The organism is Xanthomonas sp. DAR33341, from assembly GCF_003992815.1.
In the GTDB taxonomy this organism is placed as follows: Bacteria; Pseudomonadota; Gammaproteobacteria; order Xanthomonadales; family Xanthomonadaceae; genus Xanthomonas; species Xanthomonas cissicola.
This window is the reverse complement of record NZ_QEYV01000020.1, coordinates 1-42,299: the sequence shown is the minus strand read 5'-3', so window position 1 is coordinate 42,299 and position 42,299 is coordinate 1. Positions and strand designations below refer to the sequence as shown.

Here is a 42,299-nt window from a genome sequence, read left to right as displayed (position 1 = left end):
CGCAGGCATCGTGCCGACGCTGAGCGAAGGCGAGCGCCTGGTTGCCTGCGTGGAAGGCGATGCGATGGCACTGCCGGTGCGTTAGCCGGCGCCGCGAAGCGCCGGCCGATGTTTCGCCCAAGAACGGTTAAAAACGTGGCAGGCAGCCGTCAGGTGGTTGCAAACCGAGCGCTCAAAACCGAGGGGTCCGAGTGGTGCATGCCGCGGCGGGCACCGGCTGCGCCCGCCTAACGGCTGCATATCGTTTTATTAGCTGCTCGACGCGGCCGCTTCGGCTTTATCGTCCACCACACGCACAACCGGCTGCGATAACGCGTCAACGAAATCCGGCGCCAAGACCAGCTTGCCGAACCAGCCATGCTGGGTGCCGCTGAGCACGCGCAACATGTGCCCGCGTCCGCCCGGCACGCGTCCCATCGGACGCAGCAGCAGGTCGCGGCCTTGTGCCCAGAGATCACGTTCGGACTGGAACAGCGGTGTCAGCCAGCGGCTCCAGCGGTGATAGATCGCCACATGCGCCTGGCGTTCGCGCTGGTAGCGCTGCAAGGCATCGTCCAGATCGGCGCCCGCGCGCAAGGCATCGCGCATCGCCAATGCGTCCAGTAGCGCCATGTTCACGCCCTGCCCCAATTGCGGGCTCATCGCATGCGCGGCATCGCCGGCAAGCACGAAGCGGCCGCGATGCCAGCGCGACACCACCGCATCGCGATAACTCGCGCGTGCCAATGCGCCATGCACCTGCACCGTGGCAAGCCGCGCGTGCGCCTCTGGCCACATCTGCGCCACTTCGTCGCGCCAGGCGGCAATGCCGCGCTGTTCCCACGCAACGAAATCGCTGCACGGCAGGCTCCAGAAAAAACTCAGCCGCGGCGTGTCGTCGCCCGGGCGCGTGCCCACCGGCAACAGGCACCACAGCGCCCCCCATGGATACACGCGATCCAGCTGCGTTCCCTGCGCCTGCGCACGCAACGTGGAGGCCGAGCCATCGGCGGCGATGATCAGGTCGAAGGGACCATGCCATTGCCCGCGTTGATCATGCACGCGCACGCCCGCGTCATCGATCGCGGTGATCTGCGTATCCACATGCAGTTGCGCGTGCTGCGGCCAGGCCTCGCGCAGCACCGTAAACAACGCGCCGCGCTGCATGCCCACACCCATCAGGCGCGATCCAGATCGCGGTACTGCATGTCCATCACCGCACGCCCGCACGGCGTGTCGCCATACAGGCGGCGCACCGGCGCGCCATGCGCCAGCGCCTGCGGCAGCAAGCCCATGTTCCAGAGCACCTGCAGCCCGCTAGGTTGCAGCAGAAAACCGGCGCCCACCGGCCCGGGCGCAGCGGCGCGCTCGAATACCTCCAGTCGATGACCATCGGCGCCCAGCAGCACGGCCAATGCCTGCCCCGCGGTTCCGTAGCCCACTACCGCAATGCGTAATGCTCGTTGCATCGTCCCTGCTCTGTTTGGCTATCGCTGCCCGCGCACAACCGGCGAAAAAAAACCCCGCCGTGGCGGGGTTTTCAACCGCACAATCGAGTCAGATCACTCGACCGGCGTGATGTTCGAAGCCTGGGCACCCTTGGGACCCTGGGTCACGTCATAACTGACGCGCTGGCCTTCCTGCAGGCTGCGGAAGCCCTTGGAATTGATCGCGGAGAAGTGCGCGAAGACATCGGCGCTGCCGTCCTCCGGTGAGATGAAGCCAAATCCCTTGGCGTCGTTGAACCACTTGACGGTACCGTTCGGCATGGTGATGCGAGACCTTTGCAATAATTAATGGGTGGTGTACGGCGGTGCGTACGCGCCGAGTATGCAAAGCTTATGCCCCGATGACAATCACCCGCGTGCAAGTTCGCCGATCAGCTCGGGCAACCCGGACGAAGCGGCATCGACGTTGGCCAACACCTCGGCCATGGTGATTTCCTGCGCGTCGCCGCAACCGGCCGCCCAGTTGGCCACGATCGCCAAACACGCATATTCCAGGCCTTTTTCGCGTGCCAACCCAGCTTCGGGCATGCCAGTCATGCCCACCAGATCGCAGCCGTCGCGACGCATGCGTGCGATCTCTGCAACCGTTTCCAGTCGTGGCCCTTGCGTTGCGCCGTAGCAACCGCCGGCCACCAGCGTGACGCCGGTCACTTTGGCAGCCGCAATGACCTTGCTGCGAAACATCGGCGAATACGGGTGGCCGAAATCCACATGCTTCACCTCGCTGCCGGGCTCTTCGCAGAACGTGGACACGCGGCCCCAGGTGTAATCGATCAACTGATCCGGACACGCCAACACGCGCGGGCCAAACTGTTCGGTGATCCCCCCCACGGTGTTGAGCGCCAGCACCCGCGATGCGCCGATTTGCTGCAGTGCAGCGATGTTTGCGCGGTAATTGACCTTGTGCGGCGGCAGCGAATGCCCTTCGCCATGGCGTGCCAGGAAGGCGACGCGGTGGCCGAGCAGCATGCCGACGCGGATCGGCCCGGACGGCGCGCCGTAGGGCGTTTGTATGTCGTGCGACTGCACATCGTCCAGCTGCGCGAGCTTGTAGACACCCGTGCCGCCGATGACGGCCAATGCGATGGAATTTGCGGACACAACCGACCTCTGCAGCGAAAGACATGATGGGGCGCGCACGCGCGCGCCAAGCTGCCCGCAACGATGCGGGCATGGATTTCGAGCGTTACTGCTTCATCGCATAGATGGCAGGAATGCCGCGTAGCTGCTCGTTGACGTCCATGCCGAAGCCGAACACGTAACGGTCGGGCACTTCCACACCCACGTAGTCGGCCGTCACGCCCGGCACGCAACGGTCGTGCCGCTTGACGGTCAATACCGCCACGCGCACGTCGGTGGCGCCCTGCTCCAGGCACCACTGGCGCACGCCCTGCAGCGTGTAACCCTCGTCGAGAATGTCGTCGACCAGGATCACGCGGCGGCCGAACAGCGCGGTGGCCGGGCGGTGCTTCCACACCAGTTCGCCACCGGTGGTTTCACCGCGGTAACGGGTGGCATGCAGGTAATCGAATTGCAGGTCCTGGCCGCGTGCGCCCAGCTCCAGCGCCAGCTGTCCGGAGAACGGCAGCGCACCGTGCATGATGGTGAGATACACCGGCACTTCGCCGGCGTAGTCGCGTGCGATCGCATCGGCGATGGTGGCAACGGCGGCATCGATGGCCGGACGGTCGACCAGCAGATCGGCTTGGGCCAGGGCCTGGGAAATGGTGAGCGTGGACATCAGGCAGTTGTTCCGAAATGGGCAGAAAGAGGAGTGGTAAATGAGGCATCGGTGCTGGCGAGCAGGCCATCCCAACCTAGCGCGCCGCGGCCGATCAGGCCGATCAATGCGGCGGTATTGAGGCTGCGGCCCTGCACGGCCTGCAGCGATTCGGCGACCAGTTCCGGGTGGCACACCAGCACCACGTCGCAGCCGGCATCCAGATGCGCATGCACCCGACCCGCCACCCCGCCGGCACTGAACGAGGCGGCCATGCCGATGTCGTCGGAAAAGACCACGCCGCGGAAGCCCATCTGGCCGCGCAGGATCTGCTCGATCCAGCGCTGCGAATAGCCGGCCGGCTCCGGGGCGACCTGCGGGTAGACCACGTGCGCCATCATCACGGCGTCGGCGCCGGCCTCGATCCCCGCCACGAACGGCACCAGGTCTTCGGCCTGCAGCACCTCCAGCGGCCGCGGGTCGCTGGCGTGGTCGACATGGGTGTCTTCCAGCACGGTGCCGTGGCCGGGGAAATGCTTGAGCGTGGCGGCCATGCCGGCCCCATGCAGCGCCTGTACATAGGCGCGCGTGAAGGTGGCCACGATCTGCGGCTCATCGCTGAAGGCGCGATCGCCAATGGCCCGGTTGCCGCGGCCCAGGTCCACCACCGGCGCAAAGCTCAGGTCCACACCGCTGGCGCGGACTTCGCTGGCCATCAACTGCGCATGCGCGCGCGCGGCGGCCAGTGCAGCCTCCGGGTCCTGGGCGTATTGCGCACCGAAGCTTTGCAACGGCGCCAGCGCGCTGAATCCTTCGCGAAACCGCTGCACGCGCCCACCTTCCTGGTCCACGCAGATCAGCACCGGGCGCGGCGCGGCGGCGCGAATGGCGGCCGACAGCTCGGCCACCTGGGTGCGCGAGGCGAAGTTGCGCTTGAACAGCACCACGCCGACAACCGCATCGTGCTGCAGCCAATCGCGTTCCTGTGCGCTGAGTTCGGTACCGGCAACGCCGATCAGAAGCATGTTGGGGGACTCTCCCGGGCCAGGCGCCATGGTGGCGCAGCGCGGCATTGTCGCAGATGCGCGTGGCAGCGTCAGATCGCGCATTCAGCTGCGCGCCCCTGAGGGCGCTGCGAGCAGGCTCACAGCACCTCGATGTGGGCCCGCCAATACGCGGCCTGGGCCCGCACCTGTGCCAGCATCTCGGGGGCCATACCGTCGAGCTGACGGTAGGGCAGTGCCAGGCGTTCGTTGGCGCCCAACAGCGGGCGCTGGCGCTGCAGGAAATCCCAGTACAGCGCGTTGTACGGGCACGCGTTCGGCCCGACCCGCTGCTTGCGCTGGTAGCGACAGCCATCGCAATAGTCGCTCATGCGATCGATGTACGCCGCGCCGCTGATATACGGCTTGCTGCCCAGCAGGCCGCCATCGGCGAACTGGCTCATGCCCACCGTATTGGGCAGCTCCACCCACTCGAAGGCATCGATGTACACGCCAAGGTACCAGCGGTGCAGGGCCTGCGGGTCCAGCCCCGCCAGCAGCGCAAAATTGCCGATCACCATCAGCCGTTGGATGTGATGCGCATGCGCGTTAGCCAAGGAATTGCCGACCGCATCGGCCAGGCAGCGCATGCCGATCTGCCCGTCCCAGAACCAGTGCGGCAGCGGTGCATGCTGGTCGAGATGATTCGATTCCGCGTAGCCGGGCATCTGCGACCAATACACACCGCGCACATATTCGCGCCAGCCCAGAATCTGCCGGATGAAGCCTTCCACCGCCGCCAACGGCGCATGCCCTTGCCGCCATGCCGCCTCGGCGCGCGCGATCACTTCGCGCGGATGCAGCATCTTGACGTTGAGCGCGAACGAGAGCAGCGAATGGAACAGGCGCGGGCTACGCGTGCTCATCGCATCCTCGTAGCGGCCGAAATCGGGCAATGCATGCGCGATGAAAACCTCCAGATGCTGCAAGGCCTCATCGCGATCCAGCGGCCATGGCAGGGCTTGCGCGTTCGGTGCGCCAAAACTGCGCACGCCGGCGGCTTCGATCGTGTGCCATACCGCGCTGTGATCGTGAGTCGTGCGCCAATCCTGTGGCGCAGGCGGGTCGCCCGGCCACGGCGCACGATTGTCGTGATCGAAGTTCCAGCGCCCACCTTCCGGTTCGCCGGCAGCATCGAGCAGGATCCGATGCTGCCGCCGCATACGCCGATAAAACACTTCCATGCGCCATGGGCTGCCGGTAGAAAAACAGGCGGCGACCTCATTGCGCGCGGTCAGAAAATGTTCGCTGTCGACCATGCGCGTGGCAAAGGGTTGCGCGGCGCTCCAATGCTGTAGTGCTTCGTCCAGCCGCCATTCGTCCGGGGCCTGGTATTCCAGATCTCCGGCACGGTAATGCGCCATCAGCGCCTCGAGGTTATGCGGGATCGACTGCCGGTTGCTGGCGTTGTCGATCGTCACATAGCGCACCCGATGCCCGGCACGCCGCAAGCCCGCAGCGAACGCGCGCATGGCCGCGAAGATCGCCAGGACCTTCTGCGCGTGATGCAGCACGTAGTCGGTTTCCTGCCGCACTTCCATCAACACATAGACCACGCCCGCATCGCGCGTCGCGAACCAGCTGTGTTGCGCATTGAGCTGGTCGCCCAGAATCAAACGCAGCGTATGGGCCGGCGTTTGTGGGTTGGTTTGCGCGATAAGTGCGCTGGAATCATGCATCAGAGTGACGCCCGATCATGCCGGATGCGGGGCGCGTCCGGGCCGATGCGGCGCATGGGCACGCCTTGGACCCGAAAAAAATTCGAGTCACCGGGGAAGCATGCACGAACGACTGCCATGACCGCGGTATGGACTTGCACCGCATCACCCTCTGTTCTGCGCTGCTTGGCACAGCGTCAGTCGCAAGCGCTGTGCGGCGCGTCGCCGGCAGACACATGCTGGGCCAACGCCATTCCACTCTGCCATGCCCCCTCCACCTTGCCGCCTGCCAACCAGTCGCCACACATGCCCATGCCAAGCTGCGCGTCCCAGACGCAACCGATCTGCAACGCGGGGGCGCTGCTGGCGACTTTCCAGAAAAAAGCATCGCAGGACCGCGGTATCGGCAAACCGAGCGCCGCAAGCTCCGGCACGAGGCTGGCGATGACGTGCCCAGGCATGGCATCGCAATGCGCCTGGCTCCACTCGGCTGTTGCATGCAGCAGCCAGGTCTCCGCACCCGCACGCGCGGGCTTGCTGGAGTTGCGCGCCACCCAGCGTAACGCGCCGGCATTGACGAACAGCGCGTCGTAACCTGGATCGATTGGCGCATCGAAGCGCGCCATCACCGCCCATGCAGGCTGCATGCGCACCTGCTCGGCAATCGTCCGCAACGCAGGCGCGGCCTGCGCGACTAACGCAGCCGCATTCGGTGCCGGGACGGCCAGCAGCACCGTGTCGAACAGAGGCTCTGCAGCGCCTTGCGACACCGATACGCGCCATCCCTGCCGGCTGCGCCGCAGCGCGTGCACCTCGGCACACAGACGCACATCCAACTGCGCGGCAAGCGTACGCGCCGGCGCGGGCATCTCGGGAACACCTACATAACGCGTCAGCGCGCTCTGTGATCGGCGCAACCGCGTGCCGTCCCAGCTTGCGATACGTGCCTGCCAGGGCGCGGCGATCCCGGCATCGATCCAGGCATCCACGACCGCTGCAAATGCAGGATCGCGCGCGGTGAAATACTGCGCTCCGTGATCGCATTGCCACTGCTCGGCGCTGTAGTGGCGCATGCGGCCACCCGGGGTCTGGGCCTGATCGAACACCGTCACCGCATGGCCGCCCGCCTGCAGCTGCTGCGCGCAGACCAGCCCGGCCATCCCGGCGCCGATCACGGCGATCGTCTGCACGCGGTCGGGCGGTGTCATGCCATCGCGCAGGTGCCGGTGCATGCGGCAGGCATGCGTCACACCGCGCAGCCGTCGGGCCCGCAGGCATCAGGGCCGCCGACTGGCGTCGATTCGGCCGCCAACTGCAGCAGCGCCTGCGCAAAACTTTCCGGCGGCTGCGCGCCCTGGATCAGCGCACGACCGTCGATCACAAAACTGGGCACTGCGCGGATGCCCAACGCGGCCGCCTGCGCCAGCTGCGCTTGTACCTCGACGCTGCCTTCGTCCGATTCCAGCATCGCCTGCACACGGGCCGCCGCAAGGCCGCCGGCCGCACCGGCACGCACCAGCGTGTCGGTCGCGCCGACGTTACGGCCTTCGGCAAAATGCGCATGGAACAGCGCTTCCATGACCGCATCCACATCGCCCTCGTGGCTGGCCAGCCAGATCAAACGATGCGCACGCAGCGTGCTGACCTGCACCTGCCCACGGCCAAAATCCAGCGGCAAGCCCTCCGCCTGCGCAGTGGCCTGGGTCTGCGCCAGGATCTGCTCGACCCGTGCCGTACCGCCGAACTTCAGCGCCAGCGCCTCGCGCAATGGCGTCGGCTCCAGGCCGGCATCCGGATCAAGCTGGAACGCGTGGTAGTGAATATCCAGGGCCGGCGCCTGCGCACCAAGCGCCGCGAGGGCGGCCTGGAAACGGCGTTTGCCGATCCAGCACCAGGGGCACACTACGTCGGACCAGATGTCGATGCGCATGAGCTGGGGTTCGTTCGTGGTGATTTGGGATTGGCAGAGCATAGACGGGATTCTGCAATCGCAAAGCGTTTGCCACTGCTGAAATTGGGGAGCGATGATGTCGCGCTGCAAAGCGACCTGGTGCCGCGCATCATCTGTTCTTGCGAATCACCCACTGCACCTCCCGCATCAGGCCTCCAAGGCGCCGAGCCGCGTGCCCGCCTTTACGAGTGCCAAATTCCGAATCACAAATCCCCGTTCCACTGCTTGAACGGATGCGAGGCCAACGCCAGGTTGTAATAGCGCACGTCGTCGGTGACTTCGGTCCCGAGCCATTCCGGTGTGGCGAATGCTTCGTCGGGGCGTTCGAGTTCGATCTCGGCCACGATCAGACCGGCGTTGTCGCCGAGGAATTCGTCCACTTCCCACACATGGCCCTGGTAGGCGACCAGATGCCGGCGTTTGTCGATCAGGCCGCCTACGCACAGCGCCAGCAATGCGCGTGCATCGGCAAGTGGAATCGGATATTCGAACTCCTGCCGCGTATGCCCCACTTCGCGCGATTTCAGATTGAGAAATGCGCTTTCGCCCTGAATGCGCACCCGTACCGAGGCATGCTGCGTGCCGCTGCGCAGCGCCGCCTGGTCGTTGATATAGCCCTGCGCCATCGGAATCACCGCATGCGCGGCGTCGCGCCAGCCATCGCCGGTGACCAGGAATTTGCGTTCGATTTCTGTGGGCATGGGAATCGGGAATCGGGAATCGGGAATCGGGAATCGGGAATCGGGAATGGCAAAAGCATAAGCCGTTCGCCGTTACGATTCCCTACTGCCTACTCCCGATTCACCGCCTCTCAAACACCGCAATGCTTTCCACGTGCGCGGTGTGCGGGAACATGTCCATCGCGCCCGCCGAGACCAGCGTGAAGCCCTGCTCGTTGACCAGATAACCGGCGTCGCGCGCCAGCGAGCCAGGATGGCAGCTCACATAGACGATGCGCTGGAACGTCTTCAACGGCAACTGCTGCAGCACTTCCAGGGCGCCCGAGCGCAGCGGGTCCAGCAGCAGCTTGTCGAAGCCCTGGCGCATCCAGGGTGCGCTGCGCTGATCCTGGGTCAGGTCGGCGGCGTAGAACTGCGCATTGTCCAGGCCATTGCGCTGGGCGTTCTCCTTCGCCCGTGCCACAAGTCCGGCGTCGCCTTCCACACCCACCACTTCGCGCACTACGCGCGCCAGCGGCAGGGTGAAGTTGCCCAGGCCGCAGAACAGGTCCAGCACGCGGTCGTCGGGCTTGGCCTCCAACAGCGCGACTGCATGCGCGATCATCTTCTGATTGAGCGACGCGTTGACCTGAATAAAGTCCAGCGGCCGGAACGCCAGTTCCACATCCCACTGCGGCAAGCGGAACGATAGCGGCACTTCCTGCGGCCACAGCGGCTGCACGCTGTCCACCCCGCCGGGCTGCAGAAAAATCGCAAAGCCGTGCTCCTGGGCAAATGTGATCCAGGCCTGGCGGTCGCGTTCGCTGAGCGGCTGCATATGCCGAATGGTCAAGGCCACCGCATCGTCGCCGGCGATGAATTCGATCTGCGGAATGTCGCGCTTGCCATCCATGCCTTCGATCAGCGCGGCAAGCAAGGGGATCTTCTCGCCGATCTGCGGAATCACCGTGTAGCAAACGGACAGATCGGCCACGAACCGCGGGTCGAGCTCACGAAAGCCGACCAAGGTCTTGTCCTTCTTCTCGACACGACGCACCGAGAACCTGCCTTTGCGCCGGTACCCCCAGTTGTCTCCGGTCAGCGCAGGCAGCACGGCTTGCGGAGTGACATGACCGATACGCTCCAGGTTATCCATCAGTACGCGCTGTTTGGCCACGATCTGCTGCGATTCCTCCAGATGCTGCAACACACAGCCTGCGCAGACGCCAAAGTGCGGGCAGCGCGGGGAGACCCGCTGCGGCGATGCCTCCAGCACCCCCACGGTCTTGGCCTCATCGAAATGCCGGCTACGGGCGGTGGGTTCGGCGCGCACCAACTCGCCCGGCAAGGCGCCGCTGATGAAGGTGACCTTGCCGCCCTCGCCGTCGCGGCGGGCGACCCCGCGGCCGTCATGGCTCAGGTCGGTGACCGCGGTCTGGAAGGGGGTTCGGTCGAGACGGTTTCTGGTTCTGGCCACGTGGCGACAAGCTGCGGGCAAAAAGGGTGCGTATTGTCGCAGATGCGATCGACGGAGGCCGCGCCGGTCAGCGCAACAATTGTCGCGCTCCACAAACACAGGCAAACTCCCGCTGCGCGCGACAAATCAGGACGCGGCATCGCTGACAAGGAGGCAGCATGAACATGGCCACACGCCAGGAACCCCACCCACGCCTACTGCTGGTGGAAGACGACCCGATCAGCCGCGGATTCTTACAGGCTGTCCTTGAAAGTCTCCCGGCCACGGTCGACTGTGCCGATTCCCTTTCTTCCGCACTCGACCGCGCGCGCGAACGTCGCCATGACCTCTGGCTGATCGACGTCAACCTCCCCGATGGCACCGGTAGCGGTCTGCTGCGTGCATTGCGCCTGCTGCACCCGGACGTGCCGGCACTGGCGCACACCGCCGACGCGACCATGTCGATGCAGAACAGCTTGCAGTCCGACGGGTTTCTGGAAATGCTGGTCAAACCGCTGACCTCCGAGCGCCTGCTGCAGGCGGTGCGGCGCGGCCTGGCACGCGGTCGCTACAGCGTGGCCCCGGTGGGCGTGCTGGACATCGCCGCCAGCGACTGGGACGAGACCGCTGCGCTGAGTGCGCTCAACGGCCAGCAGCATCATCTCAATGCCCTGCGCGAACTGTTCCTGGCCGAGCTGCCGAGTACACGGGATGCGGTGGATTCGGCCTTGCAGATCAGCGACGAGCAGGCTTTACGCAGCCATCTTCATCGGTTGCAAGCCAGCTGCGGCTTCGTCGGCGCGGCACGGCTTGCCGGCGCAGTGCGCCTGCTGCGCGGCGACCCGCACTCGCGCACCGCACGCACCCAATTCCATGCGGCGGTGGCTGCGTTGTTGCATTGAGCGAACCCATCGCAGCGCCTCCTGCCTGACGAGATGCGCAAGACGCGGGCGTCGGTGCGCGTCCGGCTCGCCGCCATGGTCGATGTATCGCCGTTTTGCTGATCGAGCTGCGTATTGCAGATAGCACCGTCTCCACTTGCAGGCGCTTGACTGCCTGGACGAGCTCCGGGCTCGACGCAGGGCGCCTGCATTTGCTGCTCGCCCGGTCCACATCGGAGAACGAGAGTGGCGGTCGTTGTCGGGTGCATGCCGAAGGGCTTTCGGAACCGACCGGCAAGGTGCTGTCTGTCGGTTCCGAGCACCCGCTTCGCTCAATTCGCTGCTGGGTCGTGGTATCGCCGGCCGCAGCTGGACTTTTGCCGGCGCAATCGCGCATGCGCGTCCAGCGCTCCGCGCCATCAACGACGGCGCGCGAGATCCTCGAGCATTTCCCAGGATTTCAGGCCACGCCCGCCCAGATGATGCAGCAGCACGCCGCGCATGCTGCGCCGCAGGCCGGGCATGTCGTCCGCGTCCGGCATGACGTCTTGGCCCAGCGCCAGCAGCGCCGCACCGGTGACGGTTTCGCGGCGATCCTGAGCTAGCCGTTCGCTCAACACGCGCAAGGCGCCGTCCTGCGGATCCAGCCGATATCGTGCTGCCGGGTCGATCGGTTGCCCCTCGCTGTCGTGCTGCAGATCGAAAGCGAACCCCAGCCCCTCCAGCACGTCGCGCTCGAACCGGCGCAGACCCCACGCCAACGGCAGATCGGAGGCCAGGTGGCGACGTGCCTGCGCATAACAGGCATAGAGTTCGGGCACTGGATCGTGACGCGGCGCCAGGCGCAGCAACAATTCGCTGATGTAGAAACCGGCCAGCATGGTGTCGCCGGCTAGCCGCGGCGCGGTATCCAGGGCTTCGGCCTGGCGCAGTTGGGCCAGCTCGCCGCGCTGCACGGCACTGAACTGGATCAGCTGCAAGGGCTGCAAAGCCGCGCGCAGCGCCTGCTTGCGCGGCCCCTGCACACCGCGCGCCAGCAGCCCCACCCGCCCGTGTTGCTCGGTCAGCACTTCCACCAGCAGGCTGGTCTCGCGCCAGGCCCGTACATGCAGCACGAACCCGCGCTCGTGCTCGATCAGCATAAGAGGGAAAGCCGGGATTGGGGATCCGGGACCGGGGACCCTGGAAAAGCGCCGGATCGGCCGTCGAAGTGCCGCGCGGCGCGGCGATTGAGCGCCGAGCCAATGCCGTCAGCGCAGCACCCAAATCTGAAAAAAACGAAAAAACCTCTCCTCGACAGCATGCCGACCAAAAGCCTGACCCAGCTTTTTTTTCCGGGTCCCCGGTCCCGGGTCCCGGGTCCCGGCCTTCCCGGCCTCATTCGTACCCGAACGCCTTCAGCGCCGCCTCGTCGTCCGACCAGCCTTCGCGCACGCGCACCCAGGTTTCCAGGAACACCTTGGCACCGAACAGGCGCTCCATCTGCAGGCGCGCCTTGCCGCCAATTTCTTTCAACCGGGTGCCGCCCTTGCCGATCACGATCGCCTTCTGGCCTTCGCGCTCGACCCAGATCACCGCACCGATGCGCAGCAGCGCGCCATCTTCGGCGAAACGCTCGATCTCAACGGTGGTGGCATACGGCAGCTCTTCGCCGAGCTGACGCATCAGCTGCTCCCGCACCAGTTCGCCGGCCAAAAAGCGCTGACTGCGGTCGGTGATCTCGTCTTCGCCGAACATCGCCTCGGCTTCGGGCACCAGCTTGAGCAGGTCGCCGACCAACGCGTCCAGGCCCTTGCGCTTGAGCGCGGACACCGGATGCACGGCGGCGAAGGTGCGCCCCTCGCTGACCTGGGCCAGGAACGGGAACAGCGCGGTCTTGTCCTTGAGCCGGTCGACCTTGTTCACCACCAGCACCACCGGCACGCCGGCGTCGCTGAGCACGCGAAACGCCAGCGTGTCTTCCTCGTCCCAGCGGCCGGCTTCGATCACCAGGACCGCCGCGTCCACCCCCTCGAGCGAGCCGCGCGCAGCGCGATTCATCACCCGGTTCATTGCGCGCTTCTGCTCGCGGTGCAATCCCGGGGTATCGACCAGCACCAGCTGTCCTTCCGGGAAGGTGGCGATGCCCAGCAACCGATGGCGCGTGGTCTGCGGCCGGTTGGAGACGATGCTGACCTTCGCGCCGACCAGGGCGTTGGTCAGGGTGGACTTGCCGACGTTGGGCCGGCCGATCACCGCAACGCTACCGCTGCGGTGAGGGGAAGTGATTTCGCTCACGTGTTTGAATCCAGTTGTGCGATGACAAGAGTCGCCGCCTGTTGCTCTGCGAGGCGACGCGAGGTGCCCTGGCCCTCGGCGCGGGCAACGGGCTGCTCCAGAATGCAGGCGACGTGGAACTGCTTGGCATGCTCGTCGCCGCTCTCGCTGATCAGCGCGTAAGTGGGCAGCGGCAGCTGGCGCGCCTGCAGCCATTCCTGCAGCCGGGTCTTGGGATCCTTCTCTGCCTTGCCCACCGGCAATGCCGCCAGCGAGGCTTCGAACCACGGCAGCACCACCGCACGGCAACGCTCGAAACCGCAGTCCAGGTAGATGGCAGCGACGATCGCTTCGACCGCATCGGCCAGGATCGAATCGCGCCGGTGACCACCGGACTTCAGCTCGCCTGGGCCAAGCGTGAGACGTTCGCCCAGATTGAGCGTACGCCCGATGACTGCCAGCGCACCTTCGCGTACGAGCTCGGCACGTGCACGGGTCAATGCGCCTTCATCGGCCTTGGGCCACCGGTGATACAGCGCCTCGGCGATCAGCAGGTTGACGATGCCGTCGCCGAGAAATTCCAGTCGCTCGTTGTGCGGCGTCCCGGCGCTGCGATGCCGCAGCGCCTGGGCGAGCAGAGCCGGATCGGCGAATGCGTGCCCGATCGGATCACCGCGTTGGAAGGTTCTATTCGACACCGCGCTTCGTCAGATCCTGTGCCGTATCGAACTTGCCGACCACATCCAGATTGCCAACCAGCTCGCGGCGGACTTCGTAATTGACCTTCATGCGCCAGCCGCCTTCGATCCGCTCGAACTTGACGTCTTCTTTTTTGACGTTTTCCGAATAATTGATGTACAGGCGCTTGAAGAACATGTCCTGCAACTTGGACGGATCCATGTCCGAAGTACCTGCCTCATTCGCCAGGCCCTTCATCGACGTACGCACTGCGTAATACTCCTGATACATCGGGAACAGCTTCATCCCGATGTACAGACCGAATCCCACCACCGCCAGCACCACTACGAACGACGTCAACGTCATACCGCTTTGCTTGCGCTTCATTGTGCTTCCCCTGGCACGCCGTGCGTGCATTTACTGGATTCCAGTCCCGATCCGCGATGGATCGAAACTCCCCTTGCAGAACCATCCTTCGCAATTGAGCCAGATCAGGAACGCCTTGCCGCGCAGATTGGCTTCCGGCAGAAAGTGCGTTTGGGTCCAGAACCGGCTGTCCTCGCTGTTGTCGCGATTATCCCCCATCACGAAATAGCTGTCCGCCGGCACGGTCCAGTCGCCCTGCCCGGCCGGCATGTTGCGGTCCAGCCATTCCAGCACGGTATGCGTGCGGCCCGGCAGATCCTCGACCAGCAGCGTGGTGCCGGTCATCTCGGCGCCCTTGCCCTTGCCGATGTACTCGCCCTTGACCGTGTAATGCATCGGCTTGTCGTTGATGTACAGCGTATCGCCGTGGAAGCCGATCTTGTCGCCCGGCAGGCCCACCACGCGCTTGATCCAGTTCTGGTCCGGCGCGTGCGGCGGCTTGAACACCACCACGTCGCCGCGCTTGGGCTCGCCGGTGGGAATGAACTTGGTATTGGTGATCGGCAGGCGGAAACCGTAGGCGAACTTGTTGACCAGGATGAAATCGCCGATCAGCAGGTTGGGCATCATCGAACTGGACGGAATCTTGTACGGCTCGGCCACGAAGCTGCGCAGGATCAGCACCACCGCCAGCACCGGGAAAAAGGCGCGCGAGTAATCGACGATCGCCGGCTCGCTGTCCAGCAACCCGGCACGCGCCGCACGCCGCTTGGCCAGAAACAGCTTGTCCAGCAGCCAGATGAAGCCGCTGCCCAGCGTCAGGACAACCAGGATGATTTCAAACCATTTCATTGATGTTCCTTCGGAAAGGGAATCGAGAATCGCGAATGGGGAATAGGAACAGCAGGAGCACGCAGGCTCTTACGATTCCCGATTCCCGATTCACCATTCCCTGCTACTTGTCCATCTGCAGGACAGCCAGGAAGGCCTCCTGCGGAATCTCCACGCGGCCGACCTGCTTCATGCGTTTCTTGCCTTCTTTCTGCTTTTCCAGCAGCTTCTTCTTGCGCGAAACGTCGCCACCATAGCACTTGGCCAGCACGTTCTTGCGCATCGCCTTGACCGTGGAGCGCGAGATGATCTGCGAGCCGATCGCGGCCTGGATCGCCACGTCGAACATCTGCCGGGGGATCAGGTCTTTCATCTTTTCGCACAGCTCGCGGCCGCGACGATCGGCGTGGCTGCGGTGCACGATCAACGACAACGCATCGACCTTGTCGCCGTTGATCAGCACGTCCACGCGCACGAACGGGCCGGCGTCGAAACGCACGAAGTGGTAATCCAGCGAGGCATAGCCACGGCTGACCGACTTGAGCTTGTCGAAGAAATCCAGCACCACCTCGGCCATCGGCAGCTCGTAGCTGATCTGCACCTGGCTGCCCAGGTAGTTGATGCCGATCTGGGTGCCGCGCTTTTCCTCGCACAGCTTGATGATGTTGCCGATGTACTCCTCGGGCGTGAGGACGTTGGCGCGAATGATGGGCTCGCGGATTTCCTGCACCAGGTTCAACTGCGGCAACTTGGCCGGGTTGTCCATGTTGATGACCGTGCCATCGGTCTTGAGCACTTCATACACCACGGTCGGTGCGGTGCTGATCAGATCCAGGTTGTACTCGCGCTCCAGGCGCTCCTGCACGATTTCCATGTGCAGCATGCCCAAAAAGCCGCAGCGGAAGCCGAAGCCCATCGCTTCGGAGCTTTCCGGCTCGAAGCGCAGCGCGGCATCGTTCAGGCGCAACTTGTCCAACGCTTCGCGCAGATCCGGGTAATCCTCGGCATCGACCGGGAACAGGCCGGCGAACACGCGCGGCTGCATTTCCTGGAAGCCGGGCAATGCATGCGGCGCCGGATCGCCGGCCAGGGTCAGGGTGTCGCCGACCGGTGCGCCGTGCACGTCCTTGATGGACGCGTTGATCCAGCCCACCTCGCCGGCGCCGAGCGCTGGCAGTTCCTTACGCTTGGGGGTGAACACGCCGACCTTGTCGACCAGATGGGTGCGCCCGGTGGACATCACCAGGATCTTGCTGCCGGGCTTGATCTCGCCCTGCATCACGCGCACCAGCGAGACCACGCCCAGGTAGTTGTCGAACCAGGAATCGATGATCAGCGCCTGCAGCTTGTCGGTGTCGCGCGGCTTGGGCGGCGGGATGCGATGCACGATCGCTTCCAGCACCAGATCGATGTTCAGACCGGTCTTGGCGCTCACCGCCACCGCGTCTTCGGCATCGATGCCGATCACCGCTTCGATCTCGGCCTTGGCGCGGTCGACATCGGCCGTGGGCAGGTCGATCTTGTTGAGCACCGGCACCACTTCCAGCCCCTGCTCCACCGCGGTGTAGCAGTTGGCCACCGACTGCGCTTCCACGCCCTGCGCCGCATCCACCACCAGCAGCGCACCTTCGCACGCAGCCAGCGAGCGGCTGACTTCATAGGAGAAGTCGACGTGCCCGGGGGTGTCGATGAAATTCAGGTGGTAGGTCTGCCCGTCCTTTGCCGTGTATGGCAGGGACACCGACTGCGCCTTGATGGTGATGCCGCGTTCGCGCTCGATCGGGTTGGAGTCGAGCACCTGGGCCTCCATCTCGCGCGCCTGCAGGCCGCCGCACAGCTGGATGATGCGGTCGGCCAGGGTGGATTTGCCGTGGTCGACGTGGGCAATGATGGAGAAATTGCGGATGTTCCGCATTGAATCAGAGGACATTGAGGTGGGCGCCGGCGCAGCCGTCGTCAGGGTAACGCAGCATTATCGCACGGCCGACCCCTCTGGGGCCGGGAATTGGGAATCGGGAGTGAGGAATCGGAAAAGCCAGGCGTGCTCCCGTATCGCGGAGCCGCTCTTGCCATTCCCGATTCCCGATTCTCCATTCCCTGCGTTAGCCGCCGGCCTTCAAGGCCACGTAGCTGGTCGCCTTGCCGTCGGTCACCAGCAGCATGACCACGTCGCCCTTCTTGTAGCTGGACAGGGCGCGGTTGAGCTCGGCGACGCTGCCGACCTTGGTCCGGCCCACGCGGGCGATGATCAGCCCCGGCGACAGCGGCGGCTGGGTGCTGCGTGCCGCCGCGCCCGTGACCGCGGCAATACGCACACCCTCGCCCACTTCCAGGCCCAGGCGGCTGCGTTCGGCGGCGGTCAGGTCGGCGACTTGCAGGCCGAGCAATTCCACGCTGGCCGGCGCGCCGGGCTTGGCCTCCTCGGCGGCGGTGCGCGGCGCGGCGTTCCCGGTGCCGTCCTGCAACGGTGCCAGGGTGACCGTCACGGTGCGCGGCTTGCCGTCGCGCAAGACCTCCAGGGTCACCTTGGTACCAGGCGCCATCAGCCCGATCATTGGCGGCAGATCGCTGGCGACATCGATCGACTTGCCGTTCACCGCCCGGATCACATCGCCCACCTCGATGCCGGCCTTGGCCGCCGGGCTACCGGCCGGGATATCGTTGACCAGGGCACCACGGCTATCCGGCAAGCCCAGGCCTTGCGCCTTGAGCGAGTCGATCGGGCCGACCGCCACGCCCAGCATGCCGCGACTCACGTGGCCGGTGGCCTTGATCTGCTCGGCCGCGCTGAAGGCCAGGTCGATCGGGATCGCGAAACTGATGCCCATGTAGCCACCGGACGCGGAGAAGATCTGCGAATTGATGCCGACCACTTCGCCACGCGTATTGAGCAGCGGGCCGCCGGAATTACCCTGGTTGATCGCCACGTCGGTCTGGATGAAGGGCACGTAGCGCTGGTCGGCGTACGGATTGCTGCGGCCGGTGGCGCTGACGATGCCGGCGGTGACCGAGTGATCCAGGCCGAACGGCGAGCCGATCGCCACCACCCACTGCCCCGGCTTGAGCGTGTTGGAATCGCCCAGGCGCACGGTCGGCAGGCCCTTGGCCTCGATCTTCAGCAGCGCCACGTCGTATTGCTCGTCGCTACCCACCACCTTGGCCTTGAACTCGCGGCGGTCGGTGAGCTTGACGGTCACCTCGCTGGCGCCATCGACCACGTGATGATTGGTCAGGACGTAGCCGTCGGCCGAGATGATGAAGCCCGAGCCCATCGACTTGCCGGCGATGCCGCCGTCGTCATCGCCGCCACCGGGCCCCTGCCGCGGACCGCCCGGCATCTGGAAGTCCGGCCCGAAAAAGCGTCGGAAGAATTCCGGCATCTGATCGTCATCCGGCATCGCACCACCGCCACGACCACCCGGGCCACTGCGCTGCTGACGCGCCATGGCATCCTTGCGGGTAATGGTGGTTTCGATATTGACCACACCCGGGCCGACCTGCTCGACCAGATTGGTGAAGTCCGGCAGCCCCGCCACCAGCTGCGGCGCTGGCGTTGCACTGCGATTGGCAGCAATCGGGGCGAGGTCCTTGGCAGCGGGTGCGGGCTGCTGCGCGCAGGCGGCCAGCGGCAGGGTCATGGCGATCAGGCCGAACATCTGGGTGCGGATGCGATGGTTCATCAGGTTGCCTCCGATGGCAGGGCGACAGGAGCCAGAACCCGCGTAGCAACACGGGCCCGGCACGATAATGGGAGGGAGATAGCCGAACGGATGAAGGCCGGCGACAGGGTCAGTCCTGCGGGGGCTGCGCCGGTGCCGGCCGGTTCGGCGCCGGGCTGGTCACTGCCTGTGGCGCGGGTTCGAACGGATAGAACGCCGTGCCGGGCTGGCTCTGGCGGAAACTGGCATTGAGCGAGCTTTCGCCAGCCCCGGACAAGGCCGCGCGCGGCCACGGGCGTGCCTGCAGCGTGGTATCCGGATGCGTGAACGGGTTGGACGGCGTCGCCGCAACCGCAGATGCGGTGCCCGTGGGTGCCGGGGCTGCCGCAGCGACCAGGCGGCTCGGCGCCTGCTGCTGACGCGCAGCCGCACTGCGTGCGACTTGCTGGTTGCGCGTTGCCGCGCCGCGCCGAGTAGATGCCAGCGCAGCGGCAGGCACGGCTGCAGCAAGCGCGGCCACCTCATCCGGCGTTCCCGGAGCCGGTGCGGCCGGCGCCTTCGGTGCCTCAGGCAGCTGCGGCGCTTGCGAGGCAGGCGGAAGCTGGGCAGCTGTGGCATAGACGGGGGTCGTTTCAACACCGGGCGCGGCGGTGTCGGGCAGGCGCTCGCGCGCCAGGAACATGGCGATCGCCGCGACCGAAGCGGCAATCGCTGCACCGCCGCCCCAGCGCCAACGTGCGCCTGGGCGGGCCGCCGGCTGTGCTTGCGGTGCCGGCTCCTCGGCAATGGCGCCGCGCACACGCGCCGCAAAATCCAGCGGCGCCGGCGCACTGGCCGCACCGCGCAGCACATCGCCGCACAACTGCCAGCGCTCGTGGCAGCCGGCCAATTCTTCGTCGTGGGCCAGACGGCGCAGCAAAAATCGCGACTCGTCGGCACTCAATTCGCCGTCGACCAGCGCAGACAGCTGCTGGCGATAGTGAAGTTCGAATTTGTCGGTGGTGGACATGGCAGAGTTCTGGTTCATACGCGGTGTCGCTCACGGGTAGCGCTTTCGGTCTCCAGCAGAGGCCGCAGCTCGATGTCGATGGCCTCGCGCGCCCGGAAGATGCGCGAGCGCACCGTTCCGATCGGGCAATCCATCTTTTGCGCGATTTCGTCGTAGCTCAGGCCCTCCACCTCGCGCAGGGTGATGGCCAACCGAAGTTCTTCCGGTAGCGCTTGGACCGCGCGCATCACCGTTTGTTCCAGCTCCTGTCGCATCAATTCGCGCTCCGGGGTATCGGTGTCGCGCAACCGTGTCGCTCCATCGAATTGTTCGGCATCGCTGATCTCGATGTCGTCGGTGGGCGGGCGGCGGTTGTGCGCAACCAGATGGTTCTTGGCAGTGTTGACGGCAATGCGGTGCAGCCAGGTATAGAACTGGGCGTCGCCCCGAAAACTGTTGATGGCGCGGTACGCGCGCACGAACGTGTCCTGGGCAACGTCCTGGCATTCGCTCCAGTCGGCGATGTAGCGCCCGATCAAGGCAACGATCCGATGCTGGTATTTGCGCACCAGCACATCGAACGCCGCACTTTCGCCGCGCTGCACACGCCGGACCAGTTCCAGGTCCAGCTCCTGAGGTGTATCGACTTCGGCCATGTCGGGCCGCACTCCTGTCAGCCCACCGAAGTCGGGCAATGAGACCGCCATTGAAAAGAAAAGTTCATACCGATCCGTACGACCGTCACGCATCAGGGTAGCGGCTGCGATGCACCGCTGGCGACGCCACGCGCAAGCGCCGATCTCCCCTGTCGACAGGTATGGGTATTTGACGTGAAGGAAACAACCTCTGGATGATAACGACCTTCTCCTTCTAACGCCGGACGGCTAGACGCATGCTTCCAGGTTTCGACGGGCTCCGATTCAGCCATTGGCAGGCCGATCTGCGCGAGGACGGCGTGGTCGTGCTCAGCCTCGATCGGCAGGGCGCACCGGTTAACGCATTTTCGCAGGAGGTACTGTTGGAGCTGGGCGCCTTGGTCGAACGGCTGGCGCTGGATCCGCCAACGGGTGTAGTGCTGCGTTCGGGCAAGCCCAACGGCTTCATCGCCGGTGCCGATCTGAAGGAATTCCAGGAATTCGACCGCAAGGGCACGGTCAACGATGCGATCCATCGTGGACAGCAGGTCTTCCAGAAGCTAGCCGAACTACCGTGCCCCACCGTCGCGGCGATTCACGGCTTCTGCATGGGCGGCGGCACCGAAATCGCGCTGGCCTGCCGCTACCGCGTGGCTTCCGACGATGGCAGTACGCGCATCGGACTGCCGGAAACCAAGCTCGGCATCTTCCCTGGTTGGGGCGGCAGCGCCCGCTTGCCGCGCCTGATCGGTGCGCCGGCGGCGATGGATCTGATGCTCACCGGCCGCACGGTGTCGGCCAAGGCCGCGCGCGCGATGGGCCTGGTCGACAAGGTCGCCGCGCCTGCCGTGCTGGTGGATGCGGCCGCCAGCCTGGCGCTCGCCGGCACCACCCGTGCGTTCAAGCAACGCGCCACCGCATGGGCCACCAACACCTTGCTGGCGCGCAAACTGCTGGCGCCGCAGATGCGCAAGCAGGTGGGGCGCAAGGCGCGCAAGGAGCATTACCCGGCGCCCTATGCCTTGATCAACGTCTGGGAGCGGGCGGGCGGTGGCGGCATCCAGGCGCGCCTGGCGGCCGAACGCAAGGCGGTGGTCAAGCTCGCCAGCACGCCGACCGCACGCAACCTGATCCGGATCTTCTTCCTGACCGAGCGTCTGAAAGGGCTGGGCGGCAAGGACGCAGCCGGCGTGGCCGTAGCCCCGATTCGCCATGTGCATGTGATCGGCGCCGGCGTCATGGGCGGCGATATCGCGGCCTGGGCGGCTTACAAGGGCTTCGACGTGACATTGCAGGACCGCGAGCAGCGTTTTATCGATACGGCGCTGGCACGCGGTGGCGAGCTGTTCGCCAAGCGCGTCAAGGACGATGCCAAGCGGCCGGCAGTGGCGGCGCGTCTGCGCGGCGACCTGGCCGGCGCGGGCGTGACGCAGGCCGACCTGGTGATCGAGGCGATCATCGAAAACCCGCAGGCCAAGCGCGATCTGTATCAATCGATCGAGCCGCAACTCAAGCCGGATGCATTGCTGACGACCAATACCTCGTCGATTCCGCTGACCGACTTGCGTGGCCACATCCAGCGTCCGGCGCAATTTGCCGGCCTGCACTACTTCAACCCGGTGGCGATGATGCCGCTGGTGGAAATCGTGCAGCACGATGGCCTGGATCCGGCCAACGTCGCGCGCCTGGCTGCGTTCTGCAAGACCTTGGACAAGTTCCCGGTGCCGGTGGCCGGCACGCCGGGTTTCCTGGTCAACCGGGTGCTGTTCCCCTACCTGCTCGAAGCGGCCACCGCGTATGCCGAGGGCATTCCCGGCCCGGTGCTGGACAAGACGGCAGTGAAGTTCGGCATGCCGATGGGGCCGATCGAATTGATCGACACCGTGGGCCTGGATGTGGCGGCCGGCGTGGGTGCCGAGTTGGCGCCATTCCTGCGTTTGCCCATCCCGGCGGCACTGGCGACCGTGGAAGCCGGCAAGCGCGGCAAGAAGGACGGCCAGGGCCTGTACAAGTGGGAGAACGGACGCGCCGTCAAACCCGAGGTTGCCAGCGGTTACGCTGCACCGGCGGATTTGGAAGATCGCTTGATCCTGCCGCTGCTCAACGAAGCGGTAGCGTGCCTGCACGACGGCGTGGTGGCCGACGCAGACCTGCTGGACGCCGGCGTCATCTTCGGCACAGGTTTCGCACCTTTCCGTGGCGGCCCGATCCAATACATCCGCAGCGTCGGCGCAGACGCGCTACTGGAGCGCCTGCAGGCCTTGCAGGCCCGTTATGGCGAACGCTTCGCGCCGCGCCCGGGGTGGGACTCACCGTTGTTACGGGAAGCGGTGGCCTGAGGCCGGCAGGTATCTATCAACAAAGTCTGATTTGCAAGAAGGCTGCCGTTGGCAGCCTTCTTTTTGAGTCAGGGTCGCAGCGTGCAGATGCTGGCACCGATTACTTGGCAGTTGCAGTCGATCTAGATAGGTTGCGCTAGATAGGTTGCGCCAGTGCCGGACCCTTTCCGTGGATTGTGCCGGTCGATCCACGCTAATTTGATGACCTGCCGACCTGCTGCTACCAGACGTTAATGATGGGAATGCCCGTGCGCATGACCGTGCTCATGGTGCGCGTCATGGCCAGCGTCTGCAGCCGGCTTTGATGTACCACAAGGCTCAGTGCCGCAGTCGCCACTTTCCACCTGCAAGGTGACGTGGGCGATATCGAAGCGCTCATGCAACAGGGCGCCGAGCGCGTCACGCAGACGGTCGCGGTCGGTGGCCTCGTTGACCACGATGTGCGCGGTGAGCGCCGGCGTGCGGGAGGCCAATGCCCACACATGCAGGTCGTGCACGTCTTCGACGCCAGGGTGGCTGGTCAGCGCCTGCTGCACCTGGGCCAGTTCGATTCCCTTGGGCACGCCTTCGAGCAACACGTTGATCGCCTCGCGCAGCAGCACCCAGGTGCGCGGCAATACCCACAGGCCGATCAGCACGGCCAACACCGGGTCGATCCATTGCCAGCCGGTCCAGCGGATCAGCAAGGCACCGACGATCACCGCCACCGAGCCGAGCATGTCGCTCCACACCTCCAGATAGGCACCCTTGACGTTGAGGCTTTCGCCGCTGCCGGCGTGCAGCAGCTTCATCGCGATCAGATTGATCACCAGGCCGAAGCCGGCGATCAACAGCATGCCGCTGGAAGAGATGTCCTGCGGTGCGCGAAAGCGCTGCGCGGCTTCCCACAAGATATAGGCGCCGACTGCGAACAGCAGCGCGCCGTTGGCCAATGCGCCAAGCGCTTCGAGCCGCACATAGCCGTAGGTGCGACGCGCGTCGGCCGGGCGACGGCTCAGGCGCACCGCGACCAGCGCAATCATCAGTCCGACGGTGTCGGTGGCCATATGCGCAGCGTCGGACAGCAGCGCCAGGCTGTTGGTCACGAATGCGCCGACGATCTCTGCCAGCAGGAAGGTGGCGGTCAGCCCCAGTGCCCACCACAAGGGCGCTTCGTGACGGATTTCGCTGGGTGCGTGGTTGTGGTCGTGTCCCATGGATATCGTGGCCTGCTGCAATGCGCGCACCTTAGGCGCACGCGATGGCGGAGACTATTACACCTGGGCGTAATGACATCACATCACGCGAGCCGTGCGGCGGGCCGCAGAGCGCAGTGGTTGCGCTACTGCGGGGCGCGAGGCCTGCAGTCACGGCCTGGAAGCATGTCTGGTCCGCACCGCCCTTCCAACAATCCGCGGCGCGAGCCAGGTGGCTCGTTAGAGCTTGGCGAACAGCTTGACCACGCTGGAAAAATCCAGCGCCCCGTTGCCTGCCTGGCTGTTCATCGCATACAAGTTGCGCGCCAGCTCACCGAGCGGAATCGAGACGCCGGCCTGCACCGCCGATTCGGCAACCAGGCCCAGATCCTTGAGCATCAGGTCGTTGCCGAAGCCGCCGCTATACCCACGCGACGCCGGCGCATTGGGCAGCACGCCTGGCCACGGGTTGCACACCTCGGTGGCCCAACTGCGCCCGGTACTGACCGCCATCATCTGCGACAGCACCGCAGGGTCCAGGCCCTGCGCGACGCCAAGCGCCAGCGCTTCCCCGGTGGCGGCCATGATCACGCCCAGGGCCATGTTGTTGCATAGCTTGGCGACCTGCCCTGCCCCGTTGTCGCCGACATGGAAGATGTTCTTGCCCATGGCCCGCAGCACCGGGCGCGCGCGCTCCAGCGCATCGGCAGCGCCGCCGACGATGAAGGTCAGCGTGCCGGCTGCAGCCCCGGCCGTGCCACCGGAGACCGGGGCGTCGAGCATCGTCAGGCCACGCGCCTTGGCCGCATCGGCCACCCTGCGCGCAGACACCGGCGCGATGGTGCTGCAGTCGATGACCAGGGCACCATCCGGGATCTGCGCCAGGATGCCGGATTCGCCCAGGTACACACCTTCGACGTGGCGGCTTGCAGGCAGCATCGAGATCACGACCTCGGCATCGGCCAGCGTGTCCTGCGCGGCGCTGGCAGCATGCGCGCCAGCCGCCGAGGCAGCATCCAGGGCAGCCGGTGCGAGATCGAATACCCGCAGCTGATGCCCGGCCTTGATCAGATTGGCAGCCATTGGCCCGCCCATATTGCCCAGGCCGATAAAAGCGATCTTGCTCATGGTGTCGGTTTCCAAAATAGGACCATCTTCAATAGATGGCCGGGATCATCACCGATTGCTGGCGCGCGCGGAGCCACCGCCGGTTTTCAGCTGCGACGACGCAGGTGCGACATGGCAACCGCGCTGCAATCCGGCGTGAGCCGAACGTACTTCGCAAGTTGCCAGCCACTCAATGCACACCCAACTCGTCTGCCCCCAGATCGGCAAGCGGATGCGATGCAGGCGACCAGGGCGCGACAAAGAAGTCTGCGGCCCACTGCGCATCGGCTTCTTCCAGCGATCCAGGCTCCCAACGCGGTTGACGATCCTTATCGATCAACAGCGCGCTGATGCCTTCGGCAAAATCGCCGTGCGCCGCCACATGCAATGCGACCACGTATTCGGTCCGAAAGGTGTCGGCCAGCGTCGTGGTGCCCCGATGGCGATACAGCTCCCAGGCCAGGCGCGCCGATCCAGGAGCACCGGCCGCCAAGGTAGCGCGTGCGGCCTGCAGCCAGCTGTCTTCGCTTTGCAGCGCCATGATTGCAGCGACGATGTGCTCCAGCGACTCGCTGGATACCAGGCGTTCGATCAACTGCGCGTGGAGCTGCAACGGGCCCGGTTCGGTCGGTTGCGCGATGCCATGCAGGAATGCGCCGAGCTGGGTGCGGTCGTCGTCGGCATTGCCTGTCCATGCGTGCGCGCTTAGCGCATCCAGCACCGCTACGTACTGCGCATGCTCCAGGCGCACATCTGCTAGCCCCGCGTACATCGCATCGCTGGCATCCAGCGGCGCACCGGTCAGCGCAAGAAACAGGCCGGCACCCTGTGGCACGCGGCGTAACAGCCAGCTGCCCCCCACATCGGGAAACAACCCCACGCTGATCTCCGGCATGGCAAGGCGCGAGCGTTCGGTGACCACGCGATGGCTAGCGCCGGACATCAGGCCGATGCCACCGCCCATCACGATACCGTGGCCCCAACACAGCAGCGGCTTCGGATAGGTATGGATGCGGTAGTCGAGCCGGTATTCCTCCTCGAAAAATGCCGCAGCATGCACGTTGGCCTGCGGCGCGGCGCGTCGCGCTGCAGCGTCGGGCACTGCATCGCGGTGCGCGCGCATGCTCTGGTACAGGCCATGCAGATCGCCACCAGCGCAGAACGCTTTGTCGCCGGCGCCACGCAATACCACGCAGGCGATCTGCGTATCCTCAGCCCAGACACGTAACTGCGCATCCAGCAGCCGCGTCATCTGTAACGACAGGCCATTGAGCGTCTTGGGCGCATTCAAGGTAGCGATGCCGATACGGTGCCCATCGGCGCACGCACGCTGCTCGAACAGCACCGGTGCCTCGTCGGTTGCGCTGACCTGCGCCATCAGCGGTTGCTCCACTGCGGCGCGCGCTTGTCCAGAAATGCGGCCACGCCTTCGGCCTGATCGGCGTGCTCGAACAGATCCACGAAGGCTTCGCGCTCGGCAATCAATGCCGCTGCGTGGGTGCCATGGCGCGTGGACTGCACCAGCTGCTTGCACGCCGCCACACTGACCGGGCTCTGTTTACCGGCACGCTGCGCCCAGGCAACCGCCAGCGCGCGCGACTCGCCCTTGCCGACCACCTCTTCCACCAAACCGATGCGCTGCGCGGTTGCCGCATCGATACGCTCGCCCAACAGGATCATGCGCTTGGCCCAGCCCTCGCCGACCAGGCGCGGCAGATTCTGGGTGCCGCCGGCACACGGCAGCAAGCCAACGCTGGCTTCAGGCAATGCGAGCTGTGCGTGCTGCTCTGCGATGCGCAGATCGCACGCCAATGCGCATTCCAGCCCGCCCCCCATCGCATAGCCGTTGATTGCGGCAATCGACACGCCACGAAATGCACTCAAGGCTTCGAACGCTTCGCCGAACCGGCGCGCAGCCCCACGTGCATTGGCCTTGTCGCCATCGGCGAACTGTTTGAGATCGGCACCGGCGCTGAAGAACTTCTCGCCTTCGCCGGTGATCACCAGCGCGTAGATGCTGCGATCTGCATCCAGCGCGCGCACCAAGTCGCGCAGGGCCGCCAGGCTGTGCACGGTCCAGGTGTTGGCCGGCGGGTTGCTCAAGGTCACGATGGCGACGTGCCCATCGCGCTCGACCTGCAGACCGGTATGGAGGCGTCCTTCCCAATCGCTCATCGCAATTGCTCCTCGCCATTGAGCAGGTGACGCGCCACGATCATGCGCATCACCTCGTTGGTGCCTTCCAGAATGCGGTGCACGCGGCTGTCGCGCAGCAAACGCTCGATCGGGTATTCGCGGATATAGCCGTAGCCGCCATGGATCTGCAAGGCATCGTCGCAGATGGCAAAACCGGCATCGGTGGCGAAGCGCTTGGCCATCGCACACCACACGGTGGCATCGTGGCTGCCGGCATCGAGCTTGCGCGCGGCGGTGTGCACCATCTGCCGCGCGGCCACCAGCTGCGTGGCCATGTCGGCCAGCTTGAACTGCAGCGCCTGGAAATCGGCCAGTTTCTTGCCGAACTGGCGACGCTCGCCCATGTAGCGACGCGCGGCATCCAGCGCGCCTTGCGCGGCGCCCAACGAACACGCGGCGATATTGATGCGGCCACCATCCAGCGCCTTCATCGCCATCTTGAAGCCTTCGCCTTCCTTGCCCAGCAGGTTCTCGGCCGGAACACGCACGTTTTCGAAGCTCACACCGCGCGTAGGCTGGCTGTTCCAGCCCATCTTCTCTTCCTTGCGACCGTAGCTGATGCCAGGCGCATCGGCCGGCACCACGAAGGCGCTGATGCCACGTGCACCGTCTTCGCCGGTGCGTGCCATCACCACCAGCACGTCGGTTGCGCCGGCGCCGGAGATGAAGGCCTTGCTGCCGTTGAGCACATAGCTGTCGCCGTCGCGCTGCGCGCGCGATTTCAGCGATGCCGCATCCGAGCCGCTGCCCGGTTCGGTCAGGCAGTACGAGCCCAGCTTGGCGCCGCTGGTCATCGCCTGGCCCCACTGCGCGCGCACCGCGTCTGTGCCATAGCTGGCGATCAACCAGGTAGCCATGTTGTGGATGCTGATGAAGGCGGAGGTGGACGGATCCACCGTGGCGAGTTCTTCGAACACCACTGCCGCATCGAGCCGGCGCATGCCCAGGCCGCCGACGCCTTCATCGGTGTAAAGACCGCAAAAGCCGAGTTCGGCGGCCTTGGCGATGGCCTCGCGCGGGAAGTGACCTTCTGCGTCCCACTGCGCTGCGTGCGGGGCGAGTTGCTTGTCGGCGAAGTCGCGGGCGGCGGCGCGGAAGGCTTCCTGCTCGTCGTTCAAATCGGCTGTATTGGGATGGAGCTGGATGGCTGCATTCATGGCGATCGGGTCACTTGAGGGAAATGGTGGTGTTGACGCCATGGCCCAGCGTCTGATCGTCGAACCAGCGCGCGGTCACGGTCTTGGTCTGGGTGTAGAACATCACCACCTGCTTGCCGTACGGACCCAGGTCGCCGAGCTTGGAAGCGCGCGAGCCGGTAAAGGAGAACAGCGGCACCGGCACCGGAATCGGCACGTTGATGCCGACCTGACCCACGTCGATGTCTTCCTGGAAACGCCGCGCAGCCGCGCCGGATTGGGTGAACAGCGCCGTGCCATTACCGTTGGGGTTGGCGTTGACCAAGGCAATGGCCTCGTCCAGCGTGGCGGCTTCCAGGATCACCAGCACCGGCCCGAAGATCTCTTCGTCGTAGATCCGCATGCCGGGTTTGACGCCGGAAAAGATGGTCGGGCCGACAAAATTGCCCTGCTCGAAACCCGGCACCTGTGGTGCGCGACCATCCAGTTCCAAGGTGGCGCCCTGCTGCACGCCGGAGGCAATCAAGCCTTCTACCCGCTCGCGCGCGGCGCAGGAAATCAGCGGACCGACCTCGGTGCCCGGGGCGTTACCTGCGCCGATTTTCAGGCTCTTGGCCTTGGCTACCAACTCCGGAATCCACGCGCGCGATTCACCAACCAAGACCAGCGTGGAGGCGGCCATGCAGCGCTGCCCGGCGGCACCGAACGCGGCGCCGACCATCGCATTGAGCGTCTGCTCGCGATTGGCGTCGGGCAATACCACGGCGTGATTCTTGGCGCCCATCATGCATTGCACGCGTTTGCCGGCGAGCGAGGCACGTCGATAAACGTGCGTGCCCACCTTGGTGGAACCGACAAACGACAACGCCCTGATGTCGGGGTGATCGCACAGCGCATTGACCACTTCTTCGCCGCCGTGCACGACGTTGAGCACGCCCTTGGGAATGCCGGCTTCCAGGGCAAGTTCGACCAAGCGCATGGTCACCATCGGATCTTGCTCGGAGGGCTTGAGCACGAAGGTGTTGCCGGTGGCGATCGCCATCGGGAACATCCATAACGGAATCATTGCCGGGAAGTTGAACGGGGTGATGCCCGCGCACACGCCCAACGGCTGCAGCAGGCTATAGGTGTCCACGCCATTGGCGACGTTGTTGGCCAGCTCGCCCAGTTGCAGATTGCCGATCGCCGCGGCGTGCTCCACCACTTCCAGACCACGGAACACATCGCCTTCGGCATCGGCCAGGGTCTTGCCCTGCTCGGCGCTGAGCAGCGCAGCCAGTTCTGGCATGTTTTCCCGGATAAGCTGCTGGTATTTGAGAAAAATACGCGCCCGGGTGCCAATCGGCGCCTTGCGCCAGGTCACGAAGGCGCGGCTGGCCGCCGCCACCGCGGCATCCACTTCGGCGGTGGTGGCGAACGGCACCTGGGCCAGCACCGATTGGTCGGCCGGGTTGACCACATCCTGCCACTGCGTGCTGGCGGACAGCACCAACTCGCCATCGATCAACAGGGAGACGCGGGGGACGGATTCGCTCATTGCAGGGCTCGCTAGTGAAGAAGGACATCGGGCCGTGGCGGGCCATCTCTTCGCATTGTTCGCATCGATACCTTTCATTCCCAGCCCGCGATTGCTTAATTACGCTAAGCTGGCAACAAAATTTTGCAAATCTTGCGAATGCCTCAGTCGCACGCTCAACTCCGCCACCAGCTCGGGCTGCGCCTGCTGCGGCTGCGCCAGCGCCATGGCTTGACCCAGGCCGAACTGGCGCGCCGGCTCGAACTGTCGCCAAGCTATCTGAATCAGATCGAGCGCAATCAGCGCCCACTCACCCTGGCCATCCAGCAGCGGCTCAAGACCGCGCTGGGCGAGCTGGACGGCCTGCTGGACCTGGACGACCCGGCCGCACTGGTGGAGCCACTGGACGAGTCGCTGCGCAGCCTGGGCCATACGCTGTTGCCGGCCGAACTGCGTGCGCTGACCGGCAACCTGCCGCAGGTGGCCCAGGCGCTGCTGGATCTGCACCGCGCCCATCAACATCTGCTCGAACGCAACGCTGCGCTGGAACTGCAGATCGGGGTCGAGCACGCCGCGATGCCATCGCTCTCGCCCGGCGAGCAGGTGCGCGACTATTTCAACCGCGCGCACAACTATCTGCCCGAACTCGACGAGCGCGCCGAAGCGCTTTACGCCGAACTTGGATTGACCCCGGAAAATCTGCCGCTGCGGCTGCGTCAACGGCTGGCCGAGCGTCACGGCCTGCTGGTGCAGGACGCCCCCGAGCTGCATCGCGACAAGCGTAGCTTAGATGCGCAGGCGCGCGTGCTGTGGCTGTCGGCGCACTTGCGGCCGGGCCAGCAGGCGTTCCAGATGGCTGCGCAGCTGGCATTGCTGGAATGCGCGCCGCTGCTGGACGCGCGCATTGCCGATGCCGGTTTCGCGGACGCCGAGCGCATCGCGCTCTCGCGGATTGGCCTGTCGAACTATTTCGCCGGCGCGCTGGTGATGCCGTACAGCGCGTTCCTGCACAGCGCACAAACCTCGCGCTACGACATCGAATGGTTGGCCGACCGCTTCGACGTGGGCTTCGAAGCGGTGTGTCACCGCCTCAGCACCTTGCAGCGGCGGGGGGCAGCCGGTTTGCCGATCTTCTTCATGCGGGTAGACCGCGCCGGCAATGTGTCCAAGCGTCACTCGGCCACCGATTTCCATTTCTCGCATGTCGGCGGTGCCTGCCCGCTGTGGATCGTGTATGAGGCGTTCAACCAGCCCGACCGCATCCTTACCCAGATCGCGCGCATGCCCGACGGCCGGCGCTATTTCTGGCTGGCCCGCCAGGTCAGCAGCGGTCCACCCGGGTATGGCCGCCCGCGCAAGACGTTTGCCCTGGCCATGGGCTGCGACCTGCGCCACGCCGACCAACTGGTGTATGCGCGCGGTTGGGATCTGAACGCGGTGGACGATGCGGTACCGATCGGCCCGGGCTGCCTGACATGCGAGCGCAGCGACTGCGTGCAGCGCGCATTCCCTGCGCTGCCACGCCTGCCCGCGCGCGCGCGTTAGCGGCTTGGTGGGAATGGAATCTGGTCGTCGGGAGTGACCGTGCGTTGGCCCGCGATCGCAACGACGGACGCACTGCACCTGGCCTGATTGCATCGACCAATCTGGCGCTCCTGCCGCGCACAAGAGCGGCAACATCATTGGGCCATCCCATCGGGCCACGTCAGCCAAGTACCGGCCCCAATGCCGCAGCCTCTGCCGCATCACGCCCTCACCTCCGAGGGAACAAGCAAACGCGAGTGCCGCAGCGCAGCATTCCAAGCCGAGATAGCTGTCGCAAAATGCTTCATTGGAATGGAATGGCTTGCGCTTCTACCCTGAAGCGGACACATGCAAGACAGGGGGACGTCAGCGCGACGCAGCGCGCTTTCGGCGTCACGCACACGAACGACCAACACTGATCACGCAGCACAGCACCACTGGCCACACCCGCGCGGACGCGCCAGTCCCGCTCCATGCGACTGGCCGCACCAGCAGCTACCACCGTATTCGGTCACTTTGTCCTGGGAGGGATCAACCGATGCCTGTTCACCATAGCGGCCACCCGGCCAGTCGGCGCCTGCGCCGCACGCCAGTTCCGGCCATCCTGTACACCACCATCGCTTGCGTGCTGGCCACCGCGTTCGGCGCGCATGCACAGGACAGCGCTCCCGCCGCCCCGCCCGCAGGCGACGCCAGCCCGGCTGCTGGCAACGGGCAAACGCCGGTGACGCTGGACAACATCACCGTGATCGGCCAGCGCGCCAGCCTGAATCAGGCGGTGCAGGCCAAGCAGATGTCCGATCATGTCGTGGAAGTGATCTCCGCGGACAACATGGGTCAGATGCCCAATGTCACCGTGGCCGAGGCGCTGGTGCGGCTGCCTGGCGTCAACGGCACCCGCGACCGCGGCAACGAGAGCCTGGCCACCGTGCGCGGCCTGGGTCCGCGCATGACCATGGGCACCGTCAACGGGCGCGAAATCGCCTCCTCCGAGCCCAACCGCGCCGTGCGCTGGGAAGTGTTCCCCACCGAGATCGTCTCCACCGTCAAGGTCTACAAGACCCAGTCGGCTGATCTGGTCGCCGGCGGTCTTGCGGCCACCGTGGACATCTCCACCATCAGCCCGCTGGACTACACCGGGCCGGGATTCGTCGGCACCGCCGGCCCGGTGTTCTACGACCACGCCAAGGATGTGGACGGCTACAGCCCGTGGGGCAGCCGCTTCGGCGCCAGCTGGGTGCACAAGCTCAACGACAACCTGGCGGTCGCCTTCGGCGCCACGTACCAGAAGCAGAAGAACGCCAGCTCGTCGATCGGCAGCTGGGGCTATACCGATGCCACCACCTCCCGCGATGTGGATGGCGATGGCACCGTGGACCCGACCCCGTGGGGCGCGGCCGACCAGCTCAAGCTGATCGACCAGACCCGCACTGGCGCGATGGGCACCGTGCAGTGGCGCTCGGGCAATTTCGAATTGAAGTTCGACGGCCTATATTCGCGCATCGAAATCGACGAAGACCAATTGCAGAACTGGTTCAACGGGCTGGCCTTCAGCACCTTCTCCGGCAGCACCAATCCATACACCACGCCGGGCTCGTCCTACACCATCGTCGATGGCGATGTGGTGGCCGGCACGCTGGCCAATTCGAACCTGCAGGTCGACCACGTGGTCAGCCACTACAACGAGGTCAAGACACTCACCGCCGGCGGTTTGAACGCCAAGTGGAGCGGCGATGTGTGGACCCTGGGCAGCGACCTGTCGTTTTCGCAGGCCAAGCGCGACAACACCTGGCAGGCGGTGCGTTTCGGCAGCAACCCGGACACCATCTCGTTCGATTTCCGTCGCAGCGTCACGCCCACCATCAGCACCAGCTCGGACACGCCCGAATACGGCATTGCCGGGCAGACCGAGCCGCAGGCACTGCGCGACAAGATCGCTGCGCTGGCACTCAATGCCAGCCGCGCCGTGGATGCCGGCCCGTTCACGTCGCTGGAACTCGGCGCACGCGCCGCGCGTCGCGAAAAACAGAACCGCCGCTTCCTCAGCAACCAGTCCGGCTACGATCAGCCGATCTCGGCGTATCAGGACCTGATCTACCCGGTCACCATGCCCGACTTGAACGTGCCCACGCTGACCGGCGGCAACATGGCCGAGATCGCACGCATCGGCTTTGGCGGGTTCGACCCGAGCACGCTCGACGAACAACTGCTCGACCATTGGAACGTCAAGGAAGACGTGCGCGAAGCCTTCGCAAAAGCGGTCTTCAGCTCGCAGCTGTTCGGCACCGATGTCACCGGTAATGTCGGCGTGCGCCTGGTCAACACCAAGACCACCAGCGAGGGTTTCGATTCGGTCGGCAGCACCATCCAGCCCAGCACCGGCAGCAAGGAATACACCGACGTGCTACCCAGCGCCACGCTCAATTTCCTGATCGACGACCAGCGCATCCTGCGCTTTGCGGTGGCCAAGGTCATCGCGCGTCCGCCGCTGGACGAACTGCGCACCGGCCGCCGTCTGGACGACCCCAGCGTGACCGTTGGCCAGCTCACCGGCAGCGGCGGCAACCCGCAGCTGGACCCGTTCAAGGCCACCCAGGTCGATGTCTCTTACGAGTGGTACTTCCATACCGAAGCGCTCGCCGCCCTGGCCGTGTATCGCAAGGAAGTGGATTCGAGCATCGGCTACCGCACCGACCGCGAAGTGATCAACGGCCTGGATTACCTGGTCAGCGCGCCGTTCAATGGCGGTGGCGGCTACATCAATGGCGTGGAGCTCACCTTCCAGACGCCGTTCTACTTCATCCCGCACATGGAAAACTTCGGCGTCTACTCGAACTATTCGCTGGTGGATTCCAACCTCAAGGAATTCTCGCCGGAAGACAACCCGCTGCCGTTGAGCGGGCTGGCACGCAAGACCGGCACCTTCGACCTGTGGTACAGCAGCGGCACCTTCGAAGCGCGCGTGGGCTACAAGTACCACAGCCCCTACACGGTGGTGTACGGCTGGAATGCCGCGCGGCTGGCGCGCCTGCAGAGCGAAGGCACGGTGGATCTGAGCCTGAACTGGCAGTACAGCAAGCAGCTCGGCTTCCGCTTCCAGGCGAGCAATCTCACCAACGAGCCGCTGCGCGCCTACACCGACAACAAGCCCAATCGCCTGGCCAATCAGGACGATGGCGGCTACCAGGTATTCGGTCGTCGTTACCAGTTGGAAGCAACCTACAAGTTCTAGGCATTGCTCGATCGGCTGCACATGCTGCTGCGCAGCCGATCTGATCGCTGCACACCTGCATAACACCGCAGCCGCCGTGTGGAATCCAATCTGCAAGCCACGTTTGGATTCTGCACAGCGGCCGCGCAGCAGCACGGCCGCCTGCGGCATGCTGTCACCCGCTCCACGTTGTCCCTGTCGAGGAATTGCATGCGCTCACCACGCCGTCTCTGGACGCCCGCGCTCCTGGCGCTGGCCATTTCCACCTTCGCACACGCCGCCCCGGCTCCCGCCGCGTTATATCTCGGCGCGGACCTGTCCTACGTCAACGAGATGGAAGAATGCGGCGTGCAATACCGCCAGAACGGCGTGGTCACCGATCCATTCGAACTCTTCCACGCCCACGGCGCCAATCTGGTGCGCGTACGCTTATGGAACGATGCGCGCTGGACCAAGTACAGCGACCTGTCCGACGTGAAGAAAACCATTGCACGTGCACGCGCGCAAGGCATGCAGGTCTTGTTAGATCTGCACTACTCCGACGATTGGGCCGACGGCGAAAAGCAATTGATCCCCAAGGCCTGGGCCAGCATCACCGACACCGACGAGTTGGCGCGCACGCTGTATGGCTTCACCTACGACACGCTCAGCGCACTCGACCGCGCCGGTTTGATGCCCGAGCTGGTGCAAGTGGGCAACGAAAGTAATTCCGACCTGATGGACAGCACGCCCTGGGACAAGAAGCGCCCCATCGATTGGCAGCGCAACGCCAAGCTGTTCAACGCCGGCATCAAGGCGGTGCGCGACATGGCCGCACGCTCGGCGATCAAACCAAGGGTGATGCTGCATATCGCCCAGCCGGAAAATGTGGAGCCGTGGTTCGCCGACGCCACCAAGGCCGGCGTCACCGATTTCGATCTGATCGGCATCAGCTATTACCGCAAATGGTCCACGCAATCGATGGCCGAGCTGGGCAAGACCATCAGGCGTCTGCGCGGCCGCTACGATGCCGATGTGGTGGTGGTGGAAACCGCGTATCCGTGGACGCTGGATTCCGGCGACACCTCGCACAATCTGCTCGGCGAAGACTCGCTGATTCCCGGGTACCCGGCCACGCCGCAAGGCCAGGCACGCTACATGGTAGACCTCACCCAGCTGGTGATCGATACCGGCGGTGCCGGCGTGGTGTATTGGGAGCCGGCATGGACCAGCAGCCGTTGCAAAACGCGCTGGGGTACCGGCTCGTCGTGGGAAAACGCCAGCTTCTTCGACTTCAAGCACGGCAACGAGGTGCTGCCGGCGATCGACTTCATGCGCCACCCGTATACCGGTGTGCCTGCAGCGATCAAAGCTGACGCGCGCAAGCGTCATGCGGACAGCCAGCACGTCCCTGCAGAGGCCGAAAAAAGGACGCAGCCATGAGCGGCATCAATCGGCGCGAGTTGCTGCGCGGCATGCTTGCCAGTGGGGTGAGCGCCGCACTGCCGGTGGGCGCAGCCGGCACAGTGGCGTCGGCTGGCGCGACGGCTGCACCTGCAGCCAAGAACAGCGTCTCGACATCGGCACTAGGCGACGCAGCGCTGGCACCGCGTGAGCGTCTGCTGTTCGACTTCGGTTGGCGCTTCCACCTGGGCCATGGCAGCGATGCGGCGCGCGATTTCGAATTCGGCACGTTCCAACGCACCTTCGCCAAGGCCGGCAAGGACACCGCGACCGCCGCGCAACTGGCGTTCGACGACAGTGCCTGGCAGCAGGTGGATCTGCCGCACGACTGGGCCGTCGGCCTGCCGTTTCGGCAGGAGCCCATCTCGGCCTCCATCACCGAGGAAGACCCGGCCGCTGCGCACGGTTACAAGCCGCTGGGCACGAGTTTCCCGGAGAACAGCGTGGGCTGGTATCGGCGCACGCTTCAGATTCCGGCCAGCGACCTGGGCAAGCGCATCAGCCTGGTGTTCGATGGCGTGTTTCGTGAGTGCATCGTGTTCTGCAATGGACACATCGTCGGCCGCAACGCGAGCGGCTACTGCGGCTTCGAAGTCGACCTCAGCGAAGTGCTCGACTACGGCAAGCCCAACATCATCGCCATCCGCGTGGATGCCACGCTGGGCGAAGGCTGGTTCTACGAAGGCGCCGGCATCTACCGGCACGTGTGGCTACAGAAGACCGACCCAGTCCATATCCCGCAAGACGGCGTGTTCGTGCGCAGCACCGTGCAGGATGGCAACGCCACTGCGCAGCTCTCCACCGAAGTGCGCAACGAGGGCAGCGCGCCGCGCCGATGCGTGGTGCAGGCGCGCATCACCGCACCGGATGGACGCACCGTGGCGCAAGCGTCCAGCGCAGCGGTCACCGTCGCGCCCGGCCAGGTGCAGGTGGTCGAACAGACCTTGCCGCTCGGGCAGGCGGTGCTGTGGTCGATCGACGCCCCGCAGCTCTACCACCTGACTACCAGCGTGCATAGCGACGGCACTGCAGTCGATGCGCTGGTGACGCCGTTCGGCGTACGCAGCATCGCCTTCGATGCACAACGCGGTTTCCTGTTGAACGGCGCACCGCTCAAGCTGCACGGCACCAACAATCATCAGGACCACGCGGGCGTCGGTACCGCCATTCCGGACGCCTTGCACGCATGGCGCCTGCGCCAGCTCAAGTCGATGGGCTGCAATGCCTACCGCAGTTCGCACAATCCGGCCACGCCGGAATTACTCGCGCTGTGCGACCGCCTCGGCATGTTGGTGATCGAAGAAACCCGCCGCATGTCCATCGACCCGGAAGCGATGGGCGAACTGGAAACGATGGTGCGGCGTGGCCGCAATCATCCCAGCGTCATCCTGTGGTCGCTCGGCAACGAAGAGCCGCAGCAAGTGACCGCGCGCGGTGCACGCATCGTGACCCGCATGCAACAACGCGTGCGCCAGCTGGATCCCACCCGCCCCACGACCTTCGCGATGGACAAAGGTTTTGGCGATGGCGTGGGCCAGGTGGTGGATGTGGTCGGCTTCAACTACCGCACCAGCCAGATGGACGGCTTCCACGCGCAATACCCCAACATCCCGATCTACGGCAGCGAAACCGGCAGCACCGTGTCGGTGCGCGGCACCTATCGGCGCGATGACCAACGCGGTTACACCCGCGCCTACGACCTGGACCACCCCTGGTGGGCCAGCACCGCCGAAGCCTGGTGGAGCTATGTCGCGCAACGCCCCTACATTGCCGGCGGCTTCATCTGGACCGGCTTCGACTATCGCGGCGAGCCCACGCCCTACAACCGCTGGCCCAATGTGGCTTCGCAATTCGGCGTACTCGATAGCTGCGGTTTTCCGAAAGACAATTACTGGTACTACCGCGCGCAATGGACCAGCGAACCGGTACTGCATCTGTTCCCGCACTGGAACTGGGACGGCTTGCTGGAGCCCGACGACAACGGCCGCATCGCGGTCTGGTGCCATAGCAATCTCGAGGCGGTGGAACTGCTGGTCAATGGCGTCAGCCAGGGCCTGCAGCAGGTGCCGGCCTACGGCCATGTCGAATGGCGCGTGGTCTATGCGCCCGGCACGATCGAAGCGCGCGGCTATCGCGGCGGCAAGCTGGTACTCGGCGAGCGTCGCGAAACCACAGGCAACCCGGCGGCGATTCGCTTGAGCTGCGATCGCAACACGCTGCGTGCCGATGCCGAAGATGTGGCCGTGGTGAAGGTGGAAATCCTCGATGCACAAGGCCGCCTGGTTCCGACCGCCGACAGCCTGGTGCAGTTCGCGCTACGCGGACCCGCACGGCTGATTGGGGTCGGCAATGGCGATCCCAGCAGCCACGAGGACGACAAGGCGCCGCGGCGCAAGGCGTTCAACGGCCTGTGTGCGGCACTGCTGCAAACCACGCGCAGCAGCGGCGAAATTGTGCTGCAGGCCACCGCGCCTGGGCTGACCTCGTCCACGCTACGCCTGCCTGCCGAGCCCACGCGATCGCGCGCATCGGTGGCTTGAAACGCACGGCGACCGAACGTGCTGCGTTACCTGGGCCAGTGGTGGCCTCGGTAGCGTCGCGATGCCATAGGCGAGTCGAAGGCCATCCATCGGTGTGTTTGCTGACGGCGATGATCGAGCAGGTGATTCCGGCTAGAAAGATCGCTTGCGGGCTTTGGCCACGGCCAGGCCATCGTCGGCAGTCTTGACGGGGCAGCTCCCTACCGGTTGCGTGACAGCGGCAGCTTCAGGTCTGCGCACCTCCGGCAGCCGGGTCGCGCGGAAAATAGCGGTTGAGCTTTTCTTCCCAGGCGCGGAACTGCTCCAATGTCTGGGCGTCCATCGGGCGCGGGTCGTCGGCCAGGGCTTTCTTCTGCGCCACATAGGCGATGCGCTGGGACGACAATTCATCCCACGCCTTTCTGAGCATTACCGGATCCGGATGCGAGACCAGCATCGCCTCCAGCAGCGTGGCCTGGGCCACGCGCGCGGCCAGCAGATCGCTGAGCGCCTCGGTCACCGCCTGCATCCACTCGTGTTGTTTCTGTTCCATATCCAACCAACTCGCTTGCGTCATGCGCCGCGCACCATAGCGCCCCCTCTGGAACGGTGGCGTGCAAGGCAGGTTGAAGATTCAGGTTCACCACGTGGTGCGAATGCGGCCAGTTCCCGCTTCATCGCTTCGCTTGATGTCATTCAACGCGCGGAACTGTCTCCACCTAGCGATCCCCTCCCACGCGGCGCATGGCCGCGCGGGAGCGCACGCGCTCATCGCAAGCGCGAGAACGCACCGATCCCTGCGATCGCCAGCCGCTCGGCGGGCACGGCAGTTTCCGCGAACGACAGCCGCAGATAGCGGATCTGGCGGACTTCTGGGAAATTCAGCCGCTGGGTCGAGAGCGCATAGGCGATGTTGGAGAGCTCGCCGGCGCCGGCCGGCTGCCAGTGTTGGCCATCTTCGCTGGTTTCAGCGCGATAGCCCTTCGGCGGCGCCGCACCGGTCATCACTGCGCGCGAGGGCGTGAGACTGAACCCAGCAACCTGACGCGACGCGCCGAGGTCGATGGTCGCCTGCACGGGATGGCCCGGCGCCGGTGCGGGCGTGATCCAGATCGTGCTGGCATCGTCGTCGAGTAAGGTCTCCGCCCCTGGCGCGCTCGCCTCGACGATGCGCCAGCCGGCGGTGGACAGCACGTCCGGCGCATTCGCCGTCGGCCGCGCGACCGGCACCGGCGCAACGGCGCGGAACAGCGCGAATTCGCTGATCGCCGGGCAGACCGGCGCCTCGAGCACGACCAGGCGCACCCGGCGTGCGGCGATCGGGCGCTCCAGGCGCACGATCCGCTGTGCACCGATGCACTGCGCCTCGGCCAGCCGCCGCCATTGCCCATCGACCTCGGCTTCGACCGCGAAGCGGGTAACGCGCACGCCCAGCGGCAGATACTCCCGCAACCGGATCAGGTCGAAGCTGTGCACCGTCGACAGTTCCAGCGTCAGCGTTGGCGTGGTGACCTCGTCCGGCGTGGACCAGTAGCTGTCCGGCTGGCGATCGAGCACGCGCGCCGGCTCGAACCCGGCACCGCGCGAGGCGCTGGCACTGGCCCTGGCGCCCTTGGCCAGGTCGATGGCGAAGCTGGCGCGGATCGCGTCGCCGAAACTCTGCAGCACCGCCACGTCGTGGTCGGGGATGCGGCCGCGTCGGTCGGGCGGCAGATTGAGGTTCATGTTGGTACCGCGCGCCACCGAGGTGTCGAAATAGCGCACCAGATTCTCCGGGCTCCGCACCTTGCCGTCTTCGTCGGCGTGATAGAACCAGCCCGGACGGATCGACGTATTGGTTTCGGCCGGCCACCACAGCGCTCCTCCGCGCACGCCGGAATTGCCGTTTTCCTGGGTGTACGGCGCATTGGGCATCGTCGGCCAGGATGGATCGCCGGCGATGCCATCTTCGTTGCCGCCCCACCGGATATCGGCGCCGAGCGGATCGAAGGTACATGCCATTGGCTGATGCTGATGCACCAGCTCGATCATCCGCGGCCAGTTGTAGTACGCAGGCGCATCGATCTTGCGCGATTCGCGCGCCCCACCGTAATAGCCATCGCCGCCATTGGCGCCGTCGAACCAGAACTCGAACAGGTCGCCGTAACCTGTGCAGAGTTCGACGATCTGTTTGCGGAAATAGTCCAGATAGCCGGGGCGGCCATATTCGGCGTGGTTGCGATCCCAGGGGGAGAGATAGATGCCGAAGGCCAGGCCGGCGCGTCGACACGCCGCGGCCATCTCGCCGACGATGTCGCCCTTGCCGTTTTTGTAGGGCGAATTGCGGATGCAGTGCTCGGTCAGGCGTGTCGGCCAAAGGCAGAATCCATCGTGATGCTTGGCAGTGAAAATCAGCCCTTTCAGATTGCCGGCCTTCGCAGCAGCGACGATCTGGTCGGCTGAAAAATCGCTGGGATCGAATTTGCGCGGATCCTCGTCGCCGTAGCCCCATTCCTTGTCGGTGAAGGTATTCATCGCAAAATGCACGAAGGCGTATTGCTCCCACCGATGCCAGCGCAGCTGGCGCCGGCTGGGCACCGCACCCCACGGCGCCGGACCGTTGGCACGCGGCGTCTGCGCAATGCGCGCTGCCGACGCGCCGAAGCTGGCGGCAGCGGCCACCACACCTGTGGCAAGAAAGGTACGACGATCGATCATTGACGACTTCCGACTTTGCACAAGTTTCGATCTTAGCTTTTCCAAAGGCGAAGCGTCCTCCCACCAAGCCAAAAGCGGTTGTGCAAAGGACCGCGTGCGGGTTGGCCCCGGGGCGGATGGCGTTGGAGAGCGTGAAGCGTCCTCGTTAATTCGATCCACTTGGAAGTAGAGTTCCATTCCAAGGAGCTTTGCATGAAGAAGTCGAAGTTCACCGAAAACAGCTGGTCCGGATCCTCAAAGAGGTCGAGGCCGGTGCAAAGGTCGGCGAGACCTGTCGCAAGCACGGGATCAGCGAGCCGACACTATTACGTCCGGAAGTCCAAATATGCCGGCATGGAGGTGTCGCAGTTGCGGCATCTGGAGGACGTGGAAGCCGAGTTGGCCCGGATGAAGCGCATGTATGCCGAGCTGGCACTGGATCAACACACGCTCAAGGACGTGCTGTCGCGAAAAGGTTGAGCCAGGCTCTTCGACTGGAATTGAGTCTGGCCATGCAAACCGCTCACGGCTTCAGTGCCCGTCGAGCTGATCGGGTGTTGCAGCTATCCCGATCTGCACGACATTACCGTCCGCGCCAGCGCGACGATGGACCGCTCATCGCCGCAATCGAGGCGCACCTGAAGGACAACCCCGGACACGGTTTTGGCCTGTTGATGGATTGGGCATTGCGGCCGCGGGGCTAGGGCAAGACCCGCGCCTGGCGGGTCTACACCAAGCTGAAGCTCAACCGTAAGCTCCCCCGTCAAGCAGGCACTTCAAAGGTAGAGCTTTCGGCGTACTTGTTGCGGTACTCGACCGGGGTCATTCCGCCGAGCGAATCATGGGATCTTGCTTCGTTGTAGTCGATCATCCACCAATGGGCGGCTTCGCGCACATCGTCGAGGCAGGCGAAGAGATTCAGGTCGAGCACTTCCTCGCGGAACGTGCGATTGAAGCGCTCGATGAAGGCATTCTGATTTGGCTTTCCCGGCTGGATGTACTGTAGTGCGACGCCATTGGTCTTGAGCCAGCGGGTGAACGCTTCGCCCAGGAACTCGGGGCCGTTGTCCGAGCGCACCACCTGCGGCAAGCCATGATCGCGTTTGATCTGCTCGAACACACGCACAAGCCGTTGCGAGTTAATCGAGGTGTCAACCTCGATGTGCAGCGCCTCACGATTGAAGTCATC

The 42,299-nt window shown here is 65.1% G+C and carries 34 protein-coding genes and 2 pseudogenes; 8 read left to right on the top strand and 28 right to left on the bottom strand.

All coding sequences use genetic code 11. The features are described from left to right. Positions 1-85: pseudogene (locus EO156_RS07770) on the top strand (phosphoesterase); the annotation flags it as partial. Between the two features lie 164 nt (positions 86-249). Here the strand turns inward: EO156_RS07770 and EO156_RS07765 are convergent. The 10 genes and pseudogenes from EO156_RS07765 to rlmD form a co-directional block, all read right to left on the bottom strand. Continuing rightward, a pseudogene (locus EO156_RS07765) lies at positions 250-1,448 on the bottom strand (NAD(P)/FAD-dependent oxidoreductase). A gap of 93 nt (positions 1,449-1,541) precedes the next feature. Then, positions 1,542-1,748, bottom strand: coding sequence for a cold-shock protein (locus EO156_RS07760; protein ID WP_003488188.1), 207 nt, complete (start codon positions 1,746-1,748; stop codon positions 1,542-1,544). An 87-nt stretch (positions 1,749-1,835) separates the two neighbouring features. Then, positions 1,836-2,588 (bottom strand): S-methyl-5'-thioinosine phosphorylase, encoded by a 753-nt coding sequence (locus EO156_RS07755; RefSeq protein ID WP_016850785.1) that lies wholly within the window; start codon positions 2,586-2,588, stop codon positions 1,836-1,838. A gap of 85 nt (positions 2,589-2,673) precedes the next feature. Further along, positions 2,674-3,228: a hypoxanthine-guanine phosphoribosyltransferase gene (locus EO156_RS07750; protein ID WP_003488192.1), complete on the bottom strand. Its 555-nt coding sequence runs from the start codon at positions 3,226-3,228 to the stop codon at positions 2,674-2,676. Further along, positions 3,228-4,232 carry a beta-N-acetylhexosaminidase gene (nagZ, locus tag EO156_RS07745; protein ID WP_026007163.1) on the bottom strand — a complete coding sequence of 335 codons (1,005 nt, stop codon included), beginning with the start codon at positions 4,230-4,232 and terminating at the stop codon, positions 3,228-3,230. Before nagZ ends, EO156_RS07750 begins: the two co-directional genes overlap by 1 nt. A gap of 119 nt (positions 4,233-4,351) precedes the next feature. Next, complete coding sequence (locus EO156_RS07740; protein WP_026007162.1) at positions 4,352-5,929, bottom strand: cryptochrome/photolyase family protein; 1,578 nt, start codon at positions 5,927-5,929, stop codon at positions 4,352-4,354. A gap of 176 nt (positions 5,930-6,105) precedes the next feature. Next, a complete protein-coding gene (locus EO156_RS07735) occupies positions 6,106-7,140 on the bottom strand; it encodes an FAD-dependent oxidoreductase (protein ID WP_026007161.1) in 1,035 nt (344 codons plus the stop codon). Positions 7,141-7,154: 14 nt separating this feature from the next. Continuing rightward, positions 7,155-7,838 carry a DsbA family oxidoreductase gene (locus EO156_RS07730; RefSeq protein ID WP_005934166.1) on the bottom strand — a complete coding sequence of 228 codons (684 nt, stop codon included), beginning with the start codon at positions 7,836-7,838 and terminating at the stop codon, positions 7,155-7,157. 224 nt (positions 7,839-8,062) lie between these two features. Beyond that, the gene (locus EO156_RS07725) at positions 8,063-8,560 is read right to left on the bottom strand and encodes a CYTH domain-containing protein (protein WP_003488202.1); all 498 of its coding nucleotides are present in this window, start codon (positions 8,558-8,560) and stop codon (positions 8,063-8,065) included. A 100-nt stretch (positions 8,561-8,660) separates the two neighbouring features. Next, positions 8,661-9,995, bottom strand: a complete 1,335-nt coding sequence (gene rlmD, locus EO156_RS07715; RefSeq protein ID WP_016850782.1) for a 23S rRNA (uracil(1939)-C(5))-methyltransferase RlmD — start codon at positions 9,993-9,995, stop codon at positions 8,661-8,663. A gap of 158 nt (positions 9,996-10,153) precedes the next feature. Between rlmD and EO156_RS07710 the strand changes: the two genes are divergently transcribed. Next, complete coding sequence (locus EO156_RS07710; RefSeq protein WP_003488206.1) at positions 10,154-10,876, top strand: response regulator; 723 nt, start codon at positions 10,154-10,156, stop codon at positions 10,874-10,876. A gap of 398 nt (positions 10,877-11,274) precedes the next feature. Here the strand turns inward: EO156_RS07710 and recO are convergent, their stop codons facing one another. From recO to rpoE, 9 genes are all read right to left on the bottom strand, one after another. Further along, on the bottom strand, positions 11,275-11,997 hold the full coding sequence (gene recO / locus EO156_RS07705; RefSeq protein ID WP_005911580.1) for a DNA repair protein RecO: 723 nt from the start codon (positions 11,995-11,997) through the stop codon (positions 11,275-11,277). A 235-nt stretch (positions 11,998-12,232) separates the two neighbouring features. Beyond that, on the bottom strand, positions 12,233-13,132 hold the full coding sequence (gene era / locus EO156_RS07700) for a GTPase Era (protein WP_003488210.1): 900 nt from the start codon (positions 13,130-13,132) through the stop codon (positions 12,233-12,235). Further along, entirely contained in the window at positions 13,129-13,809 is a 681-nt protein-coding gene (gene rnc / locus EO156_RS07695; protein WP_003488212.1) for a ribonuclease III, read from the bottom strand. The genes era and rnc overlap by 4 nt, the downstream gene beginning before the upstream one ends. Continuing rightward, the gene (locus tag EO156_RS07690; protein ID WP_016850781.1) at positions 13,799-14,206 is read right to left on the bottom strand and encodes a DUF4845 domain-containing protein; all 408 of its coding nucleotides are present in this window, start codon (positions 14,204-14,206) and stop codon (positions 13,799-13,801) included. Before EO156_RS07690 ends, rnc begins: the two co-directional genes overlap by 11 nt. Beyond that, positions 14,207-15,007 (bottom strand): signal peptidase I, encoded by an 801-nt coding sequence (gene lepB / locus EO156_RS07685; RefSeq protein ID WP_003488217.1) that lies wholly within the window; start codon positions 15,005-15,007, stop codon positions 14,207-14,209. 103 nt (positions 15,008-15,110) lie between these two features. Then, entirely contained in the window at positions 15,111-16,901 is a 1,791-nt protein-coding gene (gene lepA / locus EO156_RS07680; RefSeq protein WP_003488219.1) for a translation elongation factor 4, read from the bottom strand. 187 nt (positions 16,902-17,088) lie between these two features. Beyond that, on the bottom strand, positions 17,089-18,666 hold the full coding sequence (locus EO156_RS07675; protein WP_029828418.1) for a DegQ family serine endoprotease: 1,578 nt from the start codon (positions 18,664-18,666) through the stop codon (positions 17,089-17,091). A gap of 109 nt (positions 18,667-18,775) precedes the next feature. Continuing rightward, entirely contained in the window at positions 18,776-19,672 is an 897-nt protein-coding gene (locus EO156_RS07670; protein WP_003488224.1) for a sigma-E factor negative regulatory protein, read from the bottom strand. Further along, entirely contained in the window at positions 19,669-20,289 is a 621-nt protein-coding gene (gene rpoE, locus EO156_RS07665) for an RNA polymerase sigma factor RpoE (RefSeq protein WP_003488227.1), read from the bottom strand. Before rpoE ends, EO156_RS07670 begins: the two co-directional genes overlap by 4 nt. 236 nt (positions 20,290-20,525) lie before the next feature. Between rpoE and EO156_RS07660 the strand changes: the two genes are divergently transcribed. Next, positions 20,526-22,607 (top strand): 3-hydroxyacyl-CoA dehydrogenase NAD-binding domain-containing protein, encoded by a 2,082-nt coding sequence (locus EO156_RS07660; protein WP_029828416.1) that lies wholly within the window; start codon positions 20,526-20,528, stop codon positions 22,605-22,607. Between the two features lie 230 nt (positions 22,608-22,837). On the opposite strand, the gene EO156_RS07655 is transcribed toward EO156_RS07660, so the two are convergent. The 6 genes from EO156_RS07655 to EO156_RS07630 all read right to left on the bottom strand — a co-directional run bounded on the left by EO156_RS07655 (position 22,838) and on the right by EO156_RS07630 (position 29,758). Continuing rightward, complete coding sequence (locus EO156_RS07655; RefSeq protein WP_016849596.1) at positions 22,838-23,803, bottom strand: cation diffusion facilitator family transporter; 966 nt, start codon at positions 23,801-23,803, stop codon at positions 22,838-22,840. Between the two features lie 219 nt (positions 23,804-24,022). After that, a complete protein-coding gene (gene mmsB, locus EO156_RS07650; protein ID WP_016849595.1) occupies positions 24,023-24,925 on the bottom strand; it encodes a 3-hydroxyisobutyrate dehydrogenase in 903 nt (300 codons plus the stop codon). Between the two features lie 154 nt (positions 24,926-25,079). Beyond that, positions 25,080-26,282: an enoyl-CoA hydratase/isomerase family protein gene (locus tag EO156_RS07645; protein WP_016849594.1), complete on the bottom strand. Its 1,203-nt coding sequence runs from the start codon at positions 26,280-26,282 to the stop codon at positions 25,080-25,082. After that, the gene (locus EO156_RS07640) at positions 26,267-27,064 is read right to left on the bottom strand and encodes an enoyl-CoA hydratase (protein ID WP_011050840.1); all 798 of its coding nucleotides are present in this window, start codon (positions 27,062-27,064) and stop codon (positions 26,267-26,269) included. Before EO156_RS07640 ends, EO156_RS07645 begins: the two co-directional genes overlap by 16 nt. Beyond that, a complete protein-coding gene (locus EO156_RS07635; RefSeq protein WP_011050839.1) occupies positions 27,061-28,242 on the bottom strand; it encodes an acyl-CoA dehydrogenase family protein in 1,182 nt (393 codons plus the stop codon). The genes EO156_RS07640 and EO156_RS07635 overlap by 4 nt, the downstream gene beginning before the upstream one ends. 10 nt (positions 28,243-28,252) lie before the next feature. After that, on the bottom strand, positions 28,253-29,758 hold the full coding sequence (locus EO156_RS07630) for a CoA-acylating methylmalonate-semialdehyde dehydrogenase (RefSeq protein ID WP_016849593.1): 1,506 nt from the start codon (positions 29,756-29,758) through the stop codon (positions 28,253-28,255). A 138-nt stretch (positions 29,759-29,896) separates the two neighbouring features. Between EO156_RS07630 and EO156_RS07625 the strand changes: the two genes are divergently transcribed. The 4 genes from EO156_RS07625 (at position 29,897) to galA (ending at position 38,455) form a co-directional block, all read left to right on the top strand. After that, positions 29,897-31,282, top strand: coding sequence for a short-chain fatty acyl-CoA regulator family protein (locus tag EO156_RS07625; protein ID WP_016849592.1), 1,386 nt, complete (start codon positions 29,897-29,899; stop codon positions 31,280-31,282). Between the two features lie 517 nt (positions 31,283-31,799). Next, complete coding sequence (locus tag EO156_RS07620) at positions 31,800-34,493, top strand: TonB-dependent receptor (RefSeq protein WP_016849591.1); 2,694 nt, start codon at positions 31,800-31,802, stop codon at positions 34,491-34,493. Positions 34,494-34,682: 189 nt separating this feature from the next. Next, the gene (locus EO156_RS07615; RefSeq protein WP_005921496.1) at positions 34,683-35,894 is read left to right on the top strand and encodes an arabinogalactan endo-1,4-beta-galactosidase; all 1,212 of its coding nucleotides are present in this window, start codon (positions 34,683-34,685) and stop codon (positions 35,892-35,894) included. Beyond that, positions 35,891-38,455: a beta-galactosidase GalA gene (gene galA / locus EO156_RS07610; protein WP_016849589.1), complete on the top strand. Its 2,565-nt coding sequence runs from the start codon at positions 35,891-35,893 to the stop codon at positions 38,453-38,455. The genes EO156_RS07615 and galA overlap by 4 nt, the downstream gene beginning before the upstream one ends. Positions 38,456-38,681: 226 nt before the next feature. Here galA and EO156_RS07605 read toward each other — a convergent pair whose 3' ends face one another. Both EO156_RS07605 and EO156_RS07600 read right to left on the bottom strand, forming a co-directional pair. Then, entirely contained in the window at positions 38,682-39,011 is a 330-nt protein-coding gene (locus EO156_RS07605) for a hypothetical protein (RefSeq protein ID WP_003488253.1), read from the bottom strand. Positions 39,012-39,202: 191 nt separating this feature from the next. Continuing rightward, complete coding sequence (locus EO156_RS07600) at positions 39,203-41,131, bottom strand: alpha-L-fucosidase (RefSeq protein WP_029828411.1); 1,929 nt, start codon at positions 41,129-41,131, stop codon at positions 39,203-39,205. A gap of 192 nt (positions 41,132-41,323) precedes the next feature. Between EO156_RS07600 and EO156_RS07595 the strand changes: the two genes are divergently transcribed. Beyond that, on the top strand, positions 41,324-41,590 hold the full coding sequence (locus tag EO156_RS07595) for a hypothetical protein (RefSeq protein ID WP_124632047.1): 267 nt from the start codon (positions 41,324-41,326) through the stop codon (positions 41,588-41,590). A gap of 283 nt (positions 41,591-41,873) precedes the next feature. On the opposite strand, the gene EO156_RS07590 is transcribed toward EO156_RS07595, so the two are convergent. Then, the coding region (locus EO156_RS07590) for an integrase core domain-containing protein (RefSeq protein ID WP_241239504.1) at positions 41,874-42,299 on the bottom strand (426 nt) is incomplete at its 5' end.

Bases quoted from the DNA above. Each gene is read 5' to 3' on its own strand.
- EO156_RS07760 (WP_003488188.1), bottom strand. From the start codon at position 1,748: ATGCCGAACGGTACCGTCAAGTGGTTCAACGACGCCAAGGGATTTGGC.
- EO156_RS07750 (WP_003488192.1), bottom strand. From the start codon at position 3,228: ATGTCCACGCTCACCATTTCCCAGGCCCTGGCCCAAGCCGATCTGCTG.
- nagZ (WP_026007163.1), bottom strand. From the start codon at position 4,232: ATGCTTCTGATCGGCGTTGCCGGTACCGAACTCAGCGCACAGGAACGC.
- EO156_RS07740 (WP_026007162.1), bottom strand. From the start codon at position 5,929: ATGCATGATTCCAGCGCACTTATCGCGCAAACCAACCCACAAACGCCG.
- EO156_RS07735 (WP_026007161.1), bottom strand. From the start codon at position 7,140: ATGCACCGGCACCTGCGCGATGGCATGACACCGCCCGACCGCGTGCAG.
- EO156_RS07730 (WP_005934166.1), bottom strand. From the start codon at position 7,838: ATGCGCATCGACATCTGGTCCGACGTAGTGTGCCCCTGGTGCTGGATC.
- EO156_RS07725 (WP_003488202.1), bottom strand. From the start codon at position 8,560: ATGCCCACAGAAATCGAACGCAAATTCCTGGTCACCGGCGATGGCTGG.
- EO156_RS07710 (WP_003488206.1), top strand. From the start codon at position 10,154: ATGAACATGGCCACACGCCAGGAACCCCACCCACGCCTACTGCTGGTG.
- recO (WP_005911580.1), bottom strand. From the start codon at position 11,997: ATGCTGATCGAGCACGAGCGCGGGTTCGTGCTGCATGTACGGGCCTGG.
- EO156_RS07690 (WP_016850781.1), bottom strand. From the start codon at position 14,206: ATGCACGCACGGCGTGCCAGGGGAAGCACAATGAAGCGCAAGCAAAGC.
- lepB (WP_003488217.1), bottom strand. From the start codon at position 15,007: ATGAAATGGTTTGAAATCATCCTGGTTGTCCTGACGCTGGGCAGCGGC.
- lepA (WP_003488219.1), bottom strand. From the start codon at position 16,901: ATGCGGAACATCCGCAATTTCTCCATCATTGCCCACGTCGACCACGGC.
- EO156_RS07675 (WP_029828418.1), bottom strand. From the start codon at position 18,666: ATGAACCATCGCATCCGCACCCAGATGTTCGGCCTGATCGCCATGACC.
- EO156_RS07670 (WP_003488224.1), bottom strand. From the start codon at position 19,672: ATGAACCAGAACTCTGCCATGTCCACCACCGACAAATTCGAACTTCAC.
- rpoE (WP_003488227.1), bottom strand. From the start codon at position 20,289: ATGGCCGAAGTCGATACACCTCAGGAGCTGGACCTGGAACTGGTCCGG.
- EO156_RS07660 (WP_029828416.1), top strand. From the start codon at position 20,526: ATGCTTCCAGGTTTCGACGGGCTCCGATTCAGCCATTGGCAGGCCGAT.
- EO156_RS07655 (WP_016849596.1), bottom strand. From the start codon at position 23,803: ATGGGACACGACCACAACCACGCACCCAGCGAAATCCGTCACGAAGCG.
- EO156_RS07640 (WP_011050840.1), bottom strand. From the start codon at position 27,064: ATGAGCGATTGGGAAGGACGCCTCCATACCGGTCTGCAGGTCGAGCGC.
- EO156_RS07635 (WP_011050839.1), bottom strand. From the start codon at position 28,242: ATGAATGCAGCCATCCAGCTCCATCCCAATACAGCCGATTTGAACGAC.
- EO156_RS07630 (WP_016849593.1), bottom strand. From the start codon at position 29,758: ATGAGCGAATCCGTCCCCCGCGTCTCCCTGTTGATCGATGGCGAGTTG.
- EO156_RS07625 (WP_016849592.1), top strand. From the start codon at position 29,897: ATGCCTCAGTCGCACGCTCAACTCCGCCACCAGCTCGGGCTGCGCCTG.
- EO156_RS07620 (WP_016849591.1), top strand. From the start codon at position 31,800: ATGCCTGTTCACCATAGCGGCCACCCGGCCAGTCGGCGCCTGCGCCGC.
- EO156_RS07615 (WP_005921496.1), top strand. From the start codon at position 34,683: ATGCGCTCACCACGCCGTCTCTGGACGCCCGCGCTCCTGGCGCTGGCC.
- galA (WP_016849589.1), top strand. From the start codon at position 35,891: ATGAGCGGCATCAATCGGCGCGAGTTGCTGCGCGGCATGCTTGCCAGT.
- EO156_RS07605 (WP_003488253.1), bottom strand. From the start codon at position 39,011: ATGACGCAAGCGAGTTGGTTGGATATGGAACAGAAACAACACGAGTGG.
- EO156_RS07600 (WP_029828411.1), bottom strand. From the start codon at position 41,131: ATGATCGATCGTCGTACCTTTCTTGCCACAGGTGTGGTGGCCGCTGCC.
- EO156_RS07595 (WP_124632047.1), top strand. From the start codon at position 41,324: ATGAAGAAGTCGAAGTTCACCGAAAACAGCTGGTCCGGATCCTCAAAG.